Origin of the sequence: Paraburkholderia sp. UCT31 (assembly GCF_014397655.1) — a bacterium.
Lineage (GTDB): Bacteria > Pseudomonadota > Gammaproteobacteria > Burkholderiales > Burkholderiaceae > Paraburkholderia > Paraburkholderia tuberum.
Genome location: NZ_VZQP01000051.1, coordinates 1 through 56300 on the forward strand (window position 1 = coordinate 1; position 56300 = coordinate 56300).

Sequence of the window (56300 nt, forward strand, 5' to 3'; positions counted from 1 at the left end):
ACCCCAGTTCTGAAATTCATTCCAGGGGAATGCCCGCTATCGGCCGCATGGCGGCGTCGTGCGTCGCTCACGTGGCGCGGCCACGCAGCGCTCCTTACTCCTTGCCCTGCGCCCCGAAGGAAGTCCCCTTGGGGGACGGCCGATAGCGGGCATTCGCACGTGCGTTCCATATGTAAACAGACCCTAGTACCAGGCGATCAGCGTGGAGGTGCGCAATGGTGTTGCGATGGGTGCGAATGGTATGTCTGGCGACGTACGTGTGTGCCAGCGCGCAAGGATGTCTGGCCGCGGATTCGTCGGCAGCGCTCGCGGCTCCTGTCGCGCCGCCGGTCGTCTATGTCTCCGATTTCGATCTCGACGCCGCGAACATCGCCCCTGACAGCGGGCCAGGCCACCGCGCGCGAGGCATCCTGGGCAATCTCGTGCCTGAGGGCCCGCTGCGTCAGCAGCAGGATCCGCAGGCGCGTGCGCGAGACATGGTTGCGCTGATGGCGCAATCTCTGACGGACGATCTGAAGAAGGCCGGAGTAGACGCGCGCCGCGTCACGCCGGGTGAACCGCTGCCCCACGACGGCTGGCAGGTGCGCGGCGTTTTTCTCAGTGTCGATGAGGGTAATCGGCTGCGTCGCGCGATGGTGGGTATGGGCGCGGGCCAAAGCCAGTTTCAGGTCGCGGTTTCCTGCGATAACCTGGCTACGCCGGAGTTACCGCCGCTCTATGAAACTGTTGAAGAGGGGGCGAGCAGGGATATGCCGGGCGCCGTGATCAAGCTCAACCCGTACGTGATCGCCGCGAAGGTCGTTCTGTCCGGCCGCGATGAAAAGACGGCGGTCAGGAAAAGCGCGGAGCAGATCGCTGACGAACTCGCGCGACGGCTTCAGACGGGTGCAAGGGAGGCCGGCAGCGCAGCCCCCGCCCGATAGGCGGCCGAAGCCGCCCGCTCAGCAGCCCGTCTGCTTGACGCGCTCGACCGCGAGGCCGAACACCGGACGCAGCTTCGTGCCGACCACGTTGCCGAAAAATGCCGAGACGAGCCACAGCCAGCCGTGCAGGCTGCCCGACACGATGCCGCTGAAGTACGCGCCGATATTGCAGCCGTACGCGAGGCGCGCGCCGTAGCCGAGAATCAGTCCGCCGATGATTGCCGCGATCAGCGAGCGCAGCGGCAGACGCCACACCGGCGCATAGCGGCCGGCCAGCGAAGCGGCAACCATCGCGCCGATCACGATGCCGATGTCCATGACCGACTTCACGTCGTGGCTGATCGGTGCGGCAAGGGCGGCCGCGTTCGGGCCGGTGCTCCACACATGCCAGCTCGCGACGTCGACGCCCATCGCGGAGAACGCCTTCGCGCCCCACAGCGCGAACGCCGACGTGACGCCCCACGGATGGCCCGACAGCGCGAGCGTCGCGAAGTTGAGGATCGCGAGCACGACGCCGCCGGTGAGGAGCGGCCACGGGCCGTGCAGCCACGGCGATGCGTTCGGGGCGCGATCCACGCCGCTGACGAGACGGCCGTGACGGCGCTTTTCGATCAGCACGCTCAGCGCGGCGATGGCCGCGAACACCACGAGGTTCAGCGCGATCGCCGGGCCGACGCCGAGCGTCTGCACGAGCGAGATCGGCGGCAGATGCGGCAGCGCGGACCAGAACGGCATGTGCGCGGTGCCGATCACCGAGCCGATGATGAACGCGATCAGCGTGACCACCATCCGTGTGCTGCCGCCGCCGACCGTATACAGCGTGCCGGAGGCGCAGCCGCCGCCGAGCTGCATGCCGATGCCGAACATGAACGCGCCGATCAGGACCGACGTGCCGACGGGCGACACTTCGCCGACGACCGGATGACCGAATAGCGTGCCGGCGGAAAGCGCCGGGAAGAACAGCAGCACGCCGATCGCGAGCATCAGCATCTGCGCGCGCAGCCCGGCGCCGCGGCCGTCGGCGATGAACACGCGCCATGCGGACGTGAAGCCGAACGCGGCGTGATAGAGCGTGACGCCGAGCAGCGCGCCGAGGACATACAGCGCGGCCTGTTTCACGCTGACGGTCTGCGCGAGATAGATCGCGCCGAGCACGACCAGCGCGAGCGCGACGGCGAGCGGCTTCGGATTGATATTGACGAGACGGCGGGGCGCGCCGAACGGCGTGGAGAGATCGGACATGGTGAGCGGGGCGGGCACGCTTGTCGCGCGAGGGCGGCACGCCTATGAAACGGCGGCCGCTGCGCGGGAGGAGGGCCGCGAATAATCGTTTTTGGGAAAGCTCGCGAGTATACCGAAATGTCGCGTTGCGGCTGTTGCCCAGCAAGGTTCGCGCTGCTCGATGGCAACTCCGGGCGCGCACGGTGCCGCCAGGCTGCAAGTCCCGCCACACGGGGGCTTGACGGTGGTCGACCGCGCTTGAAACCAGTCACTTAATAACCTCCCGTAATAACGGTATTTCAAACTTGCATTGAAATCGTTATCAAGATGGAAGGCGACGGTAATCCCGTCCCGGTTGCGCAACAACATTTCGGGCCGAAATATCGACCAAATCAGCCACGGTCGTTAAGTGGCGACGAGGCGAACTGCTAATCTTCATACGCGGCGACTCACGCGTTTCCGGTCGGCTCCACGGGTCGTTGGCAACCGTTTCGCGCGAGCGTGGAAGGGGGATGTATGAGCACTCGAAGGCCATCTCTGCTGCGGCAACGTCCATCGCAACGCCGTCGTGCAAGCGTGCGAATTTCATTTGCCATCGCCATTTCGCTGACCGGACTTTCCACGACGCACGTCGCGTACGCGGCCGGTACCCTGCCGCAAGGCGGGCATTTCGTCGCCGGCTCGGGAAGCATCACTCAGAACGATGCCGGCATGAGCATCACGCAAGCGGGCTCGCGCGGCATCATCGAATGGAACAGTTTTTCGATCGGATCGTGCCGCACGGTGTCGATCAACAACGGCACGGGCGCGACACTCAATCGCGTGACGGGTAACGATGTGTCGGCGATCTACGGCACGCTGAAGGGCACCGGCAGCATCTACCTCGTCAATCCGCATGGCGTGCTCATTGGGCCAGGCGGCGTGGTGTCGACGGGAGGGCGTTTCGTCGCGTCGACGCTCGACGTCCCCAACGATGTCTTTCTCAACCCGCCCGTGTTCGGTGGCTCGGCTTACACAGGCAGTTCCACGGCGGATGTAGTCAATCTCGGCAAGATCAGTTCGTCGGGTGGGGACGTGTTCCTGATATCGGCCAGCAAGGTCACGAACGCAGGGACGATCGATGCGCCGAACGGCAATGCCGAACTCGTCGCAGGCCGTCAGGTCCGGCTCTTCGACGGCAACTTTCAACAAGTCTTCGTGGACATGGGAAGCGGCGGCACGGTGACGAACTCAGGCACGGTACGGGCGGCGATCATCAACGTGCAGGCGGCCGACGGCAATATCTTCGCGCTCGCGGGTCATTCGGGCGCCCTGCGCGCCACCGGCACCGCGACGCGCGACGGCCACGTCTGGCTCGTCGCGAACACCACCGTCAACGGGGTCGTCGTCAACTCCGGCAACGTCGATGCGCGCGGGGCGCAAATCAGCGCGCGTAACGCGGACGGCAGCGGCGGCACGCTCGACATGTCCGGCAAGGACGTCAAGGTCGGCGGCGCGGATGTGCGGGCGAAAGCATGGAACATCACCACGGGGGACTTCACCGCGGACGTCCCCACCGCCAACACGCTCGGCGCAAGTCTGAGCAACGGCGCGTCCATCTCCGTGCTCGCGAACGGCGCGGACGGCAAGCTCGGGGCGACCGGCGAGGGAGACATCGCGATCGAAGCGAGCGTGCGCTGGCACGGAGCCTCCTCCCTGACGCTCGACGCGGCGCACTCGCTGACGATCGCACCGCAGGCGACCATCGCCAATAGGGGCACAGGCTCGCTCACGCTGTCCGCCGACACCTATGGTTTCGACAACGGCGGCAGTCTGACCAACCAGGGCACGATCGACTGGTCGCGAAGCATGGGCATCGTCAGCGGCCTGTACGACATGAACGGCAGCTACACGCCCGGCACCGTGTACACCAACGTATCGTGGCACCCCGCGCCGTTTACTGGGCTCGTCACGCAGTTCACGGCCTATCAGCTCGTCAATTCCATGACGGACCTGAGCGCGGTGAATAACAACCTCTCCGGCAACTATGCGTTGGGCAGCAGGGGGCTGGAATTCGCGGGCGCGCCGGAGTTCGGAGGCATCGGCACCGCCGCGAATCCGTTCACCGGTCAGTTCGACGGCATGGGGCATCTCCCCGCGGATCTGCGTCTCTCAAGCGCGGCCGATACCGGACTCTTCGGCGTGATCGGCAAGAGCGGCGTCGTGCGCAATTTCACGCTCGCGGACGGCACCGCGACGTCCTCGGGAGAAACGGTCGGCTTGCTGGCCGGCATCAACTACGGATACATGGTGAACGTCGGCGCAACGGGCGCCATCGGTGCCCCGGGCAACACGAACACAGTGGCCGGCGGTCTGGTCGGCGAGAACTTTGGGCGCATCGAGCGTTCGTGGGCGGGCGTGAACATCATCGGCGTGGGCCAGATCGGTGGGCTGGTCGGGCTCAACGATGGCCGCATCGATCAGTCTTTCGCGATCGCCCCCGCATCGGGCGGTGCGCAAAGCACGGTCGGCGGACTCGTCGGCACGAACCATGGCGTCATCGGCCGATCGTACGCCTACGAATTCCTGAACGGCGGCGCGACTGTCGGCGGACTTGTCGGCATCAATACGGGCTTCATCCGCGAGTCGTATGCCGCGTCCAGACTCACGGCGGGCGCGAACTCGACGGAGGGCGGTATCGCGGGCACGAACAGCGGCCGGATCGCGGCGAACGTGTTCTGGAACAGCCAATCGTCGGGGGCGGCGGCGGGTGTCGGTTCGGGCACGGCGGTGGCCAGTTCGAGCGGACTCACGGACACCCAGTTGCTCGAGCCGGCGAGCTTCGGTCCGACGTGGGATTTCAGCGCGAACGGCACGTGGGTCGCGGGTTATCCGGGGCCTCAGTTGGGCTGGCTGGCAGGGCACTGACATCGAGGGTCCGACAGAACCCGGCGCGGGCGCACTCGGCCTTCGGTGCCGCGATCACGATGCAAGCCGGATTCAGCGGTTTGACGACTGTTCGCGCAGGTAGGCCTGCGCTTCCGCCTCCGTCTCATAGACATAAGGTGACAGCCCGCGCCGCGTAAGGGCGCCACCCAGCTTGGCGCGCATGAAAGCGCTGGTAGTGAAGCGTGTTACGCCGAGATAGTAGCGCTGCACCATATCCTCGACCATTTCGACGTACGCGTCCTCCAGCGCGGGGTCCAACACGAAACCCTCGTAGTTCACCACTGCATAAACCTTGTGATCCAGTGGTTCGCAGACGCGGCATACCTGAGTCCGGATCGCCGCGATGTCGTCGGGACGCTTCACCTCGAGGCGCGCGAAATTGAGAAACATGATGTTCTTGTCGTCGTCGTAGATGAAGCGCGCTTCCAGCGGCAGTCGCAAAACATTCGAGCGCAGGCCCATCGGTTCAGGCAGGAAAATCCGCTCGTCCATCTGCGTCGGCGAACGCAGGATCGGTGCGAAGTCCATCCTGGCCAGAATATCGCGCTCCAGATCGACGCCCGGTGCAATCTCGATGAGTTCCATGCCCTCGGCGCCCAGCTCGAACACGCAACGCTCGGTGATGTAGAGGACCGGCTTGCCCATTGCCGCCGCATACGGGCCAGAGAACGTGCGATGCTCGACTTCCTCGATGAATTTCCTGGCGGTGCCGTCACGGTGGATACGCAGCTTGCCGTCGACGACTGCAATCTGGCTGTGGCCCGCCATGAAAGTGCCGACGAACACGACTTTCCTGGCATTCTGGCTGATGTTGATGAAGCCTCCGGCACCGGCCAGGCGCGGCCCGAATTTCGACACATTGAGGTTTCCCATGCGATCGGCCTGCGCGAGGCCAAGAAAGGCGACGTCGAGCCCGCCGCCGTCATAGAAATCGAACTGGGCGGGCTGATCGATGATCGCCTGCGCATTGGTCGCCGCGCCGAAGTTCAAGCCTCCCGCTGGAATGCCGCCGATGACGCCGGGCTCGGTGGTCAGCGTCATCAGGTCGAGGATCCTTTCCTCGTTGGCGACGCTGGCGATGCCTTCGGGCATGCCGATCCCGAGATTCACCACGCTGTTTGGCTGGAGTTCCATTGCCGCGCGTCGCGCGACCACCTTGCGCTCACTCATCGGCATCGGCGCCACACTGCTCGCGGGGATCCGGATTTCGCCGGCGTACGCCGGACTGTATGGTGTGGCAAAGGTCTGCTGGTGGTTCTCGGGCGGCGCCAGCACGACGCAATCGACCAGCACGCCGGGGATCTTGACCTGTCGCGGATTGAGTGAGCCGCTTTCGGCGATGCGCTCCACCTGGACGATCACGAGGCCGTGGCAGTTGTGCGCGGCCATGGCGATCGCGAGAGCCTCCAGTGTCAGGGCTTCGCGCTCCATCGTCACATTGCCTTCCGGGTCGGCAGTGGTGCCGCGCACGATCGCGACGTTGATCGGGAAGGCCTTGTAGAACAGATATTCCTCGTCGCCGATCCGCATCAACTCGACCAGATTCTCGGTGGTGCGCTCGTTCAGTTTGCCACCACCGAAGCGCGGATCGACGAAGGTGCCGAGGCCGACCCGGGAGAGATGGCCTGGCTTTCCGGCCGCAATGTCGCGAAACAGGTGGCTGATCACGCCCTGCGGCAGGTTGTACGCCTCGATCTGGTTATCCACCGCAAGCTGCTGTAGCTTCGGCACGAGGCCCCAGTGTCCGCCGATGACGCGCTTGACGAGTCCCGGCGTCGCCAGGTGGTTCAGTCCGCGTTCCTTGCCGTCTCCCTGGCCGGCCGCATAGACTAGCGTGAGGTTGGCGGGCTTTGGGAGGGTGACTAACGTATCCTCGTCACGCGCCGTACAGAGTTCCTCGATGGCAATGGCGATGTCTTCGGCGAAGCCGATGCCGACGAAGCCACCCGTCGCGACCGTATCGCCGTCGCGGATCAGGCGCACGGCATCGCGCGCCGACGCCACTTTGCCGGACGAGCGGGAAAGGATGGCCGGTGAAAGCGCCCCCGCGGTTGATTGCGTGCTCACGTTTCACCTCGCCTGATGCGAGCGCGACTGGCTAATAGGCGCCACCGGTATCAATGGTCAGATGGAGCATGTCGTCCTCGAGAATCCTGATGAAATGCTCGTCCTCCTGCAGGAGTTCCTCCAGCACGTCACTGTTGGAAAGCACGCCGATGACGCGCCCGGATTCGATCACAGGCAGGTGCCGGATCCGCCGGGTATGCATCGACGCGAGGCATTGATCGCAGGTATGCTCGGGCGTCACATAAAGCACCTGGGTGGTCATGATGTCGCCAACCCTGGTGTTCGCGGCGTTGCGGCCAAGCACCTCGACCTTGCGGGCGTAGTCGCGCTGAGACAGCACGCCAACCAGATTGCTGCCCTGCAGCACCAGCACCGTCGTCACGTCCTTGTCGGCCATCAACTGCAACGCGTTCAGCACCGTGTCGTCGGGACCCACTGAGATAACCTCCCGAGGGTTCCCGGACAGAATTTGCCGTGCTGTCTTCCTCTCCTTTTTCATGACCGCCTCCAGACAGAAAGGGGAGCATGTACGGACTACGCTTGATCAAAGCGAAATCAAAGCGAACGAAATCGGAATACGATCGTCCAGACCCAGCCAAGGCTGGCGATCTTTTCTTATTCGTTGAATTGCAGTGTAGATCGCTTGACCTGAGTCGAACGAACATTTTCCGTTCCGGCGCTACGCCACTCGGTGAGTCGAAGCGACGAGGCACCTGCCGCACGAGCGCGCCTTGCCCATTCGCAACCGTCCGGCGCTAACTGTCGCCTCACCACCGCAGTCGCACCGGCAAACCCACAATCCGTCGCCAGCGTATCGCTCGGTCGTCAGTTGGCCGAAAACCTCGCCGCTCTTCAGCGCAGGTGAGCCCGGTCGCGACCGCCACACGCGGCGCTGCTCACGGCAGCCGCAATCACGCACTGCACCGCTCTCTACCGTCTTCAGGGCGGAAGTCACATGGCCGCCGCATCGGCATCGCCAGAGCCACATGTCCGCGCCGCAATATTGAAGCGCGACGAGATCGCCAAAGGCGCGACCAGCGACATCGCGACTTGGCGGAAAGGGCCATCGAGGCTGCAAGGGGCGGCGGGTACGTTTGTTCACAGCAAGCAAAATGGGGTGCGGCGTCGTGTTCTCAAGCATACCTGCGCCTTTGGTTCGGAGCAGGTCAACACTTCGATCAGCTTATAGCCGTGGTGTGGTATTGCTCACACTTTGTTGCAATTTGCTGCAGGTGGCTAGAGTGCCCGCCCGGCAAGGCTTAGCGGCTCACGGCGAAGCGTCGACACGGTTCCGCTTCCCACGGCAGGGTGAAGATTTCAAACGCTGAACCGTTAAAGGACTCAACCAGTGGGGAACACACACCATGAAGATTGAATCCAGCGATTACCCGCTCGCGGCTTCGCAGAACGGTCCGCAACGCGCAATGATCAACAGCGATGCGAAGGATGCCGTCGAGTCCGCGCACCAAGTCAGCGCTGCCGGCGCGCAGAATTCGACGGTTAATCTCTCGTCAGTGTTCGCGATGCACACGTCCAGCGATTCGGATATCGACACGGCGAAGGTCGAGTCGATCAAGGCCGCCCTGCGTGACGGCAGCTACAAGGTCGATTCCGGAAAGATCGCCGACGGCATGCTAAGCACCGCGCGCGACCTGCTGCAAACGACTACTCGCTGACCGGCGGCTGAACGTAGCAGGGAGAATTTTCGCTGCGGGCTTGTTCGACAATTCTTCCCGAGAGCCACTACCCGACTGCGGGAACGACGCCATTGCGCCGGTCTGCGTCGTTGCAAAGCAGTTCATGAAGACTCGCACGGCGTGATTGGCCGGCCGGGGGCCGGCCCGCCATGCTTACTGGACGATCTTTTTCGCTTCGTCGCGCCAGTAGTGTTGCTGGTTCCACCCAAGAAGGCGCTTGAGCTTCTCGTTGCTGAGCAGGGTCTCGAACTCGCCGAGTTGCTTTTTGAGCGGCACGCCGGGGTAGTAGCGTCGGAGCAGTTCCGCGGTAGGTACGTCGGACGACACGTCGTCGGCCGCGACATTCATGACCTGAAAGCCGAGGCCGTCCTTTTCGATGGCAAGCCGGCACGCGCTCGCGAGATCGCGCCCGTCGATATAGCTCCACGCAATCCTCTTGCGCAGTGCTGGATCCTTGAGCCACGCCGGAAACTTCGCGTAGTCGTTGGGTTCGAGCACGTTGCCAATACGAAAGCAGTAAATGTCAGAGCCGGTGCGCGCGTGGAACGCCTTCGCCGTCACTTCGTTGATAACCTTCGACGTCGCGTAGCTGTCCATCGGGTTCACCGGGTATTCCTCGTCGAGCGGGAAGTACTCTGGACTGCGATCCCGGTGCGCGAACACCATACCGTATGTGGTTTCGCTCGATGCCACGATCACCTTGCGGATGCCAAGCTTCGACGCTGCGTCGAGGATGTTGTACGTGCCCATCACGTTGATCCGGTAGACCTCGTTGTCGGGCGTGATCATGATGCGAGGGATCGCCGCAAAATGCACAATCGCGTCGATCGGCTTTGGTTCGAGGTCGTCGGCGAATTCTCCCGGCGCGGTGCTCGATGCCAGCGCATTGAATACCTGGCCCGCATCGGTGATGTCCGTAATCAACGTGCGCGCCGTGCGCGCCGCCATCGGCACGCGATCAAGATTCATCACCTCGTAGCCGTGCTCGACCAGGTTCTGGACCACCCATTTTCCGGCCAGGCCGCTGCCGCCGGTCACGATCACTCGCTTCGTCATGTGCTCCTCTTCTCCTGTTTTCCTACATGTTTTAGCGCTTTTCCGCGCGTGTCGCGCGGCCTCATTCCATCATAGGATCGTTGCGCTCCGTGTCCTTGATTCGGCAGTAACAGTTCTGATGTTGAGTCGTGCGGCTCCAACTGGCCGGCCTCCGCCCGATGCGGCCGGCTGGAGACGACGTTCAGGCGTTGATCCAGGCTCGCGCCTGTTCCAGCTCGTTGACGTGGAACGCCTTGATTTCAGCCTTCGTGAAGAACCGGGCCAAATGCATCGAGGCGCGAATCCAGCCCGCGTCGGCCACCACGGCGGCGCGCGTGACTTTGCGGGCGACGGAAACGCCGAGCGTCAGGTCGGTCCATAGCGCCTTCGGCTCGATGCCGCTGAAATGCTCGATGCGTTCGAGCACGCGGGTCTTACCGTTCAGTTCAAGATCACCACGCATGCGCTCGATGGCTTCGCGCAGTTCGTGGTCGGTGATTTTGCCTTCGACGGATATTTCGATGACCGACGAATCGGGGACGGTGTGATACAGGATCATGGCAGGACCTCTAGCCAGAGAGACGTTACACGCTCAGGCACGGATGAGCCTGGCGTTCGACGGCGTACTCATGGTACCTCTTTCCACTCGCTCGGTTAGGTTACGAGCCGATCTTCCCCTGAGAGGCAGTCGAGGCCATCGGCGCCACCTTTGAGGCGATTGCGAGCGTATCGCAGAAGGGCAGAGGACGGCCATGAGCGCGGGCCATCCGACGCATGATCGCCCGCCATGAACACGCCGTGTCCCAGCGATGCGCCGCGGCAGGGCGCCCATCTAGATCGCCATCCAGAAACACGCCGCGCAAAGTGCGATCATGAGCCAGCTCGCGCGGTCCTTCGCGGCAAACAGCACTGGATCGTCGTGCATCTGTCCGCGATGGGCGATCAGCCAGATGCGGCTGACCCGGTACAGCAGGATCGCGCACACCGGCCGGCCGCGGTACGGCATGATGGGCGCGTGGCTCACGACTGCCGCACGATCACGAACAGTTGGTAGGGGCGCGCAGGCAACTCCCGTCCCCATGCGGTCTTGCTCACCTCGAGCGCAATCGGCGCTGCATGGCTTAGCGACGATGCCGTCGCGATGCAGCCCGAGTCGTCGCCACGGCACACAATCAGCGAGCCCTGGCGCGCGAAATCGGCGGATGTGAGCCAGGGCGTTGCCGCCGGCCAGTCGAGATCCCAGAAGCGGGCGCGGCCGCCGTCATAGAACACCATCGAAGCGGCCTCGTGCGTCGAGCCCGCCACGATCGACAGCGGCTGGCTGGTGCGTTCGTGCCACACCGCCTGCGCGGCTGCCGCGAGTTCCGCGCGCGGCTCGGCCGCGTCGTCGGAATTGCGCCGCGCCCCTGTGTAGCCGACCACTGCCGATACCGCGAGCACCAGCGCCCAGTACACCGCCATGACGCGTATGGCACGCTGCGGCGCGAACTCGAAGCGGGCTTGCACGAGCACTGCAAGCCAGAGCGGCACCATTGCGAACCACTGCGCCATGCCCCAGACCGAGGCCATCTGCGTCTTGCCGATCACGGACAGCAGGCCCACCGCGAACAGTGGCCCCAGCGCGAGCCACCAGAGATCCGGGTACGACGCGCTCCGAACTACACTCAGCGCCATGAGCCGCGCAGCCCCGCGCGTGCGCACCATCAACAGCACGAAAACGAAACTGAGCGCGAGATAGCCGATCTGCGCGAGCGTGTAGATGCCAAAGCGCCCGACCGCGGCGAGAAGCGTGCCGCCGGTGCGTTGCGCGGCATACTCGAGCGTCGGGAAATGATTAACCATCATCCAGTGTACGTGCGGGGCCAGCACGGCGACTCCCGCCGCCACCGCGAGCAGCGAATCGACGCTGACGAGGCGCGCACGCCATGCGGGACGCGCGAGCAATGCCAGCAACAGCCCGAGCAGCAGCACGATCGTGAAGTACTTGCCAGCACGGCAAGCGCCGCGCACGCCCCGAGACCGAGCGCCGCGCCGCTGCGCGCGAGGCGGCTGCCCGGCTGCACGTAGCGGACGAAAAAGTAGGCGGTCCACGGCCAGACCGACAGCAGGATCGAGTTCGGATTGAATTTGATGGCGAGATTCGAGTAAAGCGGCGAGACCGCCATCGCAAGCCCGGCGATGATCGCGATCGGGCGCGGCACGAAGCGTCCGGCGAGCGCGACGATCCCGGCCAGGCCGACCAGCACGTTCACCGCCGACAGCGCGAAATACGCGAGATCGGTGTGCGGGAACACGCTGAACCAGGCCGCTGCGACCCACGACGAAAGCGGCGGGTGCTTCGCGTAACCGGCCTGCCACTCGATGCCCCAGACATAGGTCTCGACCATGTCGCCCTGGATGTCGAGATTGCCGCGCGCGAGCCAGGCGGCCAGCGTCCAGACCAGCGCGTGGAAGGGGAGCAGCCAGCCGAGTGATGCGATGCGCGCGGCGGCAGGTTTGACGGAGGCTGAGGCGAGCGACGTGGGATTCGAAAGCTGGGTCGACATTGAACCTTTTGGTCTGTGTGCCGCCGTACCGGGCAGCGTTTTTGGCCCGGCATCGTAATATGAGCTTACGTAGGGAGAGTGCGATCCTGACAGACTGCCCGGCAACCCATGGCGCCCGATCAAATTAAGAAGGCTTTGATGAAGGACGTTCGCGGCGACAATTGACCCGTGTGGTCGAGCCGAAGATTCGATTCTCTTGACGCGGCGCTCAACTCGGCCGCAATTGCAGATGCGCTTGAGGAAGCTCTGAGCTGGGCGTGGATCGTAGCAACCCCGACACGAGCCGCACAACCGTCGCCAGCGTTCCAGTGGATCTGATGGCGAAAAACTGCGCGTGACAGGCCGCTATCGCGCTCGGCCAAGATGCAAAAGTCGAGAATGTCTCCCGATACTTCAATGCCGTCACACACCGCGACCGACGCGCGATAACGCGTCCCGAAGTCGCAATTCCTTGAGCGCGACGTGTACCGACGGGGCATGTGCGGCGGATTCGACCGGTCGATGCAATAGTTTGCTGGCATCGTTCGGCTGGGGCCCCCTGTTTTGGCTGCAAAACGCGTCGCCATCAGTCGCAAAGCAGCCCCACCATCGGAATCGCCGGGGTTCGTCCCGCGATCAGGTCGGCCGTGATTCGAGCCGATCCGTGTGACATGGTCCAGCCGATATGACCGTGACCGGTATTCAGATAAAGATTGCGATACTTCCTGCGCCCAAGAAACGGCAGGTTCGTCGGCGTCATCGGCCTGAGACCGGCCCACATTTCGGCGCGATCGTAGTTGGCGCCGGCCGGGTAGAGTTCTTGTGTCACGCTTTTCATAAACGCAAAATCAGAAGGCTTATGGCTCGTGTCGTAGCCGGCAAACTCCGCCGTTGCGGTGACCCGGATCCGGTCGCCGAAGCGCGAGACTGCGACCAGGTTGTGCTCGTCGACCACTGCAACGGAGGGTGGCATGGGCCGGCCATCGATCGGAATCGTGAGGGAGTATCCCTTGATCGGATAGATCGGAAGATCGATGCCGATCTGTCGGCCAAGAACCGGACTATAGGGGCCAAGGGCGAGCACATACGCGTCGGCTTTTACAAGGCCTCGACTCGTTCTTATGCCCACCACGTCCTGCCCAGCGGTTTCGAAGCCGTCGATGGTGGTGTGCGTCAGAAGCGTACCGCCACGCGCGACAATCTTTTCCGCAAGGGCGCGGGTGAACTTCGCAGGGTCTCCGGTCTCATCGGTCGGGCAGTAAATGGCACCCGCTATCCTGTCTTTTGCCGAAGCCAGCGACGGGTCGAGTGCGACGACCTGATCGCGGCTGAGAACCCTGATGACTTGCCCATCGGATTCCAGCAGCTTCATGTGTTCGACTCCGCGATCCTGCGCTTCCTGAGTCCGATGAAAATACAGAATTCCGCGGTCATTTCGATCGTACTCAATGGCGTCCTCGGCGATCACATTCTGTAGCACGCGTTGCGAGTACGCGGCAAGCCGATGCTTGAGCAGGGTATTGCGGCGTGCCTTCTCTGAGGTGCATTCCATCAGGAAACGCCACGACCAGCTGTAAAGCCTGGGATCCGCCGAGAACTTGAAGCGCAACGCCTGATCTTTCAGCACCAGCGATTTGAGCAGAATCATCGGCGCTTTGGGCGAGGACCAGACAAAGGAATGCCCGGGCGCGATCATGCCCGCGTTACCCCAACTGGTTTCCGATGCGACTAAAGGCTGCCGCTCGACGATCACGACCTCATGGCCATCCTTCTGCAACTGGTACGCGGTTGTCACACCGACTACCCCGCCACCGAGCACGACAACTTTCATGATGTCCTCAGATACAAGGGGGCCGGCGGGCATTCAAGGCAGCGCGGTCTCGCTCCGGCTTTTGTGCTGCGCCACCCTCGATTCCTGCTGGACAGGAGGCAGCAGTCTCACTTCCATTGCGGCTGATTCAGCACCATTCCGTGCTGCCCTTTGTAGGCAGCCACGGCCGGCGGCGTCCACCCATCCAGCATCCGTGGCGCGAGTTGCCAGACCTCGACGCCAAGCGGCCGGCACACTTCCAGCGGATCGCGCGCGTCGGGTCCCCACATCGGCACTGACAGATCGCCGCCCGGACAGGTCGACAGCGCGCACAGCAAGTCGATCTCCGCGAAGAATTCGAGGTAATCGCCTTTCTTTGCCGGACACGCCTTCATGAAGTATTTGTCTTCGAGATTGAGGCCGGTGCACTGGAACACGTTGAGCACGTCGTGGACGTCGTACTCAGTCAATCCATACGGGGCGATGGCGCGCGTCAGGTTGGAGTGGCAGTGAAAATGAAAATCCTCGCCGGTCAGCATGCGGTTCACGTAGGGGTCGCAGCGCGTGCCGAGCAGATCGTGGACACGGCCGCCGTGCTCGTCGACGCCGTAGCCTGCGAGACTGTCGTCCGTGATGGTCACCATCGGACGCAGGAATGGCAGCGTCGACCACAGACGGTCGAACGTGCTCACGTGCGCCTGCTGCAACTGGCGCGTGCGCGCCGCCCACATGCGCTCGCGCGGGTTGTGCCGGTTCCACATGTTCAGGTCGGCAACCTGCGGGCCTTCGATCGTGACAATGCGAAACACGTGGCCGGCCGGCACGGTCCACGCTTGCCCCGAGCGGATCGGCACGACGATCGATTCGACCAGCGTGCGGGTGTCGCGCTGTGAGGCGATGCGCTGATAGAACGTCTTGTCGACGTCGAGCGCTGAGCCTTTGGTGGACTGATAGGCAGCAGGATAATTCAGCATGATGCATGCTCCGTCGAACTCAGGCCGGCGCCGTGCCGCGACGAGGCGGCGTCGTCATCGCTCGGGCGACGCAGCACTGCAACGACCTTTTCCTTATCGATCTCCGACATGTTTTGCCTCCATTACGTCTGACCCGTTTCAGCCAAGGTCGATTGCCCAGTTGGCGGGTTACTCTGCCGAGATGGCACTGCCGCCCAGATAGGCAGAGCGGACCCGGCTATCCTGAGCCAGCTCGCGGGCGGACCCCGCAAGCGCAATGTGCCCGCTTTCCAGCACGTAAGCCCGATGAGCGATCCGCAGCGCCTGGCGGGCGTTCTGCTCGACGAGGAGAATCGAGGTGCCTTCGCGGCAGATGTCGGCGATCATGCCGAAGATCGCGCGGACCAGCTTCGGCGCGAGTCCCATCGACGGTTCGTCCAGCACCACGATACGCGGGCGCAGCATCAAGGCTCGGGCAATCGCCAGCATCTGCTGTTCGCCGCCGCTGAGCGTGCCAGCCAGCTGGCTGCGTCGCTCGCCGAGCCGGGGGAAAGCCGCATAGAGCTGATCCCTTCGCTGTTGCAATGCCGCACTGTCGCGCCGGATCAGATAGCCGCCGAGATGCAGATTTTCCTCCACCGTCAGCGCGCCGAAAATGCGCCGCCCCTCGGGCACATGACCCAGACCCAGCGCCACGATCTGGTGTGCGCGCAAGCCCGTCAGGCGCTGGCCAGCCATCGCAATGTCGCCCGCGCGCGGCCGGATCAATCCGGAAATCGCCCGCAGCGTGGTCGTTTTTCCCGCGCCGTTGCTGCCGAGCAACGCGACGATCTCGCCCTCCGCGACGTCCAGCGAGATGCCGTGCAGCACTTCGACAGTCCCATAGCTCACACGCAGATCGCGGATTTCTAGGAGTCCCACAGCGATTTCTCCCCGGCAGTATCGTCGCTCGCCTCGTCCTTTCCGGCTGTGCCGAGATAGGCATCGATCACCCGCGGGTCCGCCTGGATCGCGGCGGGCTGGCCCTCGGCGATGATGACGCCGTGGTCCATCACGATGATCCGGTCCGACACGCCCATCACCAGCATCATGTCGTGCTCGATCAGCAGCACCGTCACGCCATGATCCCGGATGCGCCGGATCAGTTCCATCAGCGCGCGTTTCTCGGTCGGGTTCATGCCTGCAGCCGGCTCGTCGAGCAGCAGCAGGCGAGGGCTGCTGGCGAGCGCACGGGCGATCTCCAGCCTGCGTTGGTCGCCGTAGGGCAGATCGGCGGCGCGCTCGCCCGCCCTGCCGGCAAGACCGACGAAGGCGAGCCAGCGCAGGCCCTCGGTGGAATGGTCCGCCGCCTCGGCGCGCGCGGACGGCAACGCCAGAAGCTCGGCTGCGAGCGGTGTCCGAAGCCGATGGTCCATGCCGGTCAGGACGTTTTCGAAGGCCGTCATGTGGCCGAACAGGCGGATGCCCTGGAAGGTGCGCGCCATGCCTTGATGGACGATGCGATGAGGCGCGCCGCCGGCAAGCCGTTCCCCGCACCAGACGATCTGGCCGCCAGTCGGGCGGATGACGCCGGTCAGGCAGTTGAACACGGTGGTCTTGCCGGCGCCGTTCGGACCGATCAGGCTCACGATTTCGCCGCTTCGCACCATGAAGCTGACACCGCCGACCGCCAGCACGCCACCGAAGCGCCGCTGCATGTCGCGCACCTCCAGCAGGATCTCATAGGTGACGGCGTGATCGGGCACAGCCACGCGATCGGCGTCAGCGCCCTTGCGCGCCGGCGCGACGCGGCGCAACGGCGCTGGCCACAACCCCTGTGGCCTTAACAGCATCAGGATCACGAGCCCGATCGCGAAAGCGAAGATGCGCCAGAGGTTGAGAAAACGCAGAATCTCCGGCAGGCCGGCGACGATGATGGCGCCGAGGAGCACACCGGGAATGCTGCCCCGGCCGCCGAGCACGACGACAATCAGGATCGTGACGGACTGCAGATAGGTGAAGCCGGTCGGATCGATGGTGCCGAAGCGGGCGGCGAACAGGCTGCCGCCGAGCCCGCCGATCAGCGCGCCCATCACATAGGCGAGCAGCTTGACGCGCAGCGTCGGCACGCCGACGGCCTCGGCAGCTGCCTCGTCCTCGCGGATGCTGGTCCAGGCGCGGCCCAGCCGCGACTGGCCGAGCCGGATGGCGAACCCGAGCACCAGCACGAGGAACGCCATGCCCAGTTCGTAGAGCGCTAGCGGCGAACTGATCTCGAAACCGAACAGGCTCGGGCTCGCGATGCCGAAGATGCCGTTCGGGCCGCCCGTGATGTCGAGGTTGGTGGCGACGATACGCGTGATTTCGCCGAACCCCAGCGTGACGATCGCCAGATAGTCGCTGCGCAGGCGCAGGGTGGGATAGCCGATGACGATGCCCGATACCCCGGCGAACGCCAGACTGAACGGCAGCGTCTCCCAGAACGAGAAGTGCAGCAGGGTTTCCAGCAATGCCGTCGTGTATGCGCCGATCGCGAAGAAGGCCGCGTAGCCCAGATCGAGCAATCCGGCGTAACCGACTACGATGTTCAGCCCAAGACCCAGGATCGAATAGGTGACGATGGTCAGGCCGACATCGACGACATAGTTGCTGACGACAGCGGGCAGCGCCACGGCGGCGGCCAGCAGCGCACCGCCGACAGGCCTGGCCCAACGCGCGGAAGCCTGACTGGCGCTCATGGACTACATTCTCTCGACAACGCGTTCGCCGAACAGCCCGGTCGGCTTGATCACGAGCACGGCGATCAGCACGCCGAAGACGAACACGTCGGTCCACTGCGAAGAGACATAGCCCGCGCCGAAGGCTTCGAGCAGGCCAATCAGGATGCCGCCCGCCATCGCGCCCGGGATGTTGCCGATGCCGCCGAGCACGGCGGCGGTGAACGCGCGCAGGCCTAGCACGAAGCCCATGAAGAAATTGATCTGCGTGTAGTAAAGACCTTCCATGACGCCCGCCACGGCGGCCAGCACCGACCCGAGCAGAAAGGTGAGCTGGATCAGGCGTTCGACGTCGATGCCCATCAGACGCGCGGCGTCCTGATCGATTGCCAGCGCGCGCATCGCGGTGCCGAGGAAAGTGTGGTGAACGAAGAAATACAGTGCCAGCATCAGGGCCAGGCTCGTCACGATGATGCCGATCTGCGCGAAGGTGATCTGCACGCCGTGGAGTTCGAAGCCGGCCTGGCTCAGCACGTGCGGATAGGTGCGAAAGCCCGCTCCGTAGATCAGCAGCACCCCATTTTGCAGCGCCAGCGAGACGCCCAGCGCCGTAATCAGAATCGACAGCCGCGGCGCGCGCAGCAACGGCTGATACGCGAGCCGCTCGATCAGCAGGCCGAGCGCGCCTGTGACCGTCATGGCGGCCACAAGGGCGATCAGCAGCGCCAGGGCGAGCGGCAGATGCGCGGATGCAAGCACCATCAGACCAGTCCAGCCGATGAACGCGCCGACCATGAACAGGTCGCCATGAGCGAAGTTGATCAGCCGGATGATTCCGTAGACCATCGTGTAGCCGAGGGCGACGAGCGCGTAGAACGAGCCGGTCGTCAGCCCTTCGATGACGAACTGGAAGAAGTCGCTCATGACGGGGGCGCGCGCGTAATGACGCCTACTTCATCGCCACCCAATGTCCGCTCGCATCCTGCCTCTGGTAGGGCTCGAAGTTGTCGTTGTGCACGATGATGGTGATGTACACAGCTTTACTGCGGTCCCCCTTCGAATTGAAGGCAATCGTTCCGGTCGCGCCCGGGTAGTTCGAGATCTTGTGCAGAGCAGCCGTGATCGCGGCAGGCTGTGCCGATTTCGCGTCCGCGATGGCTTTCGCCGTGACCCCGACAGCATCGTATTCATAGACCGAGTACGGTCCCGGCGCTTGCCCGTAAGCCTTCGTATAGTCATCGACGTAGGCGTGCGCGCCGCTCAGGAACTGCGCAAGCGGTGCTGTCGTGATGATCATGCCGTCGGCGGCGGGACCGGCTGTCTTCATCAGGGTGGGGTCATTGGTGGCGTCGCCGCCCATGAAGGTCATTTTCAGACCCAGTTGCCGCGCCTCCTTGACCAGCAGGCCGGCTTCGGAGAAATAGCCTGTGTAGTAGATCACGTCAGGCTTCAGTGAGGAGACCCGCGTGAGCGTCGGTGAATAGTCCATCTGTCCGGGGGTGATCGAATTGGCGTACACGACATCGACACCGTCCTTCTTCAGGGCTTGCACGGTGTTCTGGGCGAGGCCTTTGGAATAGGTCGTGTTGTCGTCGATCACCGCCACGCGCTTCGCGTGCAGAACGTCTTTCATGAAGCTTGCCGCGAATGGGCCCTGCTGGTCGTCACGGCCGATCGTGCGGAACACGTTGTCGTACCCCATCTCGGTCAGTTGCGGATTCGTCGACGCATCCAGCACGTAGGGAATCCCGGCGCGATGAAAAGTTGTCGATTCCGGCAGCGCCGCGCTTGAGCAATATCCGCCCGCTACCGCGACAACGCCCGCATCGACGAGTTTCTGTGCCGCCTGCACCGCGGTCTGCGCATCACAGGCGTCGTCCTCGGGCACCAGCTCGATCTGCTTGCCGAGCACGCCACCGGCCGCGTTGATTCTGGCGGCGGCGAGCTTCGCGCCATTGACAATATCCGTGCCGGCATTGGCACTGCTGCCCGACAGCGGGACGGGCACGCCGATCTTGATGGTGGCGCCCTGGCTTAGCGCCGAACCGGGAGCCATGCCGACAAGCAGGGCCACGGCGGCCGCCATGCCCGCAAAGGCCGTTTGCCGCGAGCCCCGCCTTGCACCGGACCAGCCAATCGTCAGAGCAAACATGTTAGAGACTCCTTATTGTGAGAGGGATCGGACGATCCGCCGCACGGGTATACCGGTGACATCGGAAAGCGGACGGAAATGGGGCGATTGCGTGTGATTCATACCCACCAGGTCAACGGCGTGACTGCTGGTTTCACCGGAGCGCTGACACTAAAGCGCTTCTTTCATGATAGAAGCCGGTGTGCGTTGGGACGGTATAGGGTATTTGCGTATAAACCATTACACAAAGGCGCCGGCAATCCCCTACCTTTAAGAGGCAGTGACGACAGAGACTCGCGAGCGGCGAACGCGACATGACAGGACGACTCCGAAATGAGTGCGATTGCACGGCATGACGACGTGTACACGAAGCTCGATTTCACGCTGGACGACGGCGTCTGCCGTCGTGCCGCGATTGGGCTCGTGGTGCTCGCCACCGATCATACGATCGAGCATGAGTGGCGGGGCTTGCTGACGCAGGACGGCGTGGCGTTCTACGAAAGCCGTGTGTATAACTCGGCGGATATCACGCCCGAACGGCTAGCGGAAATGGAGGACCGCATTGCACCGGCGGTCGCGCTGATCCGTCCGGCCGAGCGTATCGATGTGGTGGCGTTTGGCTGCACGTCCGCGTCGATGGTGATTGGGGAGGAAAAGGTGTTCGCGCGGATTCGCGAAGCGCGTGCGGACGCCGCGTGCACTACGCCGATCACCGCGGCGCTGGCGGCGCTTCGCGCACTAGGCGTCCAACGTACGGCCCTGCTTACTCCCTATGTGCGTTCGATCAACGAATACATGCGCGACTATATCGAGTCGCGTGGTCACGGCATTACGCGCATGGCGTCGTTCGAGCATGCGAACGATAACGAAGTGGCGCGGATCGATGCGGCGTCGTTGCGAACTGGTGTTGAGCGACTTGCGCGCAATCGTGACGTGGACGCGATTTTCGTATCGTGCACGAGCTTGCGCATCGCCGGGTTGATTCCGGAGCTAGAGGCGGCGATCGGCAAGCCGGTGATATCGAGCAACTACGCGATGGCGTGGCACGCGTTGCGGCTCGCCGGCGTGGGAGATTGCGAGCCTCATCTTGGGCGGCTGTTTGCGCTGTGACGTTGTACCTTGAAATGCGACGCAGCGCGACGGGGCGACCATGCGGCGATCGACGCCGAGGCCATGTTCCAGACATCGACGCGCACCACGGACGCGGCAGGCGCGTCGGCTGAACCGCCGCAGGAATCGCTCATCGAAGCGTCTGCGCGGCGGCAGGACTACGACGACTGTCCGTCATTTCCCAGCATGGTTCGACGACATGCCGGCGCGCCGCAATGACACGCGTACTGGGCACGAATGTCGTCGGTGACCGCGCCGTCCACTGACAGACCGTAATTGATGAAAAGCTCCTCCCCGGGTGCGATCGTGGCGAGCGCATGAATGAACACCCGGTCGCCCGTCTCGATGGCCTCGCAGTTGGGGGCGCACGCATGGTTCAGAAAGCGGGCGCTGTTGCCGCCGCGGCTGCCGTCGATCACTCGTCCGCTGGACAGCCCAAACACGAACGTGTGGCCCGCGTCGGCTCGCTGACGGGCGGCGGCGCGCCGCCAGCTGGTCACTTCCCCCTTGTACTCGATCACCCGTTCGCCCGGGGCGATCGGCTGCAGGGCAAACAGTCCCATGCCATGCACTGGTGAGCGTCGTGCGGTGATGCGTCGCAATCGCATTTTGTCGTTTCCTTCGCGACCCTCGGTCGTTGCATGTGGTTGAGCGGCGATGCGAAGCATATCGCCACACAGTCAGGCGCTCAATATTTTTCTTTTTAAAAGCGCAACTAACAGCCAAGGACGGACCGCGCCAAGGGTCGGCTCAGCCAAACGAGCGGCTGGCCGCCGCTGCGCGCTTGCGCAACCAGTTCATGCAGGCGAACAGGGCGATGGCGAACGCCATCAGCAGTGTGGCCACGGCAAGGATCGACGGGTCGATCTGGTCACGGATGCCACTCCACATCTGCCGCGGCACGGTGCGCTGCTCGGGGCCGCCAATGAACAGAATGACGATCACTTCGTCGAACGACGTCGCGAATGCGAACACACTGCCCGTTGCGACGGCGGGCGTGATCAGCGGGAGCGTGACGCGACGAAACGCGACCCACGGCTGCGCGCCCAGCCCCGACGCAGCGCGAAGCAGGCTTTGATCGAACGACAGCAGCGAAGCCGTCACGGTGATCACCACGAAGGGCGTACCGAGCGCGGCATGCGCAAGCACGACGCCGAGATACGAATTGACCAGGCCGAGCGGCGAAAAGACCAGATAAAACCCTGCCGCGACGACAACGATAGGCACGATCATCGGCGACACGATGATCGGCATGATGATCGAGCGGTAAGGAAACTGCGTGCGGCTCAAGCCGAGCGCGGCGAGCGTGCCGAGCACCGTCGCGATCAGCGTCGACGCAGCGCCGATGCCGATGCTGTTCGCCAACGCGCGTTGCCAGTCCGGCGAACTCAGCGCCTGCGCGTACCAGCGCAGCGAGAAGCCCTGCATCGGGTACGAGAAGAATGAGCCGGAGTTGAACGACAGCGGCACGATCGCGAGGATCGGCGCGACGAGGAAAAAGAAAATGAGCGCGCAATGCACACGTAGTCCCGCGCCCGCGATGCGTTCCGAGAGTAGCCGGGTTCGTCCGTCTTTCATCTGAGTCTGCCTGTTGATCAACCATACGAAGGAGCGACAACCCATTAGCGTCGGTTGCGCGGCGCGTTAGCCGAAGCGCAAGCGGTCGATACCGACCAGCCGGTTGAAGATGAAATAGAACACCGCCGTGAATGCGATCAGATAGCACGACAACGCACCCGCGAGTCCCCAGTTGAGCTGATCGTTGGTCTGCGACGCGATCAGCTGGCTGATCATTTCGTCGCCGGCGCCGCCTAGCAGGGCGGGGGTGATGTAATAACCGAGCGCGAGCACGAACACGAGAAAACATCCCGCGCCGACACCCGGCAGCGTTTGCGGAATATACACTCGCACGAAGGCCACAGCCGGATGCGCGCCGAGGGATTTCGCCGCCCGCATGTACACGGGCGGGACACCTTTCATCACCGAAAAGATCGCGAGGATCATGTATGGCAGCAGGATGTGCGTCATGCCGATCAACACACCCGTGCGATTGAAAATCAGCGACAACGGATGATTGATGAGCCCAAAGCGGAGCAACGCGCTGTTGATCACACCACCCGGTTGCAGCAGCACATACCACGCGGTGGTCCGCACCAGCAGCGATGTCCAGAACGGTACGATCACGAAGAGGATCAGCCGGTTGCTCTGGTTCTCCGGCAATGTCGCGAGCAGATACGCCACGGGATAACCCAGCACCAGGCACAGCAGCGTGACCGTCGCACTGATCGTGACCGTGCGTCCGAAGGCCGCGCGGAAGATGGCGCTGTCCGCCGCGACGGACGTCACCGAGCCATCGGGCGCGACTTGCGCGTCGACGGCGTTCAGCAAATAGTCGGGCGTGGGCGAGATCGACGCACGCTTGAGGAGCCGCCAGGTTTCCGGTGTGTTCCAGTGTTCATCCAGATCGATCAGGGCGGGCTTCCATTGCGCGGGCGTTTGCGAACGTGTGGCACGCGCTGTCTTGAACAGCAGGCTGCGGAACTCTGGTTGAGAGAAGTTCATGCGTCGCGCGATATTGCCGAGCTGGCCGGATTCGCTGGCGTCCTTCAGGTCGTGCGCGAGTGCGGCAAAGGCCGGTTCGCCGGGTACGCCCGCACCGTCCCATCCGGCCAGCGCCGTGCTCAATTGCGGCATGCCGGCGCGCACTTCAGGGTTTCGCACGCTGCGCGCGAGCAGGCTCGCGATCGGCGCGACGAACGTCACCAGCAGAAAGATGAGCAACGGCAAAGCCAGCAGCAACGCGCGCATCGCGGCCTTGCGGCGCGCGGCGCGAAACGACTCGCGGTTCGCGGCCTGCGGGCCGCGGCCAAAAGGGGCGGTGGACGGCAGCTGCGTGTTCATCGTGCTCGATCTCCCGGGTGACGTTCGTTCGATCTGGCGCTACTGCGCCAGCCAGTTCTGGAACCGCTTGTTGATCGCATCCGCGTTGTCGGCCCAGAACGTCGCGTTGATTTGCAGCGGGCGTTTGAAGTTCTCCGGCGCTGTCGGCAGATCGTTCAGACGCGCCTTGTCGATCAGCGGAATGGCGTCCTTGCGCGGCGGCGCGTACGCGATGTACTTCGACAGGTCCGCATAGGCCTGCGGTGTCGAGGATGCGACGATGAACTTCCGCGCCGCGTCGGCATGCTTCGCGCCGTTGACCACGGCCCACCATTCGTAGTCGTACACCTGTGCATCCCAGACGATCTTGAAGGGCTTCTTGTCCTTGTGCACGGCGTCGTCGATGCGGCCGTTGTACGCCTGCGTCATCACGACCGCGCCGTCGGCGAGCAGTTGCGGCGCCTGCGCACCCGCCTCCCACCAGACGATGCTCGGCTTGATGGTGTCGAGCTTCTTGAACGCGCGATCGACGCCAGCCGGCGTGGAGAGGATCTTGTACACGTCCTTGGGTGCAACGCCATCGGCGATTAAGGCCCATTCCATCGCGACCTTCGGCGACTTGCGCATGCCGCGCTTGCCCGGGTACTTGTTGAGGTCGAAGAAATCGTTGATGGTGGTCGGCGCAGATTTCAGCTTGCTGGTGTCATACGCATAGACGGTGGACCATACCATCGCCGCGACGGCGCAATCACTGATCGAGCCCGGCAGGAAGTCACTGGTGTTGCCGAGCAACTTCTTGTCGAACTTGGCGATGAGGCCTTCGTCGCACGCGGTGATCTCGTCGTTGGTTTCGAGGTCGATCAGATCCCAGGTCGGGTTCTTCGACTGTTCCATCGCTTGCAGCTTGGCGAGGCCGCCATCGTAGGACTCGGTGGAGAACTGGTCGCCGGTTTTCGCAGTGAACGGTTCGAACCATGCCTTTTTCGCGGCAGCTTCATACGCACCGCCAAAGGTGACGACGGAAATCGTTTCGGCCGCGTGAACCGTGGCCGTGGCAAACACCCCGAGCGCGCACGCCGCGATGGTGGTCCGGAAGGACGAGAGTGTGGTTTTCATTTCTAGTTGGCTCCTGCGATAAGTGGCGAGGCGGACGAGGGAACGGAAACGGTGGAATAGTCGACGCCGCCGGACGCGGCGGCGGATTGCGGCGCGGCCGCCATTGCTGGCAGCACCTTGCAGTCGTCGCGTCGCCAGGTCACGGCGGTCTGACGGCCGAGCGCGGGCAGGTCATGGTGCTGTGTGTTCGGCAGCTTGACGACCATGCTTTCGCCATGGCCGAGCTTCAGATGCACGCGATGATGATCGCCGCAGTAAACGAGTTCCTCGACAAGCGCGTGCACGATGTTCATGTTCTGCCGTGTCGCTTCCTGCAAAGCGTCCGGCGTCGCGGCGATGTGCGCGCGCTCGGGACGTAGCGCCAGCACCGCCGTGTCGCCTGACGCGAGCCCGACGCCTGGGCGTCCGCACACGGTGCTGCCGTCGGCGAGCTGCATCGCAGCCCATTCCGTCCCGTAGGAATCGACGCGACCGGTCAGTCCATTGTTCTCGCCGACGAAATTGGCAACGAACGCATTCGCCGCGTTTTCGTAGAGTTCGGTCGGTGCGGCGGCCTGCTGGATGCGTCCGTCGGAAAACACGGCGACGCGGTCCGACATCGTCAACGCTTCGTTCTGGTCGTGGGTCACGTAGACGATCGTCAGCGACAGTTCGCGATGCAGCCGCATGATTTCGTATTGCATGGTTTCACGCAGGCGTTTGTCGAGCGCGCCGAGCGGCTCGTCCATCAGCACCACGCTCGGCTCGAAAACCAGCGCGCGGGCAAGTGCAACGCGCTGCTGCTGGCCACCGGACAGTTGCGACGGACGCCGTGCCGCCAGATGCGATAACTCCACCATGTCCAGCACGCGCGTCACGCGCGTTTTCTGTTCGCTACGGCTTATCTTGCGCACCGACAGCGGAAACGCGACGTTCTCGGCAATCGTCATGTGCGGGAACAGCGCATAGTTCTGAAACACCATGCCGATATCGCGCCGATGCGGTGGCTTGTCGTCCAGACGCTTGCCGGCGAGGCGGATCTCGCCGCGCGTCGGCGCTTCGAATCCCGCGAGCATCATCAGTGTCGTGGTCTTGCCGGAACCGGACGGACCGAGCAGCGAAACGAATTCACCGTGCGCGACATCGAGATCGAGTCCCTCGACGACGCTATGCACGCCGTCGTATGACTTGCTGACGCCGTCGAACGAAATAAATGGTTGGCTTGACATGAGTAACTCGGCAGAGTGTTGGCGGTCCACGTGGGGCGGCAAATCACTTCGCGCCCAGGCGTCCCGCCAGATAGCGGGCGAAGTCGTAATTCGGGCGTTCCAGAGGGCTCAGATGGCCAGGCTTCGCGAGTGGCGCGTGCACGCCGCGAAACACGGCCTCGACGCCGCGCCGGTCCTCGGCGTTGACTTCGTCGAGCAGCGTCTTCAGCGTAGCCATGTAATCGGCGGCCCGCGGATCGTCGACGAAATCCGGTGCGAGGCCTCCGCCGAAGCGGATATGCACGCGGCCGACGCCCCGCGGCTGCAGGATCAGATACCAGAAGTAGCCGGGCGTCAGCGTGATCAGGTGTGTCGGGTAGATCGCCAGCAGCGCGGTGGTACGGCGCCAGTGCCCTTGCAGGCGCGTGTTGGCGGGATGCGCGTTGCCGATCGGCAGCGATGCTTCCTTGGTGATCCAGTGATAGTTGAACGCGGGCAAGCCCGGCGGACATTCCATTTCTTCGAGCTTCGAGTGCGGCCCGACCGTTGCGCGATGCAGCATCGGCAGGTGGTAGCTCTCCATGAAATTTTCCGCGAGGATCTTCCAGTTGGTGTCCCACACGTGCTCTTCGTGGAAGGTCTCGACGTAGTTGCTCATGCCGTACGGCTCGATCAGCTTCGTCAGCCCGGACAAATGTGATTCCACCGAAGGCGCGTGCGCGTTGAGCGTTACGTAGATCCAGCCTTGCCACGTCTCGCAGCGCACGGCAGGCAGCTTGTATTGTTCCTTGCAAAAGCCCGGCTGCCGATCCATCAACGGCGCGCCCACGAGCGAACCATCGAGCGTGTAGTTCCATGCGTGATAGGGGCACACGATCCGGCGCACGTTGCCGCGCCCTTCAAGCAATACCGACATCCGGTGCAGGCAAACATTCGAGAATGCGCGCAACGCACCGCTCGCATCGCGCAGCACGAACACCGGCTGGTCGTCGATTTGCGCGGTCAGATAGTCGCCGCTCTGTGCGAGCGCGCTCGCACGGCCCACGCACAACCACTCGTTGCGAAACACGTCGCGCCGTTCGAGCGCGAGAAACGCCTCCGACGTGTAGACGGCCGGCGGCATTGCGTGTGCATCCCCGAACGGACGCTCGCAGTTCTCGCGCAGGGCGCGAACGATGTCGAGCTCAGCGTCCGTCGACTGAAGAATGGCTGACATAGGGGGCCCCCCATCAGTGTGTGCATCCGATGAGCACCAATCTAACAATCCAAATTGCTAGGTAAAATATTGTTTTTGCATGCAGTGCATAGCTCAAGTCTATGCCGAGAGGCTTTCCGGGCCGCTAACCGATGTGGAGGCGCCGAATGTACGTTTCACAGAATGCCGAGAAGCGCTTCACAACCTCGCGCGGCTTGACGGCGCCCGATAGTGCGATGCCAAGCGTCGTCGCATTGACGCTTTCCTTGAAATGTTTAATCACGAAGTCTTCGCCGTCCACTGTTCGGGTCGACTTCAGCGGGAAGTTGAGTATGCTGTAACCCAAGCCGTTGGCGACCATGCCACGCACCACTTCAGGCTGTGACGACCGGAAAGCCGCGGTAGGGCGGCTGCCGACTGCGTCGAACAGCGCGGAGAAGTACTCGCGGCTATGCGGAAGGTCCAGCATCACATAGGGCTCGGGCAGCAGATCGGCCAGCGACACTTTGCGGGCCCGTGCAAGCCTGTGTGTTTTAGGCAGGATGACATACGGTGGCAGCGAAAGCAGCGGGGTAAACGCGATTCCATCGGCGATATCGAGGCTGTAGGTCAGCGCGATATCGAGCGAGCCGTCGCGCAGGCCGCTCAAAAGCGTGTCCTGATGCGCTTCCGTCGTACGGAAGGTGACCGCCGGATAGTCCCGCACGAAGCGGCTGATGATGCCTGGCATCAGCGGCGGGGCCAGTGACACCATGCAGCCCAGCGAGATGGAGCCCGACATGCCGCCGTCGATTTCCTTCGCGGTCAGCTGCAATTCTTCGGCGTTCTGAAGCAGATTGCGAGCGTGGCCGAGCAGATCGCGGCCCGGTTGCGTGAGCGACAGCCCGCTGGCGTGATGGCGGATGAACAGTTGGACGCCGAACGATTCCTCCAGATCCGCGAGCGACGTCGAGATAGACGGCTGCGAAATGTGCAGACGCTTTGCCGCGGCGGTGAACGAAAGCGTCTCGGCCGTGACGACAAAATACCTGAGCTGACGCAACGAGTAGCGTATCGAGTTGCCGTCCATCAGTTGCTCCGTGTTCGGTCGAACCGATTGTCGCTCGCCAATTGTCGATTGCATAGCGAAAAACGATGCAAAGCATTTTTAAAATATAGTTTTTGTTGCCCGCCGCGCGGCGTACATTCTGTCCGACCGAAGAGAGAGTGTGACCTGAATCCAGAGCGCTTTTCAGAAGGAGAAGGCCATGTCGGCTGAAAAATTGTCGATCGACACGCTGGTCATAGGCGCGGGTCAGGCTGGCGTGGCAATGAGCGAACACCTGAGCAAACTCGGCGTACCCCATCTCGTGCTGGAGCGCGACCGCATTGCCGAACGCTGGCGTACCTGCCGCTGGGATTCACTGGTCGCCAATGGTCCCGCCTGGCACGACCGCTTCCCTAATATGGAGTTCGAAGGACTCGATCCTGATGGGTTCGCCGCCAAGGATCAGGTCGCCGATTACTTCGAGGCCTATGCGCGCAAATTCGATGCGCCGATCCGCACGGGCGTCGAAGTCACGAGCGTCGAGCGTCTGAAGGGCCGGGCAGGATTTACGGTCGCAACGTCCGATGGCACGATCGAAGCCTGTCGCGTGGTCGTTGCGACGGGGCCGTTCCAGCGGCCCGTCATTCCCCCCATCGCGCCACAGGACGTCGAGCTCACGCAGCTTCATTCGGCCCACTATCGGAACCCGGCGCAGCTGCCCGAAGGCGCGGTGCTCGTGGTTGGCGCGGGGTCGTCCGGCGTGCAGATCGCGGACGAACTGCAACGCGCGGGCCGCAAGGTTTATCTGTCCGTCGGTGCGCATGACCGTCCGCCGCGCGCCTATCGCGGTCGCGATTTCTGCTGGTGGCTGGGTGTACTCGGCGAATGGGACAAGGAAGTCGCCGTGCCGGGACGCGAGCATGTGACCATTGCCGTCAGCGGCGCGTACGGCGGCCAGACCATCGATTTTCGCAGGCTCGCTCATCAGGGCATGACGCTGGTCGGCACGACGAAATCGTTCGCGAATGGCGTCGCGACCTTCGAACAGGACCTCGCCGCCAATCTGAAGCGTGGCGACGAAAACCTGATGTCGCTACTGGACGCGGCCGACGACTACGTCGAGCGCAACGGCGTGGACCTGCCGGAAGACCCCGACGCACGCCTGATTCCACCAGACCCGGAGTGCGTGACGCATCCGCTCCCGGAACTGGATCTGAAGAAGGCGGGTGTGAGCACGATCATTTGGGCCACCGGCTATGCCGTCGATTTCAGCTGGCTGCACGTGAACGCATTCGACGATAAGGGCAAGCCGCAGCATCAGCGCGGTGTATCGAAGGAACCGGGCGTGTATTTCCTCGGCTTGCCGTGGTTGTCGCGGCGCGCGTCGTCGTTTATCTGGGGCGTCTGGCACGACGCAAAGCACATCGCCGATCACATCGTCACGCAGCGCAAATACCTCGCGTATCGCGACGCGTCGCAGCGTCGGCAGGACGCGCGCGGCGTGCACGGCGCGAATCCAACCGATACCGCGTGCGACGAATCGCACGCGCCGAAGACCAAAGAAGTGGGAGTGAACTGATGCCTACGCATACCCGCATCCGCATGTTCAATACGAAGGAGACGTACCCGAACCAGTCGCTCGATAACGATCTTTGCCAGGCGGTTCGCGCGGGCAATACGGTCTATGTGCGCGGCCAGGTCGGTACGGATTTCGACGGCAACCTGGTCGGTCTCGGCGATCCGCGCGCGCAGGCCGAGCAGGCGATGAAGAACGTCAAGCAACTTCTCGAGGAAGCGGGCAGCGACCTGTCGCATATCGTCAAGACGACGACTTACATCACTGATCCCCGTTATCGCGAGCCGGTGTATCAGGAAGTCGGCAAGTGGCTGAAGGGCGTGTATCCGATTTCGACGGGGCTGTGCGTCAGCGCGCTCGGCCAGCCGCAATGGCTGATGGAAATCGACGTGATCGCCGTGATTCCGGACAACTGGAAGCCATCTCAGGCGTGAGGAGCTAGCCATGACATTCTCGATCGTTGGACGTTGCGGCAAGACCGGTCAGCTCGGTATCGCGATCAGTTCGTCGAGCATTGCGGTGGGTGCGAGGTGTCCGTGGGCGCGCGCGGGCGTCGGTGCGGTGGCGACGCAGAACGTGACGCTGCCCGCGCTCGGGCCGCAGATTCTCGATCTGCTGGAAAGCGGGCGTATCGCGGCGGATACGGCGCTCGAACGGGCGCTAGGCGCGAGCGAATGGAGCGAATACCGGCAGGTGACGGTGGTCGACAGTGAGGGGCGAACCGCGATGTTCACCGGCAAGGAAGCACTCGGCGTGCATCACGCCGTCGCGGGAAATCAGTGTGTGGCAGCGGGCAATCTGCTCGCCGGCAAGCCGGTGATCGACGCGATGGTGAAAGCGTTCGAGAGCGCACAGGGCGCGCTCGCCGATCGTCTGCTGCACGCGATGCAGGCGGCCGTCGAGGCTGGCGGAGAAGCAGGGCCCGTCCATTCGGCGGCTCTGAAGATCGTCGATACACAGGTCTGGCCGATCGTCGATCTGCGTGTCGATTGGGCCGACGACGATCCGATCGGCAAACTTGCCGCGCTTTGGCAAGCGTATCGGCCGCAGATGCGGGACTACATCGCACGCGCGTTGAATCCAACCGCGGCGCCGAGCTACGGAGTGCCCGGCGATGAGTGAGTTGTCGAGCCGTGCGCTGCTCGAACGGCTGACCGGTTTCGCGACTGTCAGCCGCGACTCCAATCTGGAACTGATCGGCTTCGTGCAGCAATACCTCGCGGATCCAGGTGTGGACAGCGAGCTGTTCCATAACGCCGAGCGTACCAAGGCGAACCGGTTCGCCACAAACGGTCCGCGAGAGCGTGGTGGCATCGTGCTGTCCGGGCATACCGATGGTGTGACGCGATGTTCGCTCGCCTCGCTGAACATCTCAAAAGCGTGAGGTAGCCTGCGCGTCTGCGGTGCAAATCGGGCGTGAGGGGTTCATCAGGACACGCGCTCGGCCACTTCGAGCACGAAGTGCGCGACCACGACCATGCCGGTGATCAGGGTCGCGAGCCAGCAGAGCGCGCGTAACGACCAGTGCGCGACGATTTCGCCGACCGCTTCTCGTTTCGCACTCAGCAGCACCAGAAGCACCAGCACGGGCGTAATCGTCATACCGTTGACGATGGCGCTCCAGTACAGCGCCTTGACAGGGTCGACGTGCCATAGGCCGAGCGCAACGCCAAGCAGCGTGCCGAGCCCCGCGAGCGCAACGAGCAGAACAGCAATGCGCCGATCACGCCGTTGGCCGTGGGGCCAGTCGAACGAACTCGCGACCGCTTGCGCAGCGGAACCCCCGAGCGAAGGTAGTGCGAGCAGCGCTGAGCCGATCAGTGCGAGCCCAAGCAGTGTGCCGGCGTAGCCATCCACTAGCGGCTCGAGCACCCTGGAAAGCTCCATGGGCTCGCCGGGGCGCGTCTGTGCACCATGCAGCGTCGCCGCAGCCGCAATCATGATGCACAATGCGGCCACGCTCGAGAGCGCGGTGCGCGTCAAGGTCTGCATGCGCAACCGGCGAAGCTGCTCTGACGAATGCCGATCGCCCCGCGCCGCGTGCTGTTCGTGCTGTCGATGCTCTTCCTGTGCTTCCTGCTCGGCCTGCGAAAAAAGCAGATAGGGACTCATCGTCGTACCGAGCACGGCCATCAGCATCGTGACGAAATCTTCTTTCCACTCGACGTGCGGCACGAGCGAGCGCAGCACGACCGTGTGCCACGGCACATCGACGATCAGCAGCACGCCGGCATACGCGAGCATCGGCAGCATCAACCATTTGAGCACCTGCGCATAGCGCGCATAGGGAATGAACCACTGCAACGCAATCGACGTACAACCGCATGCGAGGGCAAGCAACCAAAGCGGCTCATGAGTGAAGCGTTGCACGACCGCGGCCATCGCCATCACATTGACGGCGATATTCAGCGTGTTCGCAATCACGAACCGCGCCACCGCCAAATAGAAGAACACCGGCGAATAGTGCGCGCGCATGTTCGCGGTCAGGCCATGTCCGGTGACGGCGGCGACACGCGCCGAGACCAGCTGCAACGCGACCATCGACGGAAACGACAGCACGCAGGTCCACAGCAGGTCGTAGCCGTACCACGCGCCCGCGAGTGAATATGTGGCGATACCGCTGGGATCGTTATCGCAGCCGAGACTTGCCAGCCCCGGCCCGAGATCGGCGGCCCACGAGCGGGCGGGCTGCGACGAGGCAGCGTGCGTATTACCTTGTGCGGCGCGGGGCGCCGTGCCCCTGTCGGGGGAAGAGTGCATTCGCCTGACCGTCGGGAAACCAGGGATGCTGTAGCGCTCGCACGAAACGTTCCTTCGTCGACTCGTTTCGCGGCACACATATTGGCACACATATTCAGCGGATGTGACGCTATCGGGGGCGACTATCAGGACTCCCGCAGGCTGACGATACAATGTCACATCTTCAACCGCGCCGACCAGCGCGAAACGCTCGTCGACCGCGGCGAGCGAGCGACCAGTCTCCGCGATAGCTCCCCGCAAGTGAGGTCTCAATGCCCACGCGTCTTTTCCGCGCCGCGGCGATCGAAACGGATTCAAAGCGGTGAATGACACACTAGGGTCTGTTTACATATGGAACGCACCCCAGTTCTGAAATTCATTCCAGGGGAATGCCCGCTATCGGCCGCATGGCGGCGTCGTGCGTCGCTCACGTGGCGCGGCCACGCAGCGCTCCTTACTCCTTGCCCTGCGCCCCGAAGGAAGTCCCCTTGGGGGACGCCCCGAAGGAAGTCCCCTTGGGGGACGCCCCGAAGGAAGTCCCCTTGGGGGACGCCCCGAAGGAAGTCCCCTTGGGGGACGGCCGATAGCGGGCATTCGCACGTGCGTTCCATATGTAAACAGACCCTAGGCCATACTGCATCGCAGCTGACTCGCTGCGTTTGCCTGAATTCCCGACCTGCTTCGGTAGGGATGCTGGATGTGCCGGACATAGTGACAGTTGCGACGAGCCGCTGAAGAAAATCGCTGGAAAGGAGAAATCTTGAAAAAGACAGGATTCACGGTTCTGATCATGACGCCTTGCACGGGCGCGCACGCATCGGACTACGCTGAGGTCTGGAATCCACCAGAGGCACGCGCGAACATGCTTCGAGTGACGACTCGCGCCGCGTCCGTCAGGGTCGTGCGCTAATGGAAACGATCGACTACGACGGGTACACGTTGTGGGGGCATGCCATCCTTCAGCAGGAAGGCGAAGGCATCCTGCAACCGGAGCGCTATGCGGCGAGCGGAACCATTACGCGAGGCGGAAAGCTGATCGAAGCATCAGGCATTCTGGGACTATTCGATAGCGAGGAGGAAGCCCACCATGCAGGCCTGGATTGGGCGCGCGCGTGGGTGGATGCTCATGGATGAGCTTGCGCTTGGCAGGGTAGTCGAGAGGCTTGGAGCCGTTGCCGTTGGTGGGCCGGGAGGACGCGCCAGCGGATCGACTCAAACCACGCTTCCCGCTTGCTGCGCCCATACAGCAGCAACATTGCCGCTATCACCGCGCCGTAGATGATCTGACGTCCCGCCTCGGGCATCTGCGCGACTGAAAGGATCGACTGCAGCAGCGTGATGAGGATCGCGCCAGCCACGGTGCCGAGGTATGAACCTCGTCCACCCGGAATCGATGTGCCGCCGAGCACGACTGCCGCGATCGCCGGCAACAGGTAGGCATCGCCCATCGACTGCGCTGCCTTCGACGCATAACCTGCGAGCAATACGCCGCCGAACGCCGCGAACGCGCTGCACACGGCGAATGCGGCCACGGTCACGCGCCGCGTATTGATGCCGGACAGATACGCCGCGCGTTCGGTATTGCCGATCGCGTACAGCGTGCGGCCGAAGGTCGTACGCGACAACAGGAACACCGTGGCGCCGCCGATCACGAGCCATAGCGCGACGGCATTCGGCACGCCCGGTACGAGCCAGCCCGCCGCGAGCCATCGCATCACCTGTGGCGCGGAATCCTGCGGCGACGATCCGCCGGTATCGACGATCATGATGCCCTGTGCGACCGCATTGGTCGCGACCTTGCCGGTCAGTGCGTCGGCGAGGTCCTCGTTGATCGAGCCGCCGGGCACGGGGCGCAGCAGCAGCGCCGCAGGCGCGCTCCGCCATGTTTAAACTGCCGCGCGGACTGGGCCCGATCGAGACGCTGCGCGCGCGGGCGGTGATCGAAAGCGGGATCGCGGCCTTAGCCGCTACCGAGCGCAAAGATTCAGACCTCGACCGGCTCTTCGCCGCGTTGCGCGCGATGCGCGAAAACATGGACGACAAGGCTGCGAACGAGGCCGCCGACCGTGATTTCCATCTGGCGATCGCGCGGGCGACGGGAAACGAAATGCTCCGGCTCGTGGTGACAGCGATGTGGGACAACTCCCGTGCCGACCCGTTGTGGAAAAAGATCGAGGAGCACTTTCATACTCCCGCATTGCGGGCGGCGTCACAGGATGACCATCAGCGCATCTTTGCGGCCATCATGGCGCGAGATGCGACCGCCGCGCGCACGGCGATGCAGGCGCATCTGGCGCGCGTGGTCGGCGAGTTCACACGAGCCTGGCGTTAGTTAGACCATGTTCTGTGGTGCGCGCCGCAAGCTGCAGCGGCACCGCCCCAATCCGTTCGCCTTCAGCTCGGTCACGGCTCTGATTCATCGCCGGCAATCTGGTCGAGGAACCGCGCCAGTCGTTCGGTATCGGCGCGCGTCCAGCCCTCGGGAGGCACCACGCTGGCCCAGCCGTTGGCGTAGTCCTCCGACGAGTAGTTGTGACCAAAACCCGCCGGCACGCCGAGTTGGTGAATCAGATCGCCCACCGCCTGCACGCCCGAGACGATGGGAAACCAATGCATGGCGTCAGGCACGTCGAAGCCACGTGGCCGAGCCAGCCATTCGGGCGGCCACCAGAACGCACTGGCACTCCAGAACACGGCCGGATCGGCCGGATGCTGAAGGTACACGATTCGCGGGGCCGGCCAGTCGGTGTCCAATGCCACCTGATGCGGATCGCGGCTCAAGAACCGTACCGAACGCCCCCCATCGAAGATCGGCTGCCAGAAGGGCGACCCGCTATCGCGCTCGCGAGTGAGTTGCGAATGGATCGGGTTGCTTTGTTTGGCGCCGACGATCAGCACGCCATCCGTTCGGGCCATCATGTTGGCTACCGAGGCAGAGGCGTCTTTCCCGACGAAAGGCGCTTCCACCCCTGCGGCGCCGAGACTCTTGCCGAACAGAACGAGCTTTGGCCGTCGTTTCGGCGGGAGCATCGACCATCGGGCGCGAACCGCGTTGAAGAGCGTGACACCCGCCTCGTTCGCGAGACCAGCATCCATGAAAATGGCGAGTCGGCTAGGCAGGAAAGAGTATTGGATCGCCACGATCGCCGTGTCGCCACCGTGCAGTTGCTCCAGCGAAGCCGCGGCTTTGGGGACTATCCAGCCCGTGCCGGTGGGTATCCACACGACCAGCACTTTCCGCTCGAACCCGCCGGCGCGCTCGAGCTCGCGGACCGCAATCTGTGCACGCTGCTCGAGGGAGTCCGCGGAACGCACTCCGACGTAGACCCTCACCGGATCGACCAGTCTCGCATCAGTCCCGTGGAACTTCGCGAGCTCTTGCGTGGTTGTCGCTGTCGCCACGAAGCCGCGCCCCATGCGGCCCAAGGTGTCCCATGCGACGAACGACGTGCTGCTGCCGGACACCGTTGGCGACGTGGGGGCCACGATTCCCTCGGTCGTGTTCTCGTTCACCCGCCCGTGGACGAAGTTGGAGACCGTGGTGAGAGCGGGAAAGGCCACTCCGCGACCGAGCGCCATGCCAATCACGATGATGAGCAGCGCTGTTGCCGGCACCGAAACGATCGGGGGCACGTGGCCCTGGATGACCTGCTTGACTGCGGCGACACCGCGCGCCGTCAATCGCCCGATGACTACCAGCAACACCGCGCTCAACGGCGATAGGACGATCACCAGCACGGCGTCGAACCAGGCGATCGGCGCCATCCCCATGAAACTACGCTGCTCGTTCTGCCAGCCGAGCCATAGCTTCGAGCCAACGAATAGTGCAATGAGCCACGCCGCTGCCAGAACGATCCAGCTGCGCCGTCGGATCTCGCTGCCGGGCACGCGCCCCCATCGCTCCAGCAGCCGATGCACGCCGCGGCCGACCAATGTGCCTATCCCGTAGCCGATGGCCAGACAGAACGCGCCGACCACGGTTTGCGTTCCCCACGACCGCGGAATCAGTGTCGGCGTCAGTGACTGCCACCAGAACACGAGCGCGAGCAGCGAGCCGCTGAGCGTCGGCGTCCAGGACGTGCTTCGAAGCCCGGCGGCTACCGGCTCATGGGAGTCCCGCATGCGTGCTCGCTCGGATTGGCACAACTCGCACCTCGTTTCCGCGGGTCACCCGCAAAGGAGTTGATGACGCGACCAGCCTTGATTCAGACTCCGCCAGGAGGGCAGTAATGGAAGATGCCGCCGCATGATCAGGCACGACGATGTTTTCCTGATTACCGCGCGCAGCACGACACATGGGGGCAGCGGAATGGACGGGGCTGCTCCGATCTCGTGCGATGTTTCTCCTGCGTCGAAAAAACGTCAACGATAAACCGGCCATGCGTCGCATTGTATTTACCTTTCTGTCCCCCGAACAACATCGTCGCTCTGCGCGCATCGTGTTCAAACATCGATGAACCGGCCTGTCGGTGGCGACGTCGCCCGAGCGAGGGCTTTACGGAGCTTGCGCGCACGCTGCTTGCTCGTCGCGCTGGTCGCTACCCGGTGGCACGATCAAGCCCGCTCCGAAAGGGCGCGCCGGCGCATTAAAAAACGTCCTGGCGCGTTGCGGGCCGAGCGGCCGCGTCGCGGAGCCTGCGCCTTTGAGAAGGCGTCGACAACATCGAATCGACAAAGGTGTGCGCCCGATTTTCTCCATACTTGAACGCTTCATGCTCGGTCAGAAAATCGAACTGTTCCGGAAAACTCAGCAGTTCCTGCTCCGGATTGCCGGGCAACGTCACGGTCCATGACACGCGATAACGGCGATATTTGCCGCCGAGCCAATGCGTCTTCGATAGCGTAACGTTCACCTCGATATTGCAGCCGCGATACGGCGCATATTCCTGAAAGGACATCGCTTTTCTCCCACAACTGAACGCTTGCCACGTACGTCTGCGTTGCCGGCGGTCGCGCGCGGCCTCCGGATCGGCGGGATAGTCGATCTCGTCCGCGACCGGGACATAGACGCTCGCCCCGCTGGTCGCGCCGTTCGGCCGCGAAAAACGCGCAGCGCATGCGTGTCTCGTTATGCATTTCGTATTGACGATGCACATCGAGCAACGCGCGTTCCCGCGCGGCAACCATCGTCTCGGCCCGCAGCGCGGCTGCGCTCGTGGCCATTCCCCCGGTCTTCGTGACGCGGCGCTCGCGCACCGGCTGAACATCAAGGCGATTCAGGTGGCGGAACGGGACTTCCAGGTCGCCAAACGCCGCAAGGCGCGAAACGAGTTCGTCGATACGTGGTCCGTCGACGCGTTCGTGGAAGAGGGCATGCAGCCGGCGGAACCACGATGGGGTACGCATGAACGGCATTGGCCTGCGGACGCGCATCGGCACGGGTAAAGCGCGCGGGACACTCAGCCGGCCACGCCGCGCCGACGGGCTCGATCGACTCGACGGCACCCGGTGATCAAGGCCCGGGAAGGAACTGGACGTCTCCGTACCAGGCGCGTGTCGTGGCACCGGTATTGTCGGTATCGGTCAGCAGCCCGTAGCCTGTGATTCGTCCGGGCGGTTCGTGAAAGACCCGCTCATAGTCTTGCACGATATTGCGGCGCAGGCTTTGCCACTGACCCGCATCGCCAGGCAGACCAGAGACCACGATCATCTGTACGCGGTTCGTGCGAGGGTTGGCAATGACGGTACCCGGCGCGGCGGTGGTCGACCACACGTACATCAACGTGGCATAGGGCAGATCTTGGCCACTCAGTTGCTTGGCCAGCCCCATCTTCGCCCGGTCGAAAAGCGACAGCTTGCTCTTGTCTCCGGCAAACATGAACACCAGCCGCGCTGGCGCGTCTTCCTTCGACGCGACGCGGTTATCGGCGCCTTCGATCGGTCTATCCGCTTTCCAGCGCCATGCCACGACGGGAGTGCGAGCGAGGTCGATATCACCCTCGTGCATCAGCGCGGAAGCAGAGCGGTTCGCGTCCGCCTGCAGCACAGTGGTGTGGTCGTCGCGAACGAGCGTGTATTGCGTGATGGGCTTGCCGCGCACGACCGGCATGTTCTTCCAGCCCGCGGGCAGCGATGCGCCGGGCTCGATCGAGGAAAAGGCGATACCGGGCTTTTCGTCCTGGGCAAGGATGGGTGGCGACAACAAAAGAAGCGCGACGCATGCGGCGATCCAGGCTGACGGGGCTGTTCGTTTTTGCGCTCGACGGCGCGAGGCAAGATGCATGGCAGGTCGCATTCGTATTTTGGATAGCGTCCATTGTAATGGGCTCCTCGGGCGACATTTCAGCGGAGCTTTCACGCCGGCGGTTGAGGTTCTGTTTGCTGCGTCGTAGTGTTTGCATGACGAGGCTCGCAACGCGCCGCGCGGTATTCCCGTCGCGTCGTGCGGCGCGGGAGGGGTTTGCTCCACTCATCACAGGCGTCAATTTCCCACATATTGGGGAAACTCCCTGGCTCGTAAAAATCGTAGTGCGACTTAACAAAGTTAGAATGACGGCTCTAAGACGGCTTCAGACCGTCTGCCTGGCCAACGGCCCGGTGTGGGAACCACCTTCACGAATCGCAGTGGCAGCGATCGCCGTGTCCGCGAGAACCTGAGAGATATTCCGTGAGCAGCCCAAAACAGATGCCATTTACCCTATCCGTTCTGACCGACGTGTCGCAACTGCCCAACCAGTTTCTCGCCGGTTATTGCGCGCTGATACGGCTGAACGTGGATACATACAGGTCCGCGGTCACGGGTGCCGCGCTGCACTGGGAAAGCGTATTGCGCGCCCAGACACCTGAACAGTTCCTCAGACGTCAAGCGGATGTGATGCCTTGGCTTACCCTGCAGTTCGCCGGATACACCCGCGGCTGGATGAATATCGCGTCTGAAACGATCAGACCGTGCCACGCCGGCGGCGATCACGACGACGAGCGTGAGCTCCACGAGGACACCAGGCCCGCTGGCCTGCCGGCCTGCGCAACGGGCGTCGACGCGATGATGCGCGCGGCCGTGCCGCCGGAAGTGCAGCCGGACGGCGCGTCCGTCGCCGAGGCACAGGTCGGGGAAATGGTCCGTGCCTTTCTCGAGCGCGTCGAAAAGGCGACGCCTGACACGGCGGAACGACGAGGTCCGCCTCGCACACGTCGCTCGTCAACCCGATAGGCGACGAGCTTCCACCAATCCTGCCGGTTCCGGTATTCGCGTGCTGCCGATGCAGCCGTGGCCGGATCTGGTCACCCGTTCCTTCGCTCCCGCCGTGAGGTAAACGACATGTTGAGCCCGCACGAAGTGGCCACGTTGCTGCTGTTGAAGGATGCGCCTGAACGAATTGATTCGGATCGGGCAGAGCTTGGCGCGCTCCGCGAACTGCAGTTGATTGCGAATGAGCCAGCTGGGCCGGGCTTCCGGTTACCTCACGTGACGCCGCGCGGCGACGCCGTGCTGCGAGCGTTCGCACGGGTCCGCTGACCGGTGCGCAGACAACGTATCTGACGACCTATACACGTTGGGTGGGCCGCCTGCGCCGCCGCTCGGCAATCGTGTGCACGAACAGCTTCGCCAGTGACTGTCGCTGAGCACCGCAGCGCGCAGCGGGGACTTCGTCACGGTCGCTAATCACACCACCATTCTCCCCGCGCGGGGAACGAGTTATGCGACAGCTCGAATAGGGGCCCCGGGTGCGATATGCCAGATTCTCGGTGAAAAGTTATCGGGAGAGTCGCAGCTGCGGCTCGATCTCCGAAGTGGACGCAAAAGTCTATTGCTGCCGCTTCAAAGCGACTGACACTACGCTCGCGCCAGCTTATGAAATATCTCGCCCGGGCTGCCGCACTTGCTGGCCTGGCCATCGCGGTCTGGCTCGTCTGGCACGCCGACGCGCTGAAGGTGCTCGGTTTGATGCGCGCGGCCGGCGCCGGGCTCGCGCTTGCAGGGATGGTCCACATTCTGCCGATGCTCGCCAACGCGTCGGCGAGTCGGTGCGCATCGATCAATCGATCAGTGAGCTCTGGCATCGGCCCGGCGTCATCATCCGCTACCTGCTCATCTGGCAATCACTCCAATGCATCGCGACGGCGCTCGAGCTATGGCTCGCGCTCTATTTTCTGTCGGCAAAAGCAGGTTTCCTGCAGGCAGTCGTACTCGAGTCGCTCATCCAGGCGCTCAGTAGCGTCGCGTTCTTTGTGCCTGGCGCACTCGGCGTTCAGGAAGGTGGATTTCTGCTGATCGGCACGGTGCTTGGTTTCCATCCGCAGCTTTGCCTCGCGCTCGCGGGTGCGCGCCGTATTCGTGACATCATCGTCTTTCTGCCTGGACTGATCGCCTGGCAGGTGGAGGAGTGGCGCGACAAGCGGCGACTTCGTACCGAGGGAGGTCGGGGCCCGAATCATGATGGGAGGCACAGGAAAACATGATGCGGTCGTGGTGTTCGGCGCCTTCGATCGCCACAACCTGGGTGACCTGCTGTTCCCTCACGTCGTCGCAAAACTGCTTGCGTGCGACGACGTGATCTTCGCCGGGCTCGCGGAGCGCGACCTGCGCGTCCACGGCGGCCACGCTGTTCAGGCGCTCGCGCAACTGGCCGCCGAACGCGGCAAGGACCGTGTGCATATCGTGCACGCAGGCGGCGAGATCCTGACTTGCGGCGACTGGGAGGCGGCGGTGATGCTGCTGCCGTGGGACCAGGCACAGAAGATCATCGCGCGACTGGAAACGCACAACGACGAGCGACGCGCGTGGGCACGTGCGCTGACGCGTCTCGATGCGCTTGCCCCCTACATGACGTCTCGCGCGATGTTTCCCTGTGCGTCGAGCGTTATTTATCAAGCGGCCGGCGGCGTCGATGTGGAGCGACTTGATCCCGGGATGCGGGCAGAAGTTCTGTCGAAGCTCGCGCAAGCCGACGACGTCAGCGTGCGTGACATCCACACCCAGAACGGGCTCGCCGCAGCAGGCATTCTCGCGCGGCTCGTGCCGGATCCGGCGGTGATGGTGACGGAGCTGTTCGGCGCGAACATTCGCGCGTCCAAGGAACGAAGCGGCGTGGCGGATTTGCAAAGGGCGTTTCCCGAGGGGTATGTCGCCGTGCAGTTCAGTGCGGATTTCGGCGACGACGGAACGCTCGGTGTGCTTGCGCGCGAGCTCGATCGCGTGTCGAACGAGAGCGGGCTCGGTATTGTGTTATTTCGAGCGGGTGCGGCGCCCTGGCATGACGATATGGCCTGCTACGAGCGGGTTGCGGCACGGATGAAGGTCTCACGTACGCAACTCTTCCGTTCGCTGGAGATATGGGACATCTGCGCACTGATCGCAGACGCCACGGCCTACGCGGGAAGCAGCCTGCACGGACGGATCGTCGCGCTGGCGTGCGGCTTGCCGCGGGTGAACTTCTTCCATCCGGCGCGCGCGAACGACACGACGAAACAGTCCGCGTTTGCCGCGACGTGGGAGCCAGCGTGCGTGCCGGGCAGCGTCGGGATCGAGGCACTTTCTCAAGCAATGCTCCATGCCCTGACGATCGACCGGACGTTGCTGCGGCGCACGGCCACACACCTCACCGCTCGCTATCGCGATGGATTCGCGCAGACGCGAGCGGCAATGGGTTCTGCTTGAAATGCAGGGCCTCGCGCGACGAGCGGTGTCGGCGCGGTCGTGTAATCTCGCGAAGCTCGATCGTTCTTTGCTCAGCCCGCGTGTACGAGCGAGCGTGTGGTGCGAACCGTGGACGGCCGGTCGCGCAGCAGCAGTGGCATCAAGCGCCGATTGGCTGTCTGCGCCGCCCATTCGCAATACGCGGGGCTGCCGAGCACCCAGCCGTTGAGCGTCGACTGCATCAGGTTATTGATCTCGCGTTCGTCAACAGGCTGTGCGCCCAGATCGCGATAAGCCTGGTGGCGCTCGAACGGCGTATTGCCGAGCGCCCGGTACAGTGGATGGTCCTTGATGAACCTATCGACACGCAGCCCGATGTGGTGCGCGCAGCTCGACCACGGGTAGTTTCCCGGCTCGGCCGCCAGGCCCTTGCGCACCGGCCCCTGATCGATGATCTGGCTCGCGAGCAGGAAATACCGGTCGGGCTCAATCACTGTCGCCCGGTACTCGCCACGCCATACCGCACCGCGGCGTCCATGGCGGCGGTTGAAGGTCTCGGCATAGCGACGGCCAACCGCCTGCATTGCCATGGCGACGCTCGACTCGTACGAAGGCGTGACGAGGAACTGTACCGCATCAGGCATGAGCACCCATGCATGGACCGCCAGATCGGCGACGCGCGCTGCGTCTGCCACGCAGGCGAGGAAGTACAGGTAGTCTCCTTCGTCCATGAAAGCGGGCCCCGCGAGTCCCTGCAAGATAACGTGCTGCGGTTGATCGGGGACGTAGTGCCGTGCAAGCCGTGCCATGCTGAATTAACCGGAGATCCGATGTGAGAAAGCGGTCCGACAGATATCGGACGCGGGACCGTGTGTAACGTGCTAGAGGAAATTCTATCGATCATGTTCGTGCATCTGCATCACGAACAGGCCTTTTTTATGGCCTCTGTTCGTCGATTTGCCGATCGCAGCCAGTGTCTCTTATGCCAATGCTGAATTGCAGCGCCGCGCTCGGACGTTGATCGACGAACGCTTCGCATCGCAGCTCTATCCCTTGTCGAACAGACTTGAAACCCGCGAGATCGTTTTCGCGGTCAGAACCAGCAATGCACCAGCGATGCTGTAATCGACGTGATGCATAACGTCGGCCAGATGGAAAACGGATAGCGCAATGATCGGGTGGTACATCGCACGGCTTATCAGGCGTTTCATCGGTGTCTCACGCTACTGTGTTTGCGCGAAGCGGTCAGTTGCTGTGCTTGAACCGATTCGTGCAAGTTGGGTGATGCGCCAGGTTTCCAGAGTCCGAGGAAGGCTTGTTGGCGAAGTACGGATGACGCCGATCCGTGATGTTCCTTCCTGTCATGAACTCTGCCCGCGGCAAGCCATTGCCGTCCTGTCCGTGCGTCGATCTTTCTTGTCCGATCGTCCACTTCCTGCCGATAAGCCTCGCGCGAAACGCCAGTAAGGGAATTGTCATCAAGTGAGGTTGCGGGTATAACATGGAGCCCTTGGCCATCCTGACGAATAAACGGCGGCCAGGTTTCTCGCCCGGGAAACGCATTTCACGCGAGCTATCCATGGATGCAGTTTCTGATGTTCTGCGCGCTGTTCGTCTGAGCGGCGCCGTGTTTCTGAACGGGACACTCACCGCGCCGTGGTGTCTGATCGGTCGCACCGATGCATCGCTCTGCGGCGCTTACTTGCCGCCTTCCGAGCGCGTCGTTTCTTATCATCTGATCATAGAGGGGAGTTGCTGGGCGAAGCTGGCCGACGATCCCGGTTCGGCGATTCACGTCCATGCCGGCGAACTGATCGTGGTGCCTCAGGGTGAAACGCACCTCATCGGCAGCGCGATCGATATCTCCCCTGTGCCGTCGGACTCGCTACTGGCCGGGCAGATGGCGACAGCACCCGGTGAAGTGATGACGCTGTCCTATGGCGGCGGGGGCGCTGTGACGCGCATCGTGTGCGGCTTTCTGGCCTGCGACGATACTTTGAGCAATCCGCTGCTCTCATCGCTGCCGCGACTGTTCAAGATCGACATGCGCCAGGATCCGCGTGCGGCATGGCTCGAGTCGTCTCTCAAACTTGCTGCCGCGGAAGCGGCCGACTCGCGCGCGGGCGGCACGATTGTGCTTGCCAGGCTATCGGAACTGCTGTTTGTCGAAGCAATCCGTAGCTGTATTGAAGCGCTACCTGATAACCAGACCGGGTGGCTCGCCGGCGTGCGTGACCGCTACGTTGGACGCGCGCTCTCGCTGCTTCATGCGCAGGCGGCGCATGCGTGGACCGTCGAGGAACTTGCGCGCAAAGTGGGCCTGTCGCGTTCCGCGTTGGCGCAACGCTTTACCGATCTTCTGGGGCAGCCGCCCATGCAATACCTCGCGAGATGGCGCATGCAGATTGCGGCGCACGAACTTCTGATCGGTAGCAAGCCGCTCAACGCCGTTGCGGAACAGATTGGCTATGAGTCGGAAGCCGCATTCAGTCGCGCGTTCAGACGCGAATTCGGCATGCCGCCGGCCGGCTGGCGCAAGAGCAAAGGAAAGTCGAACGGCGTGGCCACATCAGCGCAGCACGCGCAACCTACGCATGGCGTTGCCGCACTGGGGGATCAGTGATGCCTGCCGTGACGCGCCGCGCTGTCTCTACCCACTCAATTGTCGACCTGTGCGACCAACGTGACGAAACGGCGTTTCAGTCATATCGTCCGGCGACTCGATCATAGAACTTCAAGACTCCCAATCGTAAATTGAGCGTGCCGGAAAGCCAGATCCTTCGACTGGCTCTGCCCGGTGAATCGACACTCAACGCTAGACCGCGTGGCGGTCCATATTGGGAGAACTTCCATGAACGCAATATTGCAGCTGTCCGATCGCGATCGCTACGCCCGATGCATTCGCGCTTCGAAGATGGTCAGTTGGGACATCGACCGTGACGTGATTGGAGGCCGTACCTTCGACATGGCCCAGAAGTATTTGCCGGACGGGCTGTCGCTGGTGCCGGATTTCATCATGCTCTCGGAGGCTGAGAAGCGGTTCGTCAGCCAGATTCAGGGGCGCACATACGCGAACGTGTTCGGGCTCGTCGAGCGCTTCATTAACGCCAAGGTGCTGGAAGTGAGCCGCGACTACTGGCTCGGCGATCAGGTGGCGCTCGAAGCGCTCGTGCGTTTCAGCGACGAAGAGCTTAAACACCAGGCGCTGTTTCGCCGCATCGAAAAAATGATCGGCGAAACGCTGCCCGCGGGTTACCGCTTCGACGTCGATCCCGATGCGCTTGCCGCCGTGGTCCTCGGCAAGAGCACCTGGGCGGTGCTGGCCATGACGCTGCATATTGAACTCTTCTCGCAAATTCACTACCGCCAGAGCATTCATCCTGACGATCAGTTATCCGAGCTGTTCAAGGATGTATTTCTGTACCACTGGAAGGAAGAAAGTCAGCACGCCATTCTCGATGAACTGGAATGGAAGCGGCACGACGCTACGCTGACAGATGCGGCGCGCGACAACGCGGTCAACGAGTTCATCGACCTGATGATTGCGGTCGATGGCATTTTGCGCGGGCAGGCGACAGCGGACTCGCGGTATTTCATCGCGAACTGCGGGCGTGCCGTCGTCGAGGCAGAAGCCATGTCGATCGAAGCGAATTTCCATCATGCCTACCGGTGGCAGTACCTCCATTCCGGTATGCATCACCCCCATTTCGCGGAAGTGCTCGATCGGCTCGTCTCCGAAGAGCAGGGGATGCGTATCCGCGCCGCACTCGCCACGCTGCATTGAGCGAGCCCGAACGCACACGAATCATCCAGCTAAAGGTGCGCGCGGCGAGGATCTGCGTTTCATCAGTCGAGTCCCTCGTGCTTCATGGCAAGCTGAACGGCCGGACGCGCGCGCATCAGTTCGGCAAAGTTTCGCAATTTCTCCGGCACTTCGATGCCTACCTTTTTGGCCCAGAGCAGCATCGTGAACAGATAGGCGTCCGCCACACTCGCTTCGCTGCCGAACAGGTATTCGCCCTTGAACATGGTGGCGATCAACTGGAAGCGTTGACCGAGCTTCTCGCGCGCTGCCGTTGCTTCAGCATCCGAAGTGGGCTTGAAAACACGGCTGAACTGTTTGTGGATTTCCGTCGAAATGAACGCGAGCATCTCGAGCAGGCGCAGGCTGCCGGGTTCGCTATTCGGCGCAAGGGCAGGCTTGCGCTGTGCGACCCACGAAAGAATCGCGATATTCTCGGTAAGCCGTTGACCATCATCCATTTCGAGGGTTGGGACGTAACTCTTTGGATTGATCCGATTGAACTGCTCCCCAGTCTCGGTCTCCTTGGACTTCAAGTCGACGCGAATCCTTTCGAAAGTGAGATCGGCCTCGTGCATTGCGATATGGTCGGCGAGGCTGCAGGCACCAGGCGAATAGTAGAGCTTCATGACAGGGGTCCCTTTTCGTGAGATGAACTGAACCGTTTCAACGCAGCAAAGGGCGTGCCGCCGCCGTCGATACCTGGGACGAGAGTTCGACGTCGAGCGTCGATTGCGATGGATGAACTTTGGCATAATTGCCGCATCGCTGCGCCGGGCACTGTCCGTTTTGACTCGCGCCACGTCCACAAGGGTCTTTCGTCATGGTTCGTGGAGCGGCTTCAGATAGCTTGAATAAATGTAGCCATCCGAACCCGGATCGCAATCGCAGCAGGGCAGGGCGACGGCCAGCACAGGAGAGACCATGCGGTCGGAAGTGAAGTCCGGCGTGCGCCTGAGACGTTATGCAATCACGGTGACGGCCGTCATCGTTGGCCTGCTTGTCGTCGGACGCATCACCGGCATCGTGGTCAACTGGCTCTGGTTCTCTTCGATCGGCTATGGTGGCGTTTTCTGGACCATCCTCTGCGCGAGAGCGCTGCTGTTTGCCACGGTGTTCGCAGTCTCGGCGTGCGCGATATGGCTGTCCGGGATTTTGGCGCATCGTTACGCGAGGCGCGTCGATGTCTTGCGAGCGCAATCTGTAGATCGATCGGGTCCGACGGAAGTTGCCGTTGAACTGTCTGAACTGATCGCGCCGCACGTTCCCTGGCGCTCCAGTATTGCCTGCGCCGCGGTCGTCCTGGGGTTGGTTATTGCCGCTAGCGAAGTCTCGAACTGGGACCTCGCGCTTCGCTTCATTTATCAGGTCCCTGTTGGCGAACGCGATCCGATCTTTGACAGGGATATCGGCTTTTATCTGTTCTCGCTCCCCGCGTATGTCGCACTCAAGAACTGGCTGCTGCAGCTAATCTTCTGGAGCGCGATCGTGGCAGGTGCTGTCTACGGGTTGCGCGGTGACATCGCGCTGGAGCGGCCACCACGCACGCTCTCGGCCGCCCCCATCACTCATGGTTCGGCACTGCTCGGTTTGTTCTTTGCGGTGAAGGCCTGGTCGTGGTGGCTCGACCGCTTTCTGCTGCTCTACGGCGACAACGGCGTCGTGGTCGGCGCCAGCTATACCGATGTCCACGTCGAGTTGCCGGTCCTGTGGATGCTTGTCGGCCTTGCCGCGGCCTCATCCGTTGCCCTTTGGATCAACATGCGCCGACGGAGCCATCTGCAACCCGTCGTTCTGGCGCTGCTCGTATTCGGCAGTTCGTTTGTGTTCGCTGTGATCTATCCGTCGCTGTTTGAGCGCTTCTATGTCAAACCGAGCGAGCTGAAACTGGAAACACCCTATATCGAGCACACTATCGCGCTAACGCGACAGGCTTACGGCCTCGCAAAGATCGAGGTTAAACCGTTTGAGGCCGAGCAGGGACTGACTCTCGACTCGCTGCAAGCCAATCGGGCGACCATCGACAACATCCGGCTATGGGATGTGCAACCGCTGATGGATACCTATGCACAGTTGCAGGAGATCAGGACTTACTACAAATTTATTTCGGTGGACATCGACCGCTATCAGCTTGACGCCGGATACAGACAGGTAATGCTGTCGGCGCGTGAACTGGAACCGGCGATGCTTCCGACCAACGCCCAAACCTGGGTGAACCTGCGCCTTATCTTTACTCACGGCATCGGCGTCGTGATGTCGCCAGTCACCGAGAAATCCACCGAGGGCTTACCGTTTTTCTATCTGCGCGATATTCCGCCAGTCTCCAACGGCGGCCCGGCCATTCGCGAACCACGTCTTTATTTCAGCGAAGGCCGCCAGGACTACGTCATCGTGAACGGCAACGTAGCTGAGTTCGACTATCCCCAACGGCCGACTAATGCCTACACGACATATAGCGGGCGCGATGGCGTCAGCATCGGCAGTGTGGCACGCCGGAGTCTGTTCGCCTGGCAGCTCGACGATCCGAACATCCTGCTGAGCGGCTATATCACAGACAAGAGCCGGATCCTGCTTCATCGCAACATTCAGGACCGCGTGCGTACGATCGCGCCATTCCTGACTCTCGATCATGACCCCTATGTCGTCGCAAGCAATGGGCGCCTGTTCTGGATCCAGGACGCTTACACCGTCAGCCAGTGGTTTCCTTACTCCCGGCCGGGTTTCGGCGACGGCGCCAATTACATCCGAAACGCCGTCAAGGTCGTGGTCGATGCATATAACGGCACGGTCGATTTCTACGTCAGCGATCCCGCCGATCCGCTCCTGCGCACATACGAGCGCATCTTCCCGGGTTCGTTCAAGCCTTTGGACGCGATGCCACCGGAGCTGCGAAAGCATATCCGCTATCCCGAAGATCTGTTCCTGATCCAGGCGCAGCTCTACCGCGCTTATCATATGGATGCGCCGGAGATCTTCTACAACCGCGAGGATCTGTGGCAGTTTCCCCAGGAGCTGGTCGGAATGGATGGTGGAAGCACGGCCAGCACGATGCCGCCGTATTACACGATCATGCGACTCCCCGGCGACGCACGCGCCGAGTTCATCCTCATGCTGCCGATGGTGCCGAGCCAGCGGGAGAACATGATTGCCTGGCTGGCGGCGCGTTGCGATCCGCCCGGGTACGGCAAGCTCGTCGTGTACACCTTTCCCAAGGACAAGCTGATCTATGGGCCGTTTCAGATCGAAGCGCGGATTCAGCAGAATACCGAGATCTCGCAGCAGATCTCGTTGTGGAACCAGATGGGCTCACGCGTCATTCGCGGTCATCTCGTGGTCGTGCCGATCGAGAACTCGATCCTCTACGTTTCGCCGCTCTATTTGCGCGCGGCGTCCGGTCAGTTGCCGGAGTTGAAGCGGGTGATTGCCGCCTATGGGGACCGTGTGGTGATGGAGAACACTCTGGATGAGGCGCTGGCGGCGCTTTTCAGTGAGACCGCACAAGCGGCATCGCCAGCCCGAGGCACCGTGGACGCTCGCGCGAGAGAGGCACTTGTCCACTATGACCGCGCCATCGAGCGACTGAAGGCGGGAGACTGGAGCGGCTTCGGCGCGGAACTGGATGCCCTCCGGCCGTTGCTCGAGGCACTCGGCGCTGGCCGTTCCGATGATCGGAAGTGACCAACGGGACGATCAATGCGGCTCGCCGAGGCAAGCGTCGGCAACATCGACGATCGGCTCGCTGTCGGCGTGAGCTTGAGGAAACCGGTCAACGCACTTGATCTGAACGTAGGTCCACCACGTTCCCGGTGGATCGTGACCCAGCCACAACACAGTGGCTGCGACCTTGGTTCGCAGCCCCCATTGGCGCCAGTCAGCACCTGTTGGCGAAAAGTTTCCGTGAATGTCCTTGTACAGGTTACGGTCCAACCCGTATCGCTTCAGATAGGGCGGGTTGATGCGCTCCTCGGGCGTAGCCGGCTCGCCGCGCGCGATGTCCGCTTGCGCCAGGGCCGCGTCCCGGCGGAAATCGCTCACGGCACGGCCGACCACCGACAGCTCGAACAGCAATGCCCCGCCAACTGCCATGCAAGTCGCGGTAATGCAAAGCGAGAGCGCCCAAAGCACCCGCCTTCGGGTCGTCGGTGTCTTCATCACTGTCGACCTCCTACCGGCATCGGGATTCGCCGCCATGCCCGGCGCTTCGTTCGCCATTCAAATGGCCGCTCGGCTTTGTCGCAACGGATTTGAGATGGTCGACGGCAGTCGCGTCAGACAGAGCGGCCCCCTTGCCTCGTCAGCAAGAGCCAAGCCGGTTCGCGGTCCGGTACGGGTACTTCAGGCCCTTTGTAGAAGGTCAATCGCCTTTTCGGCATCGTCCAACGAGTCGACCGCGAGATACGCAATGAACTGCGTGCCAAGTACAGCGGCCGAGACGCCGCGAAGGTTGATCCCCCCATCCGCCAACATCTGGGTCAATTGCGCGATGATGCCCAACTGGTCCAGACCCATTACACGGACGGAGTGAAGGCTCGGGGTGACGCTGAACCCCGCCTGTGTGGCGGCACGGATCGCACTTTCTCCCTGTAGCGGAGCGACAAACACGACTCCCTTACCCGCTGCCTCTGGCGTTCGACGTGCCACGACGAACTGCAAGTCGACACCAGCATCCCGCAAGACGCTTAAGACCTTCGCAAGGCCTCCCGGTTTATCGTCGATGGTAGCTGCCCAAACCTCGACCCGTTCCACGCTCAGTTCCATGGCCGTCCCTCCCGGCTCGAACCTCATTAGAAAAATCTACTTCACGAACGCCATGCCGGCAAGGACTGTCGGACTACGCGCCGGTCGGCGATCCGTGTCCAACTTGCTGCTACTGAGCATCTGTATCAAGATCAAGTCGCCTCATCACAAACAGGCGACTCTCATGACAGACGATCCCGATGGCGATCCTGCTACCGATCCCGACAAACTGAAAGGCCCAGGCGGCATGAGTTTGAGGCAGATCCACGAACAGGTGCAGAAGTCCGTCCAGCGCGACTGCGAAGCGCAGACTGCGCGCCACGCGCCCGCTCCAACGCAAAGCCGCTGGCAGCGGTGGGTTCGCTATGTGTGGGGCCGTAGCGGGCGGCGCTAACCGCAGTGTGATCAGGGACGTGCTGGTCGCAGACCAGACTCGTTGCATCGTGAAGTCCGCATTGCATCTACCCGGCTACCCATTTGGGTGGTGTGCGCCCCCCGTCGTTCTGTCATTGTGAACGCGTCGTCATACGCTAGCTGGACAGGCGAGCAAACGTCGACGCGAAGCACTGGCAGGTCGCACGCAATTGACAGGAGGCTTGAAATGGAAACCACATCCTCGAGCGGAAATCCTTTGATGGATCTCTCGGACAATCTGGCAGACATCGTCGCGCGAGTCGGGCGGAGTGTCGTCGCAGTACACGGCCGACATCGCATGCCGTCGAGTGGCGTAATCTGGCGACGTGGCGTCGTCGTGACGGCTGCACACACGCTCAGGCGTGAGGACGGCATCGAAGTCACATTGACCGACGGCCGTACGGTCGCCGCAGTCCTCGCGGGCCTGGATCTGGGGTCCGACGTCGGCGTGCTGAAACTGGACGGCGTGGACCTCGACCCGATCGATTCTGGCGACGCCCACTCACTGAAGCCGGGTCATCTTGCGCTCGCCGTCGCACGTGCGGACGATTCCGGCGTCAGCGCTGATTTTGGCGTGATCGGCAGCATAGGTGGTCCCTGGCGCACATGGAAAGGCGGACAACTCGATGCGTTCGTGCGACTGGACGGCGGTCTGCGCCCGGGTTTCTCCGGGGCGGCCCTCGCGGACATGCGCGGGCAGGTCATCGGCATCTGCACCTCGGCACTGATGCGCGGCGCCGGCATCGTGATTCCGGGGATGACCGTGGAGCGCGTCACCGATGAACTGTTGGCTAAAGGGCGCGTCTCGCGGGGCTACCTTGGTGTCGGCACGCAGCGGGTCGGCCTGCTGGACGCCTGGGTCAATAAAATGAACCTGTCGTTCAGCAGTGGATTGCTGATCAATTCGCTTGCGCCGGGCGGCCCTGCGGAGCAGGCGGGCGTGCTGATAGGCGATGTACTGATCGAACTGGACGGCAAGCCTTGCCGCGACATGGGCGACGTAAGTGCGGCGCTGGGCTCCGCAAGCATTGGGCAGCAGTTGCACATCGCCTTGATCCGAGGCGGCGAGCGCCACGCGTGTTCGGTAACGGTGGGCGAACGGCCCCAACGGAATTCGTGCAGGTGACGTCCGGGAAGCGACCAAATGTCGGATGGACAGACGATACGGAGGGCGCCTTTACGGGTCGTAGTGATTGCGGCATCGTGGCAAGAGCGCGCAAGCCTGCAAGCGCTTGTCGAGGCGAACCCGGCACTTGAGTTCCTGGGTAGCGCGCCCGACGCCGAAAAGCTCGTCGATTGCCTCGCCGGATCGGTGCCGGATGTGGTCGTCACCGACATCGCGCCGGAGGCGAGCGATGCGCTCAAGACGCTACTCGAACTCTCGCCCGCGTCACCGTCGCTCGTCCTGTTGAGCGACGACCCGGACAGCGACTGGATCTTCGATGCGTTGCCCGCCGATGCGGTGGCTATCCTGCCGCGCAACGCGATGCCAGCTGAAATCGTCGTGTCCATCGAAGCCGTCGCCGCAGGCCTTTGCGTGCTGACGCCCGACATCCTCGCAAGGCTGCTGGCCGAAACAAGCCCGTCGCGCCAGAAGGGATCCGGCGAACCATTCGAAGCCTTGACGTTACGAGAGATCGAAGTGCTGGCGATGCTCGCCGACGGACTCGGCAACAAGGAGATCGCGCGGCACCTCGACATCTCGGACAACACGGTGAAATTCCACCTCTCGTCAATCTTCGGCAAACTCGGTGCGACCAACCGCACCGAAGCGGTGATGCTCGGCATGCGGCACGGATTCATCATGGTGTAGACAAGCTCGCGTTTCTCTACCCACGACACCAGACGACGTCATGCTCGAACGTTTTCCACCAACGTGGCAATCTGCACGAACTCGACATCAGGGCGTACCCCGTAGAGACCGGTGACCCGGTCGAGCAGTTCATTGGTGAAGAACGCCTTGGCTGCGTCCTCTGATTCCCAAACGTAGAAGTTCGTGGCCTCACGCCTGGCGGAATTGAGCGTGAAAGCCTTTGAACGTAGCCCTTGCATTCCTTCAAACCTTGCACGTGCGGTCTCGGCAATCGTCCGCACGGCTCGTTCATCGAAATTGTCGCCGTAGCGAAACGTAACGAATACACCGATCATGTCGTACTCCTTTGGAGGCTGTTATCAACATTAGCTTCGACGGAAGAGTCCATCTTGACGAGAACTGCACGCGCTCGGACTCGCGAATGCAGGTGTGACCGCGCTTAGCTGGGTTACGCCAGTTCAATACGCTTGTTGTCAGGCGGCTCGCTCGATTGCTGGCGAGAAAGCGGTAGCGCAGACCTCCGCTTGCCTCGCCAGACGCGCCAGGCAATGGCCGGGCTCAGCAGCGACGGCGGCGGGACCATCAGGTTGACAACCTTCAGAAACGCGGTTGCCAGCGTGCTGTCGCGGGTTGCGGCAACGTGAAGCCAGCCGATGTACCAGTTGATGAAACGCAGCATCGGCCGCCGCGGGCCCTTGACGAGCGGATTGCGAAGGTCGTTGCCAACCGCGATGTCCCACGCGATGTCGACGATTTTCGCGGCCTGCCTGAAGAACCGCCGCGCAAGATCGTTCGAGCCCGCGCAACGCAGACACCGCTGCAGCGTCAGCGCCTCTTGCGCCGCGACCGTCATGCCCTGTCCGTAGACCGGATTGAAGCTGCAGATAGCGTCACCGAAAACCAGGTAATTCCCGGGAAAGCGTGCAAGTGTCTCGTACCGGCGGCGCAGACTGGAGACGTAGCGGTAGCGCCTGTAGCCGCTCATCGGCTCCGCTGTGGCGACAATGTCATGAATTTCCATGGTCGGCAGCGTCGCCAGATACGCGAGAAAGCCCTCATCGTTGTCGGGTGCCTCGTCGCCGAGAAAACCCCCGGTACTGACGATCCAACTGTCGCTCTCCTGCGCGAGGATGACGCCGTTGCGCCAGTTCGGCTCACTCCCGGCGACGACGACGCCGAGCTTGCCGTCAAGATCAGTCGGCCGACGTCGATAGGTCCGGGTGGTGTAGCCGATGCCGACCTCGACCTTCTCGCTGACGGGAGCTCGGTAGCCGAGCTCTTCGAGCCACATCGCGCTGGACGAGCCGCGTCCAGTCGCATCGACGACAAGGTCCGCGTCGACGGTCTCTTCGGGCCTGCCTTCGGCACGTATGCGCACACCTGTCACGCGCTCGCGGGCGGAGTCGCTGGCGAGCCCTCGCACTGCGCAATTCTCGATGGCGCGCACGTTCGGCAGTTCCAGGAGCCGCCGTCGCAGATGGCCTTCGAGCACGGGACGGCTCGCAAGCAGCCCGGTCAGGTCGCTCTTGCCATTGGCAAGCGTGACGTTGCGTCCGATCCAGAGCAGATCGTTAGCGACATCGCCGAGCAACCCGCCGCTCTCCGCGACGACCTCACTGTTATATCCGGGAAAGAATTCCTCGAGCACAGCGCTGCCGCGGGCGAGAAGCCCATGAGTGTGACGACCCTGCGGGACGCCTTTGCGCCAGGTGTCCGCTGCCGGAAACGCATCGCGTTCGAGCACGGTCACGGTGGAATAGAAATCCGATAGCGCGCGTGCGGCCAGCAGCCCACCCATTCCGGCGCCTATCACGATCGCATGCTTACCCAGGTTCTTCATGGCAAAGCCTCCAGTGCGATCCGCCGCAATGAGTGCAGCGATGATCGTCTGCCGTGCATGGTAGGATCGACGCGTCCCCTGAGCGTCCCCTGGACGCCGTCATGGAGGGTCGCACTACGATGGCTCTATTCAGCGTGCGGACGCTTGGTTTTCCGGAGATCCGTCGGGACGACCGGCCATGTCCGATAGGCTTGCGCAAAGGTCTGGCCCTGCTGGTCTATCTGGCGGAAGCGAAGGGCCCAGTCGGGCGCGACGTCGTCGCGACCATGTTGTGGCCGGATAGTGGCGAAGATGTCGTTCGCGTTCGGCTGCGGCGCCTCATGTACCGCCTCCAGCTCACGCTGGGCGACGACGTCCTGACCACCGACCGGTCGACGCTTCGATGGTCATCAGCGACCGACCTGCAAATTGATTCGCAACTGTTCGAGCAAGCCTGTGACGTCGGCGAGTTCGAGCGGGCATGCCGTCACTATCCAGCGACTTTCTCGAGGGTTTCTCGCCTGGCGATTGCCCGCAGTTCGACGAGTGGGCTTTCTTTCGCCGTGAGGCCTTGCGGGGTAGGGCGATCCACGCGCTGGAACGGGTGGTGCAGGACAGGCATGCGGCCGGCGACTACGCGGCTGCGGCTGTGTACGCCGGCCGTCTCGTTCAGCTGGACCCATTCAGCGAAGCGTATGCGCGGCACCTCATCCGCAATCTCCTGCTCGCCGGGGACCGGGCTACGGCCGAGCGCCACTTCGATGCCTTGACCCAGCGCCTTCGCGACGCGCTCGATGTGGCGCCCGAAACCGAGACCCGTGAGCTACTGAACGCCGCCACCACGCTGCCGATCGAGGCCCCGCCGCCGACGCGCTATGTCTCGGGCGGCGGCGTTCATCTCGCCTTCCAGACCTACGGCACCGGCAGCATCGATATCCTGCTGCTGCCTGGATTCGTGTCCCACGTCGAACGGGTTTGGGAGGAACCCCGCTGCCGGACGTTCCTGTCCTCTCTCGCTGAGATGGGCCGGCTCATCCTGCTCGATCGTCGCGGCATCGGGCTTTCCGACCGTATCGGGTTCAACCCCGGCGTCGACGCAACCGCGCAGGACATCGGCACGGTGCTCGACGCCGCCGCGAGCCGCCGGGTGGTGCTGTTCGGTGCGTCCGAGGGCGGACCGGCATGCATCAAATTTGCCGCTGATCACCCCGATCGAGTCACTGGCCTAGTCCTGTTCGGCTCGCTGGCCAAGGGAAGTGCGACGCCAGACTATCCGCACGCGCTGCAGGCTAGTCAGTATGACGTGTGGCTCCAGCAACTCG

The 56300-nt window shown here is 62.9% G+C and carries 53 protein-coding genes and 3 pseudogenes (1 of these 56 running past the window's edge); 23 read left to right on the forward strand and 33 right to left on the reverse strand.

What is annotated here, in order from left to right:
• Positions 1 to 215 precede the first annotated feature (215 nt).
• Entirely contained in the window at positions 216 to 923 is a 708-nt protein-coding gene (locus F6X40_RS31915) for a DUF4410 domain-containing protein (protein WP_187613407.1), read from the forward strand.
• Between the two features lie 18 nt (positions 924 to 941).
• Here F6X40_RS31915 and F6X40_RS31920 read toward each other — a convergent pair whose 3' ends face one another.
• Positions 942 to 2165 carry a YeeE/YedE family protein gene (locus tag F6X40_RS31920; protein ID WP_187630561.1) on the reverse strand — a complete coding sequence of 408 codons (1224 nt, stop codon included), beginning with the start codon at positions 2163 to 2165 and terminating at the stop codon, positions 942 to 944.
• A 555-nt stretch (positions 2166 to 2720) separates the two neighbouring features.
• Between F6X40_RS31920 and F6X40_RS31925 the strand changes: the two genes are divergently transcribed.
• The gene (locus F6X40_RS31925) at positions 2721 to 5051 is read left to right on the forward strand and encodes a filamentous hemagglutinin N-terminal domain-containing protein (RefSeq protein ID WP_187630562.1); all 2331 of its coding nucleotides are present in this window, start codon (positions 2721 to 2723) and stop codon (positions 5049 to 5051) included.
• Positions 5052 to 5123: 72 nt separating this feature from the next.
• Here F6X40_RS31925 and F6X40_RS31930 read toward each other — a convergent pair whose 3' ends face one another.
• On the reverse strand, positions 5124 to 7139 hold the full coding sequence (locus F6X40_RS31930) for an acyl CoA:acetate/3-ketoacid CoA transferase (protein WP_187630563.1): 2016 nt from the start codon (positions 7137 to 7139) through the stop codon (positions 5124 to 5126).
• Between the two features lie 31 nt (positions 7140 to 7170).
• Positions 7171 to 7638, reverse strand: a complete 468-nt coding sequence (locus F6X40_RS31935) for a CBS domain-containing protein (protein ID WP_184069633.1) — start codon at positions 7636 to 7638, stop codon at positions 7171 to 7173.
• A gap of 456 nt (positions 7639 to 8094) precedes the next feature.
• Here F6X40_RS31935 and F6X40_RS31940 point away from each other — a divergent pair, with 456 nt between their 5' ends.
• Both F6X40_RS31940 and flgM read left to right on the forward strand, forming a co-directional pair.
• Positions 8095 to 8328: a hypothetical protein gene (locus F6X40_RS31940; protein WP_187630564.1), complete on the forward strand. Its 234-nt coding sequence runs from the start codon at positions 8095 to 8097 to the stop codon at positions 8326 to 8328.
• 175 nt (positions 8329 to 8503) lie between these two features.
• The gene (gene flgM, locus F6X40_RS31945) at positions 8504 to 8815 is read left to right on the forward strand and encodes a flagellar biosynthesis anti-sigma factor FlgM (RefSeq protein WP_187630565.1); all 312 of its coding nucleotides are present in this window, start codon (positions 8504 to 8506) and stop codon (positions 8813 to 8815) included.
• 174 nt (positions 8816 to 8989) lie between these two features.
• Here the strand turns inward: flgM and F6X40_RS31950 are convergent, their stop codons facing one another.
• The 11 genes from F6X40_RS31950 to F6X40_RS31995 form a co-directional block, all read right to left on the reverse strand.
• The gene (locus F6X40_RS31950) at positions 8990 to 9892 is read right to left on the reverse strand and encodes an NAD-dependent epimerase/dehydratase family protein (RefSeq protein WP_187615598.1); all 903 of its coding nucleotides are present in this window, start codon (positions 9890 to 9892) and stop codon (positions 8990 to 8992) included.
• A gap of 181 nt (positions 9893 to 10073) precedes the next feature.
• Positions 10074 to 10430, reverse strand: coding sequence for an STAS/SEC14 domain-containing protein (locus F6X40_RS31955; RefSeq protein ID WP_184024102.1), 357 nt, complete (start codon positions 10428 to 10430; stop codon positions 10074 to 10076).
• 273 nt (positions 10431 to 10703) lie between these two features.
• Complete coding sequence (locus tag F6X40_RS31960; protein ID WP_187630597.1) at positions 10704 to 10895, reverse strand: hypothetical protein; 192 nt, start codon at positions 10893 to 10895, stop codon at positions 10704 to 10706.
• A complete protein-coding gene (locus F6X40_RS42780; RefSeq protein ID WP_262421614.1) occupies positions 10892 to 11716 on the reverse strand; it encodes a hypothetical protein in 825 nt (274 codons plus the stop codon). Before F6X40_RS42780 ends, F6X40_RS31960 begins: the two co-directional genes overlap by 4 nt.
• A complete protein-coding gene (locus F6X40_RS42785; protein ID WP_262421615.1) occupies positions 11713 to 12417 on the reverse strand; it encodes a glycosyltransferase family 39 protein in 705 nt (234 codons plus the stop codon). Before F6X40_RS42785 ends, F6X40_RS42780 begins: the two co-directional genes overlap by 4 nt.
• Positions 12418 to 12982: 565 nt before the next feature.
• The gene (locus F6X40_RS31970) at positions 12983 to 14227 is read right to left on the reverse strand and encodes a D-amino acid dehydrogenase (RefSeq protein WP_184069639.1); all 1245 of its coding nucleotides are present in this window, start codon (positions 14225 to 14227) and stop codon (positions 12983 to 12985) included.
• Positions 14228 to 14334: 107 nt separating this feature from the next.
• Positions 14335 to 15180, reverse strand: coding sequence for a DUF1989 domain-containing protein (locus F6X40_RS31975; RefSeq protein ID WP_187630566.1), 846 nt, complete (start codon positions 15178 to 15180; stop codon positions 14335 to 14337).
• A 168-nt stretch (positions 15181 to 15348) separates the two neighbouring features.
• Positions 15349 to 16080, reverse strand: a complete 732-nt coding sequence (locus F6X40_RS31980; protein WP_187630567.1) for an ABC transporter ATP-binding protein — start codon at positions 16078 to 16080, stop codon at positions 15349 to 15351.
• Positions 16068 to 17876, reverse strand: coding sequence for an ABC transporter permease subunit (locus F6X40_RS31985; RefSeq protein WP_187630568.1), 1809 nt, complete (start codon positions 17874 to 17876; stop codon positions 16068 to 16070). The genes F6X40_RS31980 and F6X40_RS31985 overlap by 13 nt, the downstream gene beginning before the upstream one ends.
• A 3-nt stretch (positions 17877 to 17879) precedes the next feature.
• On the reverse strand, positions 17880 to 18779 hold the full coding sequence (locus F6X40_RS31990) for a branched-chain amino acid ABC transporter permease (RefSeq protein ID WP_018422469.1): 900 nt from the start codon (positions 18777 to 18779) through the stop codon (positions 17880 to 17882).
• A gap of 25 nt (positions 18780 to 18804) precedes the next feature.
• Entirely contained in the window at positions 18805 to 19941 is a 1137-nt protein-coding gene (locus F6X40_RS31995; RefSeq protein ID WP_262421616.1) for a branched-chain amino acid ABC transporter substrate-binding protein, read from the reverse strand.
• 378 nt (positions 19942 to 20319) lie between these two features.
• Here F6X40_RS31995 and F6X40_RS32000 point away from each other — a divergent pair, with 378 nt between their 5' ends.
• Positions 20320 to 21096 carry an aspartate/glutamate racemase family protein gene (locus tag F6X40_RS32000; RefSeq protein ID WP_187630570.1) on the forward strand — a complete coding sequence of 259 codons (777 nt, stop codon included), beginning with the start codon at positions 20320 to 20322 and terminating at the stop codon, positions 21094 to 21096.
• Between the two features lie 158 nt (positions 21097 to 21254).
• Here the strand turns inward: F6X40_RS32000 and F6X40_RS32005 are convergent, their stop codons facing one another.
• From F6X40_RS32005 to F6X40_RS32035, 7 genes are all read right to left on the reverse strand, one after another.
• Positions 21255 to 21704, reverse strand: a complete 450-nt coding sequence (locus F6X40_RS32005) for an SET domain-containing protein (protein WP_090811862.1) — start codon at positions 21702 to 21704, stop codon at positions 21255 to 21257.
• A gap of 142 nt (positions 21705 to 21846) precedes the next feature.
• Positions 21847 to 22674, reverse strand: a complete 828-nt coding sequence (locus F6X40_RS32010) for an ABC transporter permease (RefSeq protein WP_090810989.1) — start codon at positions 22672 to 22674, stop codon at positions 21847 to 21849.
• A gap of 66 nt (positions 22675 to 22740) precedes the next feature.
• Positions 22741 to 23997, reverse strand: a complete 1257-nt coding sequence (locus tag F6X40_RS32015; protein WP_187630571.1) for an ABC transporter permease — start codon at positions 23995 to 23997, stop codon at positions 22741 to 22743.
• A 39-nt stretch (positions 23998 to 24036) separates the two neighbouring features.
• Positions 24037 to 25092 carry an ABC transporter substrate-binding protein gene (locus F6X40_RS32020; protein WP_187630572.1) on the reverse strand — a complete coding sequence of 352 codons (1056 nt, stop codon included), beginning with the start codon at positions 25090 to 25092 and terminating at the stop codon, positions 24037 to 24039.
• Positions 25093 to 25094: 2 nt separating this feature from the next.
• Positions 25095 to 26300: an ABC transporter ATP-binding protein gene (locus F6X40_RS32025; protein ID WP_187630573.1), complete on the reverse strand. Its 1206-nt coding sequence runs from the start codon at positions 26298 to 26300 to the stop codon at positions 25095 to 25097.
• A 43-nt stretch (positions 26301 to 26343) separates the two neighbouring features.
• Complete coding sequence (locus F6X40_RS32030; protein WP_187630574.1) at positions 26344 to 27495, reverse strand: SRPBCC family protein; 1152 nt, start codon at positions 27493 to 27495, stop codon at positions 26344 to 26346.
• A gap of 124 nt (positions 27496 to 27619) precedes the next feature.
• Positions 27620 to 28543: a LysR family transcriptional regulator gene (locus tag F6X40_RS32035; protein ID WP_090811864.1), complete on the reverse strand. Its 924-nt coding sequence runs from the start codon at positions 28541 to 28543 to the stop codon at positions 27620 to 27622.
• 178 nt (positions 28544 to 28721) lie between these two features.
• On the opposite strand from F6X40_RS32035, the gene F6X40_RS32040 reads away from it, so the two are divergent.
• The 4 genes and pseudogenes from F6X40_RS32040 to F6X40_RS32055 form a co-directional block, all read left to right on the forward strand.
• Complete coding sequence (locus tag F6X40_RS32040) at positions 28722 to 30080, forward strand: flavin-containing monooxygenase (protein ID WP_187630575.1); 1359 nt, start codon at positions 28722 to 28724, stop codon at positions 30078 to 30080.
• Positions 30080 to 30511, forward strand: coding sequence for a RidA family protein (locus F6X40_RS32045; protein ID WP_187630576.1), 432 nt, complete (start codon positions 30080 to 30082; stop codon positions 30509 to 30511). Before F6X40_RS32040 ends, F6X40_RS32045 begins: the two co-directional genes overlap by 1 nt.
• A gap of 10 nt (positions 30512 to 30521) precedes the next feature.
• Positions 30522 to 31199, forward strand: coding sequence for a DUF1028 domain-containing protein (locus F6X40_RS32050; RefSeq protein ID WP_187630577.1), 678 nt, complete (start codon positions 30522 to 30524; stop codon positions 31197 to 31199).
• Positions 31192 to 31419: pseudogene (locus tag F6X40_RS32055) on the forward strand (acetylornithine deacetylase); the annotation flags it as partial. The gene F6X40_RS32050 and the pseudogene F6X40_RS32055, both read left to right, overlap by 8 nt.
• A gap of 86 nt (positions 31420 to 31505) precedes the next feature.
• Here F6X40_RS32055 and F6X40_RS32060 read toward each other — a convergent pair.
• Positions 31506 to 32837 (reverse strand): NRAMP family divalent metal transporter, encoded by a 1332-nt coding sequence (locus tag F6X40_RS32060; protein ID WP_187630578.1) that lies wholly within the window; start codon positions 32835 to 32837, stop codon positions 31506 to 31508.
• Positions 32838 to 33725: 888 nt separating this feature from the next.
• Between F6X40_RS32060 and F6X40_RS32065 the strand changes: the two genes are divergently transcribed.
• On the forward strand, positions 33726 to 33950 hold the full coding sequence (locus F6X40_RS32065) for a hypothetical protein (protein ID WP_018422453.1): 225 nt from the start codon (positions 33726 to 33728) through the stop codon (positions 33948 to 33950).
• On the opposite strand, the gene F6X40_RS32070 is transcribed toward F6X40_RS32065, so the two are convergent.
• A complete protein-coding gene (locus tag F6X40_RS32070) occupies positions 33941 to 34663 on the reverse strand; it encodes an ABC transporter permease (RefSeq protein ID WP_410452553.1) in 723 nt (240 codons plus the stop codon). The two genes, F6X40_RS32065 and F6X40_RS32070, sit on opposite strands and share 10 nt — an antisense overlap.
• Before the next feature lie 8 nt (positions 34664 to 34671).
• Here F6X40_RS32070 and F6X40_RS32075 point away from each other — a divergent pair.
• Positions 34672 to 35148, forward strand: a pseudogene (locus tag F6X40_RS32075) (FadR/GntR family transcriptional regulator); the annotation flags it as partial.
• A gap of 71 nt (positions 35149 to 35219) precedes the next feature.
• On the opposite strand, the gene F6X40_RS32080 reads toward F6X40_RS32075, so the two are convergent.
• Positions 35220 to 36938: an alpha/beta hydrolase gene (locus F6X40_RS32080; RefSeq protein WP_262421617.1), complete on the reverse strand. Its 1719-nt coding sequence runs from the start codon at positions 36936 to 36938 to the stop codon at positions 35220 to 35222.
• Between the two features lie 464 nt (positions 36939 to 37402).
• Positions 37403 to 37714 carry a hypothetical protein gene (locus tag F6X40_RS32085; protein ID WP_187630579.1) on the reverse strand — a complete coding sequence of 104 codons (312 nt, stop codon included), beginning with the start codon at positions 37712 to 37714 and terminating at the stop codon, positions 37403 to 37405.
• Positions 37715 to 37886: 172 nt separating this feature from the next.
• Here F6X40_RS32085 and F6X40_RS42790 point away from each other — a divergent pair, with 172 nt between their 5' ends.
• The gene (locus tag F6X40_RS42790) at positions 37887 to 38201 is read left to right on the forward strand and encodes a hypothetical protein (RefSeq protein ID WP_262421618.1); all 315 of its coding nucleotides are present in this window, start codon (positions 37887 to 37889) and stop codon (positions 38199 to 38201) included.
• A 67-nt stretch (positions 38202 to 38268) separates the two neighbouring features.
• Here F6X40_RS42790 and F6X40_RS32095 read toward each other — a convergent pair whose 3' ends face one another.
• Positions 38269 to 39039, reverse strand: coding sequence for a DUF3047 domain-containing protein (locus tag F6X40_RS32095; protein ID WP_187630580.1), 771 nt, complete (start codon positions 39037 to 39039; stop codon positions 38269 to 38271).
• A gap of 402 nt (positions 39040 to 39441) precedes the next feature.
• Between F6X40_RS32095 and F6X40_RS32100 the strand changes: the two genes are divergently transcribed.
• The 4 genes from F6X40_RS32100 (at position 39442) to F6X40_RS32110 (ending at position 42414) form a co-directional block, all read left to right on the forward strand.
• Positions 39442 to 39966, forward strand: coding sequence for a phasin family protein (locus F6X40_RS32100; protein WP_187630581.1), 525 nt, complete (start codon positions 39442 to 39444; stop codon positions 39964 to 39966).
• A 108-nt stretch (positions 39967 to 40074) separates the two neighbouring features.
• Positions 40075 to 40272: a hypothetical protein gene (locus F6X40_RS42795; protein ID WP_184005715.1), complete on the forward strand. Its 198-nt coding sequence runs from the start codon at positions 40075 to 40077 to the stop codon at positions 40270 to 40272.
• Positions 40273 to 40547: 275 nt separating this feature from the next.
• On the forward strand, positions 40548 to 41216 hold the full coding sequence (locus F6X40_RS32105) for a lysylphosphatidylglycerol synthase domain-containing protein (RefSeq protein ID WP_316251866.1): 669 nt from the start codon (positions 40548 to 40550) through the stop codon (positions 41214 to 41216).
• Positions 41191 to 42414, forward strand: coding sequence for a polysaccharide pyruvyl transferase family protein (locus F6X40_RS32110; RefSeq protein WP_187630583.1), 1224 nt, complete (start codon positions 41191 to 41193; stop codon positions 42412 to 42414). The genes F6X40_RS32105 and F6X40_RS32110 overlap by 26 nt, the downstream gene beginning before the upstream one ends.
• A gap of 71 nt (positions 42415 to 42485) precedes the next feature.
• Here F6X40_RS32110 and F6X40_RS32115 read toward each other — a convergent pair whose 3' ends face one another.
• Both F6X40_RS32115 and F6X40_RS32120 read right to left on the reverse strand, forming a co-directional pair.
• Positions 42486 to 43202, reverse strand: coding sequence for a transposase (locus F6X40_RS32115; RefSeq protein ID WP_187630584.1), 717 nt, complete (start codon positions 43200 to 43202; stop codon positions 42486 to 42488).
• A 237-nt stretch (positions 43203 to 43439) separates the two neighbouring features.
• Positions 43440 to 43604 (reverse strand): hypothetical protein, encoded by a 165-nt coding sequence (locus F6X40_RS32120; protein ID WP_184069678.1) that lies wholly within the window; start codon positions 43602 to 43604, stop codon positions 43440 to 43442.
• A 368-nt stretch (positions 43605 to 43972) separates the two neighbouring features.
• Between F6X40_RS32120 and F6X40_RS32125 the strand changes: the two genes are divergently transcribed.
• Positions 43973 to 45016 carry an AraC family transcriptional regulator gene (locus F6X40_RS32125; protein WP_187630585.1) on the forward strand — a complete coding sequence of 348 codons (1044 nt, stop codon included), beginning with the start codon at positions 43973 to 43975 and terminating at the stop codon, positions 45014 to 45016.
• 228 nt (positions 45017 to 45244) lie between these two features.
• Positions 45245 to 46177 (forward strand): hypothetical protein, encoded by a 933-nt coding sequence (locus tag F6X40_RS32130; protein WP_187630586.1) that lies wholly within the window; start codon positions 45245 to 45247, stop codon positions 46175 to 46177.
• Between the two features lie 62 nt (positions 46178 to 46239).
• Here the strand turns inward: F6X40_RS32130 and F6X40_RS32135 are convergent, their stop codons facing one another.
• On the reverse strand, positions 46240 to 46824 hold the full coding sequence (locus F6X40_RS32135; RefSeq protein WP_090811025.1) for a glutathione binding-like protein: 585 nt from the start codon (positions 46822 to 46824) through the stop codon (positions 46240 to 46242).
• A gap of 295 nt (positions 46825 to 47119) precedes the next feature.
• Here F6X40_RS32135 and F6X40_RS32140 point away from each other — a divergent pair, with 295 nt between their 5' ends.
• The gene (locus F6X40_RS32140) at positions 47120 to 49873 is read left to right on the forward strand and encodes a UPF0182 family protein (RefSeq protein ID WP_187630587.1); all 2754 of its coding nucleotides are present in this window, start codon (positions 47120 to 47122) and stop codon (positions 49871 to 49873) included.
• Positions 49874 to 49885: 12 nt separating this feature from the next.
• Here F6X40_RS32140 and F6X40_RS32145 read toward each other — a convergent pair whose 3' ends face one another.
• Both F6X40_RS32145 and F6X40_RS32150 read right to left on the reverse strand, forming a co-directional pair.
• Positions 49886 to 50407, reverse strand: coding sequence for a hypothetical protein (locus F6X40_RS32145; RefSeq protein WP_262421619.1), 522 nt, complete (start codon positions 50405 to 50407; stop codon positions 49886 to 49888).
• A 123-nt stretch (positions 50408 to 50530) separates the two neighbouring features.
• Positions 50531 to 50953 carry an ACT domain-containing protein gene (locus F6X40_RS32150; RefSeq protein ID WP_184044736.1) on the reverse strand — a complete coding sequence of 141 codons (423 nt, stop codon included), beginning with the start codon at positions 50951 to 50953 and terminating at the stop codon, positions 50531 to 50533.
• Between the two features lie 163 nt (positions 50954 to 51116).
• On the opposite strand from F6X40_RS32150, the gene F6X40_RS32155 reads away from it, so the two are divergent.
• The 3 genes from F6X40_RS32155 to F6X40_RS32165 all read left to right on the forward strand — a co-directional run bounded on the left by F6X40_RS32155 (position 51117) and on the right by F6X40_RS32165 (position 53159).
• Entirely contained in the window at positions 51117 to 51326 is a 210-nt protein-coding gene (locus F6X40_RS32155) for a hypothetical protein (protein WP_187630588.1), read from the forward strand.
• A 240-nt stretch (positions 51327 to 51566) separates the two neighbouring features.
• The gene (locus tag F6X40_RS32160) at positions 51567 to 52472 is read left to right on the forward strand and encodes a S1C family serine protease (protein WP_187630596.1); all 906 of its coding nucleotides are present in this window, start codon (positions 51567 to 51569) and stop codon (positions 52470 to 52472) included.
• Between the two features lie 18 nt (positions 52473 to 52490).
• Entirely contained in the window at positions 52491 to 53159 is a 669-nt protein-coding gene (locus tag F6X40_RS32165; protein WP_187630589.1) for a response regulator transcription factor, read from the forward strand.
• Positions 53160 to 53197: 38 nt separating this feature from the next.
• Here F6X40_RS32165 and F6X40_RS32170 read toward each other — a convergent pair whose 3' ends face one another.
• Positions 53198 to 53494, reverse strand: a complete 297-nt coding sequence (locus F6X40_RS32170) for a hypothetical protein (protein WP_187630590.1) — start codon at positions 53492 to 53494, stop codon at positions 53198 to 53200.
• Between the two features lie 113 nt (positions 53495 to 53607).
• A complete protein-coding gene (locus tag F6X40_RS32175) occupies positions 53608 to 54999 on the reverse strand; it encodes an FAD-dependent oxidoreductase (RefSeq protein WP_187630591.1) in 1392 nt (463 codons plus the stop codon).
• Positions 55000 to 55118: 119 nt separating this feature from the next.
• Between F6X40_RS32175 and F6X40_RS32180 the strand changes: the two are divergent.
• Positions 55119 to 56300 (forward strand): annotated as a pseudogene (locus F6X40_RS32180) (alpha/beta fold hydrolase); it runs 368 nt beyond the window's last position.

What these genes read in the sequence shown, in the direction of transcription:
- F6X40_RS32035 (WP_090811864.1), bottom strand. Translation starts at nt 28,543, where the DNA reads ATGGACGGCAACTCGATACGCTACTCGTTGCGTCAGCTCAGGTATTTT.
- F6X40_RS31990 (WP_018422469.1), bottom strand. Translation starts at nt 18,779, where the DNA reads ATGAGCGACTTCTTCCAGTTCGTCATCGAAGGGCTGACGACCGGCTCG.
- F6X40_RS31985 (WP_187630568.1), bottom strand. Translation starts at nt 17,876, where the DNA reads ATGAGCGCCAGTCAGGCTTCCGCGCGTTGGGCCAGGCCTGTCGGCGGT.
- F6X40_RS31970 (WP_184069639.1), bottom strand. Translation starts at nt 14,227, where the DNA reads ATGAAAGTTGTCGTGCTCGGTGGCGGGGTAGTCGGTGTGACAACCGCG.
- F6X40_RS32015 (WP_187630571.1), bottom strand. Translation starts at nt 23,997, where the DNA reads ATGAACACGCAGCTGCCGTCCACCGCCCCTTTTGGCCGCGGCCCGCAG.
- F6X40_RS32165 (WP_187630589.1), top strand. Translation starts at nt 52,491, where the DNA reads ATGTCGGATGGACAGACGATACGGAGGGCGCCTTTACGGGTCGTAGTG.
- F6X40_RS31995 (WP_262421616.1), bottom strand. Translation starts at nt 19,941, where the DNA reads ATGGCGGCCGCCGTGGCCCTGCTTGTCGGCATGGCTCCCGGTTCGGCG.
- F6X40_RS32030 (WP_187630574.1), bottom strand. Translation starts at nt 27,495, where the DNA reads ATGTCAGCCATTCTTCAGTCGACGGACGCTGAGCTCGACATCGTTCGC.
- flgM (WP_187630565.1), top strand. Translation starts at nt 8,504, where the DNA reads ATGAAGATTGAATCCAGCGATTACCCGCTCGCGGCTTCGCAGAACGGT.
- F6X40_RS31920 (WP_187630561.1), bottom strand. Translation starts at nt 2,165, where the DNA reads ATGTCCGATCTCTCCACGCCGTTCGGCGCGCCCCGCCGTCTCGTCAAT.
- F6X40_RS32170 (WP_187630590.1), bottom strand. Translation starts at nt 53,494, where the DNA reads ATGATCGGTGTATTCGTTACGTTTCGCTACGGCGACAATTTCGATGAA.
- F6X40_RS32100 (WP_187630581.1), top strand. Translation starts at nt 39,442, where the DNA reads ATGCCATTTACCCTATCCGTTCTGACCGACGTGTCGCAACTGCCCAAC.
- F6X40_RS31935 (WP_184069633.1), bottom strand. Translation starts at nt 7,638, where the DNA reads ATGAAAAAGGAGAGGAAGACAGCACGGCAAATTCTGTCCGGGAACCCT.
- F6X40_RS32085 (WP_187630579.1), bottom strand. Translation starts at nt 37,714, where the DNA reads ATGTCCTTTCAGGAATATGCGCCGTATCGCGGCTGCAATATCGAGGTG.
- F6X40_RS31950 (WP_187615598.1), bottom strand. Translation starts at nt 9,892, where the DNA reads ATGACGAAGCGAGTGATCGTGACCGGCGGCAGCGGCCTGGCCGGAAAA.
- F6X40_RS32005 (WP_090811862.1), bottom strand. Translation starts at nt 21,704, where the DNA reads ATGCGATTGCGACGCATCACCGCACGACGCTCACCAGTGCATGGCATG.
- F6X40_RS31975 (WP_187630566.1), bottom strand. Translation starts at nt 15,180, where the DNA reads ATGCTGAATTATCCTGCTGCCTATCAGTCCACCAAAGGCTCAGCGCTC.
- F6X40_RS32040 (WP_187630575.1), top strand. Translation starts at nt 28,722, where the DNA reads ATGTCGGCTGAAAAATTGTCGATCGACACGCTGGTCATAGGCGCGGGT.
- F6X40_RS32135 (WP_090811025.1), bottom strand. Translation starts at nt 46,824, where the DNA reads ATGAAGCTCTACTATTCGCCTGGTGCCTGCAGCCTCGCCGACCATATC.
- F6X40_RS32010 (WP_090810989.1), bottom strand. Translation starts at nt 22,674, where the DNA reads ATGAAAGACGGACGAACCCGGCTACTCTCGGAACGCATCGCGGGCGCG.
- F6X40_RS32060 (WP_187630578.1), bottom strand. Translation starts at nt 32,837, where the DNA reads ATGCACTCTTCCCCCGACAGGGGCACGGCGCCCCGCGCCGCACAAGGT.
- F6X40_RS32045 (WP_187630576.1), top strand. Translation starts at nt 30,080, where the DNA reads ATGCCTACGCATACCCGCATCCGCATGTTCAATACGAAGGAGACGTAC.
- F6X40_RS32110 (WP_187630583.1), top strand. Translation starts at nt 41,191, where the DNA reads ATGATGGGAGGCACAGGAAAACATGATGCGGTCGTGGTGTTCGGCGCC.
- F6X40_RS42780 (WP_262421614.1), bottom strand. Translation starts at nt 11,716, where the DNA reads ATGATGGTTAATCATTTCCCGACGCTCGAGTATGCCGCGCAACGCACC.
- F6X40_RS31915 (WP_187613407.1), top strand. Translation starts at nt 216, where the DNA reads ATGGTGTTGCGATGGGTGCGAATGGTATGTCTGGCGACGTACGTGTGT.
- F6X40_RS32025 (WP_187630573.1), bottom strand. Translation starts at nt 26,300, where the DNA reads ATGTCAAGCCAACCATTTATTTCGTTCGACGGCGTCAGCAAGTCATAC.
- F6X40_RS42785 (WP_262421615.1), bottom strand. Translation starts at nt 12,417, where the DNA reads ATGTCGACCCAGCTTTCGAATCCCACGTCGCTCGCCTCAGCCTCCGTC.
- F6X40_RS32020 (WP_187630572.1), bottom strand. Translation starts at nt 25,092, where the DNA reads ATGAAAACCACACTCTCGTCCTTCCGGACCACCATCGCGGCGTGCGCG.
- F6X40_RS32115 (WP_187630584.1), bottom strand. Translation starts at nt 43,202, where the DNA reads ATGGCACGGCTTGCACGGCACTACGTCCCCGATCAACCGCAGCACGTT.
- F6X40_RS32145 (WP_262421619.1), bottom strand. Translation starts at nt 50,407, where the DNA reads ATGGCGAACGAAGCGCCGGGCATGGCGGCGAATCCCGATGCCGGTAGG.
- F6X40_RS42790 (WP_262421618.1), top strand. Translation starts at nt 37,887, where the DNA reads ATGCATTTCGTATTGACGATGCACATCGAGCAACGCGCGTTCCCGCGC.
- F6X40_RS32065 (WP_018422453.1), top strand. Translation starts at nt 33,726, where the DNA reads ATGGAAACGATCGACTACGACGGGTACACGTTGTGGGGGCATGCCATC.
- F6X40_RS32120 (WP_184069678.1), bottom strand. Translation starts at nt 43,604, where the DNA reads ATGAAACGCCTGATAAGCCGTGCGATGTACCACCCGATCATTGCGCTA.
- F6X40_RS32140 (WP_187630587.1), top strand. Translation starts at nt 47,120, where the DNA reads ATGCGGTCGGAAGTGAAGTCCGGCGTGCGCCTGAGACGTTATGCAATC.
- F6X40_RS32130 (WP_187630586.1), top strand. Translation starts at nt 45,245, where the DNA reads ATGAACGCAATATTGCAGCTGTCCGATCGCGATCGCTACGCCCGATGC.
- F6X40_RS31940 (WP_187630564.1), top strand. Translation starts at nt 8,095, where the DNA reads ATGGCCGCCGCATCGGCATCGCCAGAGCCACATGTCCGCGCCGCAATA.
- F6X40_RS32080 (WP_262421617.1), bottom strand. Translation starts at nt 36,938, where the DNA reads ATGCGGGACTCCCATGAGCCGGTAGCCGCCGGGCTTCGAAGCACGTCC.
- F6X40_RS32175 (WP_187630591.1), bottom strand. Translation starts at nt 54,999, where the DNA reads ATGAAGAACCTGGGTAAGCATGCGATCGTGATAGGCGCCGGAATGGGT.
- F6X40_RS32160 (WP_187630596.1), top strand. Translation starts at nt 51,567, where the DNA reads ATGGATCTCTCGGACAATCTGGCAGACATCGTCGCGCGAGTCGGGCGG.
- F6X40_RS32000 (WP_187630570.1), top strand. Translation starts at nt 20,320, where the DNA reads ATGAGTGCGATTGCACGGCATGACGACGTGTACACGAAGCTCGATTTC.
- F6X40_RS42795 (WP_184005715.1), top strand. Translation starts at nt 40,075, where the DNA reads ATGTTGAGCCCGCACGAAGTGGCCACGTTGCTGCTGTTGAAGGATGCG.
- F6X40_RS32150 (WP_184044736.1), bottom strand. Translation starts at nt 50,953, where the DNA reads ATGGAACTGAGCGTGGAACGGGTCGAGGTTTGGGCAGCTACCATCGAC.
- F6X40_RS32125 (WP_187630585.1), top strand. Translation starts at nt 43,973, where the DNA reads ATGGATGCAGTTTCTGATGTTCTGCGCGCTGTTCGTCTGAGCGGCGCC.
- F6X40_RS32155 (WP_187630588.1), top strand. Translation starts at nt 51,117, where the DNA reads ATGACAGACGATCCCGATGGCGATCCTGCTACCGATCCCGACAAACTG.
- F6X40_RS31955 (WP_184024102.1), bottom strand. Translation starts at nt 10,430, where the DNA reads ATGATCCTGTATCACACCGTCCCCGATTCGTCGGTCATCGAAATATCC.
- F6X40_RS32050 (WP_187630577.1), top strand. Translation starts at nt 30,522, where the DNA reads ATGACATTCTCGATCGTTGGACGTTGCGGCAAGACCGGTCAGCTCGGT.
- F6X40_RS32095 (WP_187630580.1), bottom strand. Translation starts at nt 39,039, where the DNA reads ATGCATCTTGCCTCGCGCCGTCGAGCGCAAAAACGAACAGCCCCGTCA.